The sequence below is a fragment of the Candidatus Kosakonia sp. 282A-S69 genome (assembly GCF_029433855.1).
GTDB lineage: Bacteria > Pseudomonadota > Gammaproteobacteria > Enterobacterales > Enterobacteriaceae > Kosakonia > Kosakonia cowanii_A.
Genome location: NZ_JAROAU010000003.1, coordinates 2,711,060 through 2,768,730, shown reverse-complemented (window position 1 = coordinate 2,768,730; position 57,671 = coordinate 2,711,060). Strand labels below are relative to the sequence as shown.

Annotated in this window: 50 protein-coding genes and 2 pseudogenes (1 of these 52 cut by a window edge); 31 read left to right on the top strand and 21 right to left on the bottom strand. The window is 56.2% G+C overall.

Annotated elements, in window-relative coordinates; all coding sequences use genetic code 11:
- Positions 1-52: 52 nt before the first annotated feature.
- Positions 53-1,192, bottom strand: a complete 1,140-nt coding sequence (gene queG / locus PU683_RS18730) for a tRNA epoxyqueuosine(34) reductase QueG (RefSeq protein ID WP_277174031.1) — start codon at positions 1,190-1,192, stop codon at positions 53-55.
- Between the two features lie 14 nt (positions 1,193-1,206).
- Here queG and nnr point away from each other — a divergent pair, with 14 nt between their 5' ends.
- From nnr to rnr, 13 genes are all read left to right on the top strand, one after another.
- Positions 1,207-2,718 carry a bifunctional ADP-dependent NAD(P)H-hydrate dehydratase/NAD(P)H-hydrate epimerase gene (gene nnr, locus PU683_RS18725; RefSeq protein WP_277174029.1) on the top strand — a complete coding sequence of 504 codons (1,512 nt, stop codon included), beginning with the start codon at positions 1,207-1,209 and terminating at the stop codon, positions 2,716-2,718.
- Positions 2,711-3,172: a tRNA (adenosine(37)-N6)-threonylcarbamoyltransferase complex ATPase subunit type 1 TsaE gene (tsaE, locus tag PU683_RS18720; protein WP_277174027.1), complete on the top strand. Its 462-nt coding sequence runs from the start codon at positions 2,711-2,713 to the stop codon at positions 3,170-3,172. Before nnr ends, tsaE begins: the two co-directional genes overlap by 8 nt.
- A gap of 16 nt (positions 3,173-3,188) precedes the next feature.
- Positions 3,189-4,517, top strand: coding sequence for an N-acetylmuramoyl-L-alanine amidase AmiB (amiB, locus tag PU683_RS18715; protein WP_277174025.1), 1,329 nt, complete (start codon positions 3,189-3,191; stop codon positions 4,515-4,517).
- Positions 4,518-4,528: 11 nt separating this feature from the next.
- Complete coding sequence (gene mutL / locus PU683_RS18710; protein WP_277174023.1) at positions 4,529-6,406, top strand: DNA mismatch repair endonuclease MutL; 1,878 nt, start codon at positions 4,529-4,531, stop codon at positions 6,404-6,406.
- Positions 6,399-7,349, top strand: coding sequence for a tRNA (adenosine(37)-N6)-dimethylallyltransferase MiaA (gene miaA, locus PU683_RS18705; RefSeq protein ID WP_277174022.1), 951 nt, complete (start codon positions 6,399-6,401; stop codon positions 7,347-7,349). Before mutL ends, miaA begins: the two co-directional genes overlap by 8 nt.
- 96 nt (positions 7,350-7,445) lie before the next feature.
- The gene (gene hfq, locus PU683_RS18700; RefSeq protein ID WP_023478362.1) at positions 7,446-7,751 is read left to right on the top strand and encodes an RNA chaperone Hfq; all 306 of its coding nucleotides are present in this window, start codon (positions 7,446-7,448) and stop codon (positions 7,749-7,751) included.
- A gap of 74 nt (positions 7,752-7,825) precedes the next feature.
- Positions 7,826-9,106: a ribosome rescue GTPase HflX gene (hflX, locus tag PU683_RS18695; RefSeq protein WP_277174021.1), complete on the top strand. Its 1,281-nt coding sequence runs from the start codon at positions 7,826-7,828 to the stop codon at positions 9,104-9,106.
- 82 nt (positions 9,107-9,188) lie between these two features.
- On the top strand, positions 9,189-10,445 hold the full coding sequence (gene hflK / locus PU683_RS18690; RefSeq protein WP_277174020.1) for an FtsH protease activity modulator HflK: 1,257 nt from the start codon (positions 9,189-9,191) through the stop codon (positions 10,443-10,445).
- Positions 10,446-10,447: 2 nt separating this feature from the next.
- Positions 10,448-11,452: a protease modulator HflC gene (gene hflC / locus PU683_RS18685; protein WP_277174019.1), complete on the top strand. Its 1,005-nt coding sequence runs from the start codon at positions 10,448-10,450 to the stop codon at positions 11,450-11,452.
- Between the two features lie 76 nt (positions 11,453-11,528).
- Entirely contained in the window at positions 11,529-11,726 is a 198-nt protein-coding gene (locus PU683_RS18680) for a DUF2065 domain-containing protein (protein WP_023478406.1), read from the top strand.
- 104 nt (positions 11,727-11,830) lie between these two features.
- On the top strand, positions 11,831-13,129 hold the full coding sequence (locus tag PU683_RS18675; protein ID WP_277174018.1) for an adenylosuccinate synthase: 1,299 nt from the start codon (positions 11,831-11,833) through the stop codon (positions 13,127-13,129).
- 152 nt (positions 13,130-13,281) lie between these two features.
- Positions 13,282-13,707 carry a nitric oxide-sensing transcriptional repressor NsrR gene (nsrR, locus tag PU683_RS18670; RefSeq protein ID WP_277174017.1) on the top strand — a complete coding sequence of 142 codons (426 nt, stop codon included), beginning with the start codon at positions 13,282-13,284 and terminating at the stop codon, positions 13,705-13,707.
- 38 nt (positions 13,708-13,745) lie between these two features.
- Positions 13,746-16,181, top strand: coding sequence for a ribonuclease R (gene rnr, locus PU683_RS18665; protein ID WP_277174015.1), 2,436 nt, complete (start codon positions 13,746-13,748; stop codon positions 16,179-16,181).
- Between the two features lie 76 nt (positions 16,182-16,257).
- Here the strand turns inward: rnr and PU683_RS18660 are convergent, their stop codons facing one another.
- The gene (locus PU683_RS18660) at positions 16,258-16,647 is read right to left on the bottom strand and encodes a hypothetical protein (RefSeq protein ID WP_277174013.1); all 390 of its coding nucleotides are present in this window, start codon (positions 16,645-16,647) and stop codon (positions 16,258-16,260) included.
- 229 nt (positions 16,648-16,876) lie between these two features.
- Between PU683_RS18660 and PU683_RS18655 the strand changes: the two genes are divergently transcribed.
- Positions 16,877-17,122 carry a biofilm development regulator YmgB/AriR family protein gene (locus PU683_RS18655; RefSeq protein WP_277174012.1) on the top strand — a complete coding sequence of 82 codons (246 nt, stop codon included), beginning with the start codon at positions 16,877-16,879 and terminating at the stop codon, positions 17,120-17,122.
- A gap of 53 nt (positions 17,123-17,175) precedes the next feature.
- On the opposite strand, the gene PU683_RS18650 is transcribed toward PU683_RS18655, so the two are convergent.
- The 5 genes from PU683_RS18650 to PU683_RS18630 all read right to left on the bottom strand — a co-directional run bounded on the left by PU683_RS18650 (position 17,176) and on the right by PU683_RS18630 (position 22,872).
- Entirely contained in the window at positions 17,176-17,460 is a 285-nt protein-coding gene (locus PU683_RS18650) for a hypothetical protein (protein ID WP_277174010.1), read from the bottom strand.
- A 554-nt stretch (positions 17,461-18,014) separates the two neighbouring features.
- Complete coding sequence (locus PU683_RS18645; RefSeq protein ID WP_277174008.1) at positions 18,015-18,536, bottom strand: DUF6882 domain-containing protein; 522 nt, start codon at positions 18,534-18,536, stop codon at positions 18,015-18,017.
- A gap of 100 nt (positions 18,537-18,636) precedes the next feature.
- Entirely contained in the window at positions 18,637-20,634 is a 1,998-nt protein-coding gene (locus tag PU683_RS18640; protein WP_277174006.1) for a BCCT family transporter, read from the bottom strand.
- 223 nt (positions 20,635-20,857) lie between these two features.
- Positions 20,858-22,030 (bottom strand): Na+/H+ antiporter NhaA, encoded by a 1,173-nt coding sequence (gene nhaA, locus PU683_RS18635; RefSeq protein WP_277174005.1) that lies wholly within the window; start codon positions 22,028-22,030, stop codon positions 20,858-20,860.
- A gap of 296 nt (positions 22,031-22,326) precedes the next feature.
- Positions 22,327-22,872, bottom strand: coding sequence for a YfaZ family outer membrane protein (locus tag PU683_RS18630; protein WP_277174004.1), 546 nt, complete (start codon positions 22,870-22,872; stop codon positions 22,327-22,329).
- 751 nt (positions 22,873-23,623) lie between these two features.
- Here PU683_RS18630 and PU683_RS18625 point away from each other — a divergent pair.
- On the top strand, positions 23,624-25,549 hold the full coding sequence (locus tag PU683_RS18625) for a methyl-accepting chemotaxis protein (protein WP_277174003.1): 1,926 nt from the start codon (positions 23,624-23,626) through the stop codon (positions 25,547-25,549).
- Between the two features lie 147 nt (positions 25,550-25,696).
- Positions 25,697-26,428 (top strand): 23S rRNA (guanosine(2251)-2'-O)-methyltransferase RlmB, encoded by a 732-nt coding sequence (rlmB, locus tag PU683_RS18620; RefSeq protein ID WP_094419197.1) that lies wholly within the window; start codon positions 25,697-25,699, stop codon positions 26,426-26,428.
- Positions 26,429-26,596: 168 nt separating this feature from the next.
- Here rlmB and PU683_RS18615 read toward each other — a convergent pair whose 3' ends face one another.
- Positions 26,597-27,886 carry an MFS transporter gene (locus PU683_RS18615; RefSeq protein WP_277174002.1) on the bottom strand — a complete coding sequence of 430 codons (1,290 nt, stop codon included), beginning with the start codon at positions 27,884-27,886 and terminating at the stop codon, positions 26,597-26,599.
- Positions 27,887-28,078: 192 nt separating this feature from the next.
- Here PU683_RS18615 and PU683_RS18610 point away from each other — a divergent pair, with 192 nt between their 5' ends.
- Positions 28,079-29,698 carry an isovaleryl-CoA dehydrogenase gene (locus tag PU683_RS18610; RefSeq protein WP_277174001.1) on the top strand — a complete coding sequence of 540 codons (1,620 nt, stop codon included), beginning with the start codon at positions 28,079-28,081 and terminating at the stop codon, positions 29,696-29,698.
- Here PU683_RS18610 and PU683_RS18605 read toward each other — a convergent pair.
- The 3 genes from PU683_RS18605 to bsmA all read right to left on the bottom strand — a co-directional run bounded on the left by PU683_RS18605 (position 29,695) and on the right by bsmA (position 32,541).
- Positions 29,695-31,629, bottom strand: coding sequence for a methyl-accepting chemotaxis protein (locus tag PU683_RS18605; protein WP_277174000.1), 1,935 nt, complete (start codon positions 31,627-31,629; stop codon positions 29,695-29,697). The genes PU683_RS18610 and PU683_RS18605 overlap by 4 nt on opposite strands.
- Before the next feature lie 169 nt (positions 31,630-31,798).
- Positions 31,799-32,089: a DUF1471 family protease activator YjfN gene (yjfN, locus tag PU683_RS18600; RefSeq protein ID WP_034811924.1), complete on the bottom strand. Its 291-nt coding sequence runs from the start codon at positions 32,087-32,089 to the stop codon at positions 31,799-31,801.
- A gap of 122 nt (positions 32,090-32,211) precedes the next feature.
- A complete protein-coding gene (bsmA, locus tag PU683_RS18595; protein WP_277173999.1) occupies positions 32,212-32,541 on the bottom strand; it encodes a biofilm peroxide resistance protein BsmA in 330 nt (109 codons plus the stop codon).
- Positions 32,542-32,728: 187 nt separating this feature from the next.
- Here bsmA and yjfP point away from each other — a divergent pair, with 187 nt between their 5' ends.
- Complete coding sequence (gene yjfP / locus PU683_RS18590) at positions 32,729-33,478, top strand: esterase (RefSeq protein ID WP_277173997.1); 750 nt, start codon at positions 32,729-32,731, stop codon at positions 33,476-33,478.
- A gap of 10 nt (positions 33,479-33,488) precedes the next feature.
- On the opposite strand, the pseudogene PU683_RS18585 reads toward yjfP, so the two are convergent.
- Positions 33,489-33,674: pseudogene (locus PU683_RS18585) on the bottom strand (hypothetical protein); the annotation flags it as partial.
- Positions 33,675-33,940: 266 nt separating this feature from the next.
- Here PU683_RS18585 and rpsF point away from each other — a divergent pair.
- From rpsF to PU683_RS18560, 5 genes are all read left to right on the top strand, one after another.
- Positions 33,941-34,336: a 30S ribosomal protein S6 gene (rpsF, locus tag PU683_RS18580; protein ID WP_023478405.1), complete on the top strand. Its 396-nt coding sequence runs from the start codon at positions 33,941-33,943 to the stop codon at positions 34,334-34,336.
- A 6-nt stretch (positions 34,337-34,342) separates the two neighbouring features.
- Positions 34,343-34,657, top strand: coding sequence for a primosomal replication protein N (gene priB / locus PU683_RS18575; protein ID WP_023478447.1), 315 nt, complete (start codon positions 34,343-34,345; stop codon positions 34,655-34,657).
- 4 nt (positions 34,658-34,661) lie between these two features.
- Complete coding sequence (gene rpsR, locus PU683_RS18570; RefSeq protein ID WP_005974788.1) at positions 34,662-34,889, top strand: 30S ribosomal protein S18; 228 nt, start codon at positions 34,662-34,664, stop codon at positions 34,887-34,889.
- A 41-nt stretch (positions 34,890-34,930) separates the two neighbouring features.
- The gene (gene rplI / locus PU683_RS18565; protein WP_042711846.1) at positions 34,931-35,380 is read left to right on the top strand and encodes a 50S ribosomal protein L9; all 450 of its coding nucleotides are present in this window, start codon (positions 34,931-34,933) and stop codon (positions 35,378-35,380) included.
- 207 nt (positions 35,381-35,587) lie between these two features.
- On the top strand, positions 35,588-36,517 hold the full coding sequence (locus tag PU683_RS18560) for a DMT family transporter (RefSeq protein ID WP_277173993.1): 930 nt from the start codon (positions 35,588-35,590) through the stop codon (positions 36,515-36,517).
- Positions 36,518-36,538: 21 nt separating this feature from the next.
- Here the strand turns inward: PU683_RS18560 and PU683_RS18555 are convergent, their stop codons facing one another.
- A complete protein-coding gene (locus tag PU683_RS18555; protein WP_277173991.1) occupies positions 36,539-37,180 on the bottom strand; it encodes a LysM-like peptidoglycan-binding domain-containing protein in 642 nt (213 codons plus the stop codon).
- A gap of 263 nt (positions 37,181-37,443) precedes the next feature.
- Between PU683_RS18555 and bamJ the strand changes: the two genes are divergently transcribed.
- Positions 37,444-38,064 carry a BamJ family beta-barrel-assembly machinery protein gene (gene bamJ / locus PU683_RS18550; RefSeq protein WP_277173989.1) on the top strand — a complete coding sequence of 207 codons (621 nt, stop codon included), beginning with the start codon at positions 37,444-37,446 and terminating at the stop codon, positions 38,062-38,064.
- A gap of 295 nt (positions 38,065-38,359) precedes the next feature.
- Positions 38,360-39,772: a D-serine/D-alanine/glycine transporter gene (gene cycA / locus PU683_RS18545; protein ID WP_277173987.1), complete on the top strand. Its 1,413-nt coding sequence runs from the start codon at positions 38,360-38,362 to the stop codon at positions 39,770-39,772.
- Between the two features lie 58 nt (positions 39,773-39,830).
- Here the strand turns inward: cycA and ytfE are convergent, their stop codons facing one another.
- The gene (gene ytfE / locus PU683_RS18540; RefSeq protein ID WP_277173985.1) at positions 39,831-40,496 is read right to left on the bottom strand and encodes an iron-sulfur cluster repair protein YtfE; all 666 of its coding nucleotides are present in this window, start codon (positions 40,494-40,496) and stop codon (positions 39,831-39,833) included.
- A 272-nt stretch (positions 40,497-40,768) separates the two neighbouring features.
- Between ytfE and PU683_RS18535 the strand changes: the two genes are divergently transcribed.
- Positions 40,769-42,424, top strand: coding sequence for a methyl-accepting chemotaxis protein (locus PU683_RS18535; RefSeq protein ID WP_277173982.1), 1,656 nt, complete (start codon positions 40,769-40,771; stop codon positions 42,422-42,424).
- Positions 42,425-42,451: 27 nt separating this feature from the next.
- Here the strand turns inward: PU683_RS18535 and PU683_RS18530 are convergent, their stop codons facing one another.
- The 3 genes and pseudogenes from PU683_RS18530 to PU683_RS18520 form a co-directional block, all read right to left on the bottom strand.
- Positions 42,452-43,417: a DMT family transporter gene (locus PU683_RS18530; protein WP_277173980.1), complete on the bottom strand. Its 966-nt coding sequence runs from the start codon at positions 43,415-43,417 to the stop codon at positions 42,452-42,454.
- A 73-nt stretch (positions 43,418-43,490) separates the two neighbouring features.
- On the bottom strand, positions 43,491-44,315 hold the full coding sequence (locus PU683_RS18525; RefSeq protein WP_277173978.1) for an AraC family transcriptional regulator: 825 nt from the start codon (positions 44,313-44,315) through the stop codon (positions 43,491-43,493).
- Positions 44,316-44,385: 70 nt separating this feature from the next.
- Positions 44,386-45,244, bottom strand: a pseudogene (locus PU683_RS18520) (SDR family oxidoreductase); the annotation flags it as partial.
- Positions 45,245-45,327: 83 nt separating this feature from the next.
- On the opposite strand from PU683_RS18520, the gene PU683_RS18515 reads away from it, so the two are divergent.
- Positions 45,328-45,723 carry a winged helix-turn-helix transcriptional regulator gene (locus PU683_RS18515; protein ID WP_277173976.1) on the top strand — a complete coding sequence of 132 codons (396 nt, stop codon included), beginning with the start codon at positions 45,328-45,330 and terminating at the stop codon, positions 45,721-45,723.
- 45 nt (positions 45,724-45,768) lie between these two features.
- Here the strand turns inward: PU683_RS18515 and PU683_RS18510 are convergent, their stop codons facing one another.
- Positions 45,769-47,712 (bottom strand): bifunctional 2',3'-cyclic-nucleotide 2'-phosphodiesterase/3'-nucleotidase, encoded by a 1,944-nt coding sequence (locus PU683_RS18510; RefSeq protein WP_277173974.1) that lies wholly within the window; start codon positions 47,710-47,712, stop codon positions 45,769-45,771.
- A gap of 188 nt (positions 47,713-47,900) precedes the next feature.
- Between PU683_RS18510 and cysQ the strand changes: the two genes are divergently transcribed.
- On the top strand, positions 47,901-48,644 hold the full coding sequence (gene cysQ, locus PU683_RS18505) for a 3'(2'),5'-bisphosphate nucleotidase CysQ (RefSeq protein ID WP_277173972.1): 744 nt from the start codon (positions 47,901-47,903) through the stop codon (positions 48,642-48,644).
- Here the strand turns inward: cysQ and PU683_RS18500 are convergent.
- Entirely contained in the window at positions 48,634-49,191 is a 558-nt protein-coding gene (locus tag PU683_RS18500) for a YtfJ family protein (RefSeq protein WP_124970361.1), read from the bottom strand. The two genes, cysQ and PU683_RS18500, sit on opposite strands and share 11 nt — an antisense overlap.
- A gap of 336 nt (positions 49,192-49,527) precedes the next feature.
- Between PU683_RS18500 and PU683_RS18495 the strand changes: the two genes are divergently transcribed.
- Positions 49,528-49,734 carry a DUF1107 domain-containing protein gene (locus PU683_RS18495; RefSeq protein WP_094419212.1) on the top strand — a complete coding sequence of 69 codons (207 nt, stop codon included), beginning with the start codon at positions 49,528-49,530 and terminating at the stop codon, positions 49,732-49,734.
- Between the two features lie 75 nt (positions 49,735-49,809).
- On the opposite strand, the gene paeA is transcribed toward PU683_RS18495, so the two are convergent.
- Positions 49,810-51,144: a polyamine export protein PaeA gene (paeA, locus tag PU683_RS18490; RefSeq protein WP_187801098.1), complete on the bottom strand. Its 1,335-nt coding sequence runs from the start codon at positions 51,142-51,144 to the stop codon at positions 49,810-49,812.
- Between the two features lie 179 nt (positions 51,145-51,323).
- A complete protein-coding gene (gene msrA, locus PU683_RS18485; RefSeq protein WP_277173968.1) occupies positions 51,324-51,968 on the bottom strand; it encodes a peptide-methionine (S)-S-oxide reductase MsrA in 645 nt (214 codons plus the stop codon).
- A 246-nt stretch (positions 51,969-52,214) separates the two neighbouring features.
- On the opposite strand from msrA, the gene tamA reads away from it, so the two are divergent.
- Positions 52,215-53,948, top strand: a complete 1,734-nt coding sequence (gene tamA, locus PU683_RS18480) for an autotransporter assembly complex protein TamA (protein ID WP_277173966.1) — start codon at positions 52,215-52,217, stop codon at positions 53,946-53,948.
- Positions 53,945-57,671 carry the 5' portion of an autotransporter assembly complex protein TamB gene (tamB, locus tag PU683_RS18475; RefSeq protein ID WP_277173965.1) on the top strand. Its footprint extends 50 nt past the window's final position, so only the first 3,727 of its 3,777 coding nucleotides appear in the window; its start codon is at positions 53,945-53,947; its stop codon lies off the right edge, out of view. Before tamA ends, tamB begins: the two co-directional genes overlap by 4 nt.

The window sequence follows — 57,671 nt, the reverse complement described above, 5'->3', positions numbered from 1 at the left end:
TTAACGTTGAAACGTAATGTGTTTTTAATTTTATTCACAAGCTGTGGATGGCTCAGGCATCGCGCGGCAGCCCCTTTTCCACCACCCGCACCAGACGCTGTTTTTGCGGCAGCTGCACCTCAACGACGCAGGCATTACGCTTCTCAATTTGCTGCGCAATCGCCCACGTGATGTGCTCATCAAGAAGTGGGTGCTCACCCAGGCGCTGTTTTAGCGCCACGATATTGGCCTCATCCCACGGTGCATTGCCCAGCGCGACCGCAATATTGCGCAGCCAGCGTAGATGACCAATACGGCGAATAGCCGAACCTTCCGTGATTTTTAAAAAGCGCGCTTCACTCCACGCAAACAGTTCAATCAGCGCTGGCGCGTGCAGGGCTTTGCGCGGGCTGAAATCTGCCTCATCCGTAAGCTGCGAGAAGCGGTTCCACGGGCAGATAAGCTGGCAGTCATCGCAGCCGTAAATCCGGTTACCGATAAGCGGGCGAAACTCCTCGGGGATCGCGCCCTCTAACTCGATGGTGAGATAGGAGATGCAGCGGCGCGCATCGACGGTGTAGGGCTCGACAATCGCCCCGGTTGGGCAGATGGTCATGCAGGCGACGCAGCGCCCGCAGCCCTCTTCAACGGGTTGGTCAACGGGCAAAGGCAGGTCAATCAGCAGTTCGCCAAGAAAGAAAAATGACCCCGCATCGCGGCTGAGAATAAGTGAGTGCTTACCAGTCCAGCCAAGCCCCGCTTTTTCCGCCAGCGGCCGCTCAAGAATGGGCGCAGAGTCGACAAACGGTCTAAAATTCAGCGAAGCACACTGCTGCTGAATCAGCTCGCCGAGCTTTTTAAGGCGGCTGCGCAGCAGCTTATGATAGTCGCGGCCCAGCGCGTAGCGGCTGACATAACCGAGCGCCGGGTTTTTTAGCGTGCTGGCGAAGGCCGCGTTCGGCGGCAGGTAGTTCATTCGTACGCTGATGACGCGAAGCGTGCCGGGGAGAAGCTCATGGGGGCGGGCGCGCATCATACCGTGACGCGCCATCCACTCCATCTCGCCGTGATACTGTTTATCCAGCCACGCCTGCAGCTTCGGCTCGCTGGCCGTGAGATCGGTATCGGTAATACCGACCTGCTGAAAACCTAATTCAGTGCCCCACTGCTTGATTTGTTGCGCTAACTGATTGAGATCGAGGGGCTGTGACATGACGGACCATAGAGATGAAAAAAAACGCGGCAAGTATACCACACTCCATCTGGCCTGCTGACGACCTGAAACGTATCGAACAAGAGGCGGCAGACAGCCTCGGTATCACGTTATACGAATTGATGCTGCGCGCAGGCCAGGCTGCTTTCCAGCTGGCGCGGGATCATTTTCCCAATACAAAACACTGGCTGGTGCTGTGCGGGCATGGCAACAACGGCGGCGATAGCTATGTTGTTGCGCGCCTGGCGGCCGCTGCGGGCATTGAGGTTACCGCGATCGCGCTCGAGAGTGATAAACCCCTGCCGGAAGAGGCGGCACAGGCGCGTGAGGCCTGGCTCAATGCCGGTGGCATGATCCACGCCGCAGAGGCGCTCTGGCCTGAAGGTATTGATCTGATTATCGACGGCCTGCTCGGTACCGGGCTGCGCAGCGCGCCGCGCGATAACGTTGCGGCGTTGATTACGCGTGCCAACCAGCATGTTGCGCCGTGTATTGCCCTTGATATCCCATCAGGCCTTAATGCGCAGACCGGCACCACACCTGGCGCGGTGATCCAGGCTCGACATACCATCACGTTTATTGCCCTGAAACCGGGGCTGCTTACCGGTAAAGCGCGTGATGTGGTAGGCCAACTGCATCACCATGCACTGGGCCTTGAGGCGTGGCTTGACGGGCAGCAGCCACCTCTTTCCCGTTTTGATGCCAGCCAACTTGCAGAATGGTTTACGCCGCGCCCGCCAACGTCTCATAAAGGTGATAATGGCCGGTTGGTGATTATTGGCGGTGACCACGGTACGGCGGGCGCTATTCGCATGACGGGCGAAGCAGCTTTGCGTACCGGTGCCGGGTTAGTGCGCATTCTGACGCGCCGCGAGAACATTGCCCCCATCATTACTCAGCGGCCAGAGCTTATGGTCGACGAGCTAACCCCTGAGTCCCTTGAAGAGAGCCTTGAATGGGCAGATGTAGTGGTGATTGGCCCTGGCCTCGGGCAACAGGAGTGGGGTAAAAAAGCGCTGCAGAAAGTGGAGAACTTCCGTAAACCGATGTTGTGGGATGCGGATGCACTGAACCTTCTGGCAATCAACCCCGATAAACGTCACAATCGCGTATTGACGCCGCACCCAGGCGAAGCTGCGCGTCTGCTTAACTGCAGCGTGGCGGAAATTGAAAGTGATCGCTTACTTTCGGCGCAGCGTCTGGTAAAACGCTATGCGGGGGTGGTGGTGCTGAAAGGCGCGGGCACAGTGGTGGCAAGCGCAGACGGCGAATGCGGTATTATTGATGCCGGCAATGCCGGAATGGGCAGCGGCGGTATGGGCGACGTGCTCTCTGGTATTATCGGCGCGCTGCTCGGACAGAAATTCAGTTTGTATGATGCTGCCTCTGCAGGCTGCGTTGCGCACGGCGCGGCGGCGGATCTGCGGGCGGCACAGTATGGCCAGCGCGGCATGCTGGCTACCGATCTTTTTAGCACGCTACTGCGTGTTGTTAACCCGGATGTAATTGATACAGAAAATGATTAATCGCGTGATTCCTTTACCTGATGAACAAGCCACCCTCGATCTCGGTCAGCGCGTGGCGCAAGCGTGCGCGGGCGCCACGGTGATCTATCTGTATGGCGATCTTGGTGCCGGCAAAACGACTTTCAGCCGTGGCTTTCTGCAGGCACTGGGTCACCACGGGAATGTGAAAAGCCCGACCTACACGCTGGTGGAGCCGTACGACCTTGATAAGCTGATGGTCTATCACTTCGATCTCTATCGGCTCGCCGATCCAGAAGAGCTGGAGTTTATGGGCATCCGCGACTATTTTGCCAACGACGCCATCTGCCTCGTCGAGTGGCCGCAGCAGGGCGCAGGCGTATTGCCGGAGCCGGATATTGAAATCCATTTAGATTATCAGGCGCAGGGGCGTGAGGCGCGCATTCGCGCAGTATCCTCATCGGGCGAATCGTTGCTGGCGCGTATGGCTGGTTAACAGGAAAGGTGACGGGATGATCTCTCGCATAACAAGTTGGTTGGCGCTTACGCTGTTGCTGCTCTGTTTCCAGGTTAACGCCGCGAGTTTAGCGGATATTCAGGTATCGAATGGCGAGAACCAGGCGCGCATCACCTTCAGCTTTATGGGCGATCCTGACTATGCGTTTAGCCCGCAGGGCAAGCGCAGCGTGGCGCTTGATATCAAGCAGACCGGCATTATTCAAGGGCTGCCGCTGCAGTTCAGCGGTAACAATCTGGTTAAGAGCATCCGTGCCGGGACGGCGAAAGATAACCAGTCGATCCGCCTGGTGGTCGACCTGACGCAAAATGGCAAAACCCGCGCGGTAAAACAGCAGAGCGGGGCAGGGTATACGGTGATCTTTACCATTGATGCTGATGCGCCACCTCCGCCTCCGCCGCCGCCCGTGGTGGTGAAGCGCGCCGAGACACCGGTCATGAGGTCGCAGCCGGGTACGCCTGCGCGTAATCCGTTTAAACCGGATAACGATCGCATGACCAGCGTCGTCAGCAGTAATACAACCACCCGACCTGCCGCACAGACGCGCGCGGCCTCGGGCGATAAAGTGATTATCGCCATTGACGCCGGTCACGGCGGCCAGGACCCGGGCGCAATTGGCGCAGGCGGCACGCAGGAAAAGAGCGTGACGATTGCCATCGCGCGTAAGCTTCGCGCCTTGCTGAACGCCGACCCGATGTTTAAGCCAGTGATGACCCGTGACGGCGACTACTTTATTTCGGTGATGGGCCGTTCTGACGTGGCGCGTAAACAGAACGCCAACTTCCTGGTCTCGATTCATGCGGATGCCGCGCCGAACCGTGACGCGACGGGGGCCTCGGTGTGGGTGCTCTCAAACCGCCGTGCGAACAGCGAAATGGCAAGCTGGCTTGAGCAGCATGAGAAGCAGTCCGAACTGCTGGGCGGTGCGGGCGATGTGCTGGCTAACAGCCAGTCCGACCCCTATCTCAGCCAGGCGGTGCTCGATCTCCAGTTCGGCCACTCCCAGCGCGTCGGCTATGATGTCGCCACCAATATGCTGAGCCAGCTTCAGCGCGTGGGCGCGCTGCATAAACGCCGCCCGGAGCATGCAAGCCTTGGCGTATTGCGCTCGCCGGATATTCCCTCTGTGCTGGTCGAAACCGGGTTTATCAGCAATCGCAGCGAAGAGCGCCTGCTTGCCAGCGATGACTACCAACAGCAAATCGCGGCGGCCATTTATGGCGGTCTGCGTAACTACTTCCTTGCGCATCCTCTGCAATCAGCCCCGCAGGGCGGTGCGCAAATGGCGAATGCGGGCGCGCCCGCAGATGGTCTGCTTAACTAAGGATTCTTTTCATGCCGATACAGGTTCTACCGCCACAGCTTGCGAACCAGATCGCCGCAGGCGAAGTGGTTGAACGCCCTGCGTCGGTAGTGAAAGAGCTGGTGGAAAACAGCCTTGATGCCGGTGCGACGCGCATCGATATCGATATTGAGCGCGGCGGTGCCAAGCTGATTCGCATCCGGGATAACGGCTGCGGGATCAAAAAAGAGGAGCTGGCGCTGGCATTAGCGCGGCATGCTACCAGCAAGATCGCCTCTCTTGATGATTTAGAAGCGATCATTAGCCTTGGCTTTCGCGGCGAAGCGCTGGCGAGTATCAGTTCGGTTTCGCGCTTAACGCTCACCTCGCGCACCGCTGATCAGCAAGAAGCGTGGCAGGCGTATGCTGAAGGGCGCGAGATGGCAGTCACGGTAAAACCGGCTGCCCATCCGGTTGGCACGACCCTTGAAGTGCTGGATCTCTTCTACAACACCCCGGCGCGGCGCAAGTTTATGCGCACTGAAAAGACCGAGTTTAACCATATCGATGAGGTGATCCGCCGCATCGCGCTGGCGCGCTTCGACGTCACCATCAACCTCAACCATAACGGCAAAATGGTGCGCCAGTACCGCGCGGTGGCACAAGGCGGGCAGAAAGAGCGTCGTCTGGGCGCCATTTGCGGAACGCCTTTCCTGGAGCAGGCGCTGGCGATTGAGTGGCAGCACGGCGATTTAGCCCTGCGCGGTTGGGTCGCCGATCCGAAGAGCAGCACCGCCGCGTTTACCGATATTCAGTATTGCTATGTCAATGGCCGCATGATGCGTGACAGGTTGATTAACCATGCCATTCGCCAGGCCTGCGAAGATAAGCTCGGCGCCGATCAGCAACCCGCTTTTGTGCTCTACCTGGAGATCGATCCGCACCAGGTGGATGTCAACGTTCATCCGGCTAAGCATGAAGTGCGCTTTCACCAGTCGCGGTTGGTGCATGACTTTATCTATCAGGGAGTGCTGAGCGTGTTGCAGCAGCAGCTTGACGCGACGCTGCCGCTCTCTGACGAACCTGCGCTGCGCGTGCTTCCGGAAAACCGCGTGGCCGCGGGGCGTAACCAGTTTGCCGAGCCGCGCGCCGTGCGAGAACCCGAGGCAGGATCTTATTCTCCCTCTTCCGGCGGCGGATCGTCCTCCGGCGCGTCTTCTCGTCTACCCGCGAGCAGCGATCGCGGCTGGCCAAACGCGCAGCCGGGTTACCAGAAAAAGCAGGGCGCGCTCTACCAGAAGCTGCTGGAAACGCCGATGGTTGAACCGAAAGCGGAGAAACGACCCCCTTCTTCAGCCCCGGTGCTCGACGGGCACAGCCAGAGTTTTGGCCGCGTGCTGACGCTGATTGCGCCGCACTACGCGCTGCTTGAGCGCGACGGTAAGCTGGCGCTGCTGGCATTGCCGGTGGCCGAGCGCTGGCTACGCCATGCCCAGCTCTCGCCCGATAATGCGCCGGGCTGCGGGCAACCGCTGTTGATTCCGGTACGCCTGAAAATCTCTGCCGATGAGAGCGCAGCACTCAAGCGCGCGCAGCCCGTGCTGACGCAAATGGGCATCGAATTTGTGCCGGATGGCCATCACGTGACCATTCGCGCGGTGCCTTTACCCTTGCGCCAACAAAATTTACAAAACTTGATTCCTGAACTGTTAGGCTACCTGGCGCAGCAGACAAGCATTGACGCGGTGAATATTTCCCACTGGCTGGCGCGCCGTCTGGCGACCGAACATGCGCAGTGGAGCGTTGCTCAGGCGATCACTTTGTTGGCCGACGTTGAACGGCTTTGTCCGCATCTGGTAAAGACCCCGCCGGATGGTTTATTACAACCTGTTGATTTACAAAAGGCGATGAACGCCCTGAACGATGAGTGAAGTCAGTAAGGCAAGCCTGCCGAAGGCAATTTTTTTGATGGGCCCGACGGCCTCCGGTAAAACAGCGCTCGCTATCGCGTTACGTAAAGTTTTGCCAGTTGAGTTGATAAGCGTTGATTCAGCCCTTATTTATCAAGGCATGGATATCGGTACAGCTAAACCGAACGCGGAAGAGCTTCGCGCTGCGCCGCACCGGTTGCTTGATATCCGGGATCCGGCGCAGGCCTACTCCGCGGCTGATTTCCGCCGCGATGCGCTGGCTGAAATGAAAGCCATCACCGACGCAGGACGCATTCCTCTGCTGGTGGGCGGCACGATGCTCTACTTTAAGGCGCTGCTGGAGGGGTTATCTCCCTTACCGTCAGCCGATCCGAAGGTACGAGCCGAGATTGAACGGCAGGCGGCAGAGCGTGGGTGGGATGCGTTACATGCGCAGTTACAGATCATCGATCCTGTCGCTGCAGCACGAATCCATCCGAATGATCCGCAAAGGCTTTCCCGGGCACTGGAAGTTTTTTTCATTTCGGGTAAAACTTTAACAGATCTGACGCAAACGTCAGGAGACGCTCTGCCTTACCAGGTGCATCAGTTCGCCATCGCCCCGGCGAGCCGTGAACTGCTCCATCAACGAATCGAGCAGCGTTTTCACCAGATGTTAGCTTCAGGTTTTGAAGCAGAAGTGCGGGCGCTTTTTGCTCGCGGAGATTTGCATACGGATATGCCTTCCGTTCGTTGTGTGGGATATCGCCAGATGTGGTCTTATCTTGAAGGCGAGATTTCATACGATGAAATGGTTTATCGAGGTATTTGCGCCACGAGGCAGTTAGCCAAGCGACAGATGACCTGGCTGCGCGGATGGAGTGAGGTTCACTGGTTAGAGAGTGAAAAGCCAGAAAAGTCTTACCATGACGTGTTACAGGTAGTTAGTGCTATCGCAGGGTGAATGTGTACAATTACCGCGTATCGTGCGCAAATTTTTACGCAGTTTTCAGAGCTTCCGGGTTCTAAGTACAAAACAAGCATATAAGGAAAAGATAGAATGGCTAAGGGGCAATCTTTACAAGATCCGTTCCTGAACGCACTGCGTCGGGAACGTGTTCCAGTTTCAATTTATTTGGTGAATGGTATCAAACTGCAAGGACAGATTGAGTCTTTCGATCAGTTCGTAATTTTGCTGAAAAACACAGTCAGCCAGATGGTTTATAAGCACGCGATTTCGACTGTTGTTCCGTCTCGCCCGGTTTCACATCACAGCAACAATGCGGGTGGCGGCTCCAACAACAACTACCATCATGGTAGCAACGCGCAAGGCTCTGCACAGCAGGACAGCGAAGAAACCGAGTAAGGTTGAAGGCTGATTTCCAGATCGGGGAGCCAGTTTCGCTGTGTTCCCCGCTGGTATTTAATGAGGGTTTACGCTTGTTTGACCGTTATGACGCCGGTGAGCAGGCGGTGCTGGTACACATCTATTTTTCGCAAGACAAAGATATGGAAGATCTCCAGGAGTTTGAAGCTCTGGTCTCTTCCGCCGGTGTCGAAGCAATGCAGGTGATTACCGGTAGCCGTAAAGCACCGCACCCCAAATATTTCGTTGGTGAAGGTAAAGCAGTCGAGATTGCAGAAGCCGTAAAAGCAACGGGTGCGTCCGTCGTACTCTTTGATCATGCGCTAACCCCTGCCCAGGAACGTAACCTGGAGCGACTGTGCGAATGTCGCGTTATCGATCGCACCGGCCTTATTTTGGATATTTTTGCCCAGCGTGCACGAACGCATGAGGGGAAATTGCAGGTAGAACTGGCGCAGTTGCGCCATCTGGCGACGCGCCTTGTGCGTGGCTGGACCCACCTTGAAAGACAGAAGGGCGGGATTGGTTTGCGTGGCCCGGGTGAAACCCAGCTCGAAACTGACCGTCGTTTGTTACGTAATCGTATTACCCAAATCCTCTCGCGCCTGGAAAAGGTTGAGAAACAGCGTGAACAGGGGCGTCGTTCCCGTACCAAGGCGGATATTCCCACGGTTTCGCTGGTGGGTTATACCAACGCCGGTAAATCGACGCTGTTTAACCAGATAACCGAAGCGCAGGTTTACGCAGCCGATCAGCTATTCGCCACGCTGGATCCGACGCTGCGTCGCATTGACGTTGCAGATGTGGGCGAAACCGTACTGGCCGATACCGTCGGCTTTATTCGCCATCTGCCGCACGATCTGGTTGCCGCGTTTAAAGCGACGCTGCAGGAGACGCGCCAGGCGACACTGCTGCTGCACGTAATTGACGGCGCTGACCTGCGCGTGCAGGAAAATATCGACGCGGTGAATACGGTGCTCGAAGAGATCGACGCACACGAGATCCCGACGCTGCTGGTGATGAACAAGATCGATATGCTGGAGGAGTTTGAGCCGCGTATCGACAGAGATGAAGAGAACAAACCGACCCGCGTCTGGCTCTCTGCGCAGACGGGGGCTGGCGTACCACTGTTATTCCAGGCTTTGACAGAACGTCTTGCAGGCGAAGTTGCGCAGCATACGCTGCGACTGCCAGCGGAAGAGGGGCGTTTAAGAAGCCGGTTTTATCAGCTTCAGGCAATAGAAAAAGAGTGGACGGAAGAGGATGGCAGCGTAGGTATGCAGATACGGATGCCCATCGTTGACTGGCGTCGACTCTGTAAACAAGAACCGGCGCTCGAAGAGTACATCGTTTGATCGGCAAAGCCTGAAGATTTTTCCCCTTTGGGGGTGCCCGCCTGCGCGGGCATACACCGCAAAATAAATATGGAGCACATACATGGCGTGGAATCAGCCCGGTAACAACGGACAAGACCGCGACCCGTGGGGAAGCAGCAAACCAGGCGGCAACTCTGAGGGAAATGGAAACAAAGGTGGTCGCGATCAGGGGCCCCCTGATCTGGATGATATCTTCCGCAAGCTGAGTAAAAAGCTCGGCGGTCTGGGCGGTGGCAAAGGCACCGGCGGAAGTAATCCAGGTTCTTCTGGCCCTCGCAATCCAATGGGCGGGCGCGTTTTCGGCATCGCTGCCGTTGCTGCCGTGGTGATCTGGGCTGCGACCGGCTTCTACACCATTAAAGAAGCGGAGCGCGGCGTGGTGACACGCTTTGGTAAATTCAGTCACCTGGTGGAGCCGGGTCTGAACTGGAAGCCGACCTTTATCGACAACGTGACGGCGGTAAACGTTGAGTCCGTTCGTGAACTGGCTGCTTCTGGCGTGATGCTCACCTCTGATGAAAACGTCGTGCGCGTCGAGATGAACGTGCAGTACCGCGTAACCGATCCTGAGCGCTATCTGTTTAGCGTTGCCAGCGCCGACGACAGTCTGCGCCAGGCGACCGACAGCGCCCTGCGCGGCGTGATCGGTAAATACACCATGGATCGTATTCTGACCGAAGGGCGTACCGTTATTCGTAGCGATACCCAGCGCGAGCTGGAGGAGACCATTCGTCCTTACAACATGGGTATTACCCTGCTGGACGTCAACTTCCAGGCCGCTCGTCCGCCGGAAGAGGTGAAAGCCGCGTTTGATGATGCGATTGCCGCCCGTGAAAACGAGCAGCAGTTTATTCGTGAAGCGGAAGCTTACACCAACGAAGTGCAGCCGCGTGCGAACGGCCAGGCGCAGCGTATCCTTGAAGAGGCGCGCGCGTACAAAACGCAGACCGTGCTGGAAGCGCAGGGTGAAGTGGCGCGTTTTGCCCGGATCCTGCCTGAATATAAAGCCGCCCCGGAAATCACCCGCGAGCGTCTCTATATCGAAGCGATGGAAAAAGTGCTGAGCCACACCCGTAAAGTGCTGGTGAACGATAAAGGCGGCAACCTGATGGTGCTTCCGCTGGATCAGATGCTGAAAGGCGGTAACGCGCCGGCGGCGAAGAGCGACAGCAACGGTGCAAATAATCTGCTTCGTCTGCCGCCTGCCTCCAACTCCGGCAGCAACGCCAACAGCAATTCGACTTCCTCAGCGGGAGATATCATGGATCAACGCCGCGTAAACGCGCAGCGTAACGACTACCAGCGTCAGGGGGAATAACGATGCGTAAGTCAGTAATCGCGATCATCATCATCGTGCTGGTAGTGTTTTTCACCTCGATTTTCGTGGTGCGAGAAGGCGAGCGCGGAATTTCGCTGCGTTTCGGTAAAGTGCTGCGTGACGGCGATAATAAGCCATTAGTCTTCGAACCGGGCCTGCACTTTAAACTGCCGTTTATTGAATCGGTCAAACTGCTTGATGCGCGTATCCAGACCATGGATAACCAGGCGGATCGCTTTGTGACCAAAGAGAAGAAAGACCTGATCGTCGACTCCTACATCAAGTGGCGTATCAGCGATTTCAGCCGTTACTACCTGGCCACCGGCGGCGGTGACGTCTCCCAGGCAGAAGTGCTGCTGAAACGTAAGTTCTCTGACCGTCTGCGCTCTGAGATTGGTCGCCTGGATGTAAAAGATATTGTGACCGACTCCCGCGGCCGTTTGACTTCGGAAGTGCGCGACGCGCTGAACTCCGGCTCTGCGGGCACCGAAGATGAAGTGGTCACGCCAGCGGCGGATGATGCTATCGCGAAAGCAGCTGAGCGCGTTCAGGCTGAAACAAACGGTAAAGTGCCGGTCGTCAACCCGAACAGTATGGCGGCGCTGGGCATTGAAGTGGTCGATGTGCGTATTAAGCAGATCAACCTGCCAACGGAAGTCTCCGATGCGATTTACAACCGTATGCGCGCTGAGCGTGAAGCGGTTGCGCGTCGCCACCGTTCACAGGGTCAGGAAGAGGCGGAAAAACTGCGCGCTGCAGCCGATTATGAGGTGACGAAAACGCTGGCCGAAGCCGAGCGTCAGGGTCGCATCATGCGCGGTGAAGGCGATGCCGAAGCGGCGAAACTGTTTGCTGATGCCTTCAGCCAGGATCCCGACTTCTACGCCTTTATCCGTAGCCTGCGTGCGTACGAAAACAGCTTCGACAGCAATCAGGATGTGATGGTGCTGAGCCCGGACAGCGATTTCTTCCGTTATATGAAGACGCCGGCCTCCACCGCACGCTAATATCGCGTCAACGATTTTGATAATGAAAACCACCGCCTCAATCCGGGCGGTGGTTTTTCTTTTGTGAGGATGATCCATGAACGCAACAATCTGGCTCGCGCTGGCGTTAGTTTTGGTGCTCGAAGGGCTTGGGCCGATGCTCTATCCGCGTGCCTGGCGGCGAATGATCGCCTCATTGAGCCAGCTTCCGGATAATATTTTGCGCCGTTTTGGCGGGGGACTAGTGGTGGCAGGCATCGTTGTCTACTACATGTTGAGGAAAACGATTGGCTGAAGCAATAATCGGCTAACTCGCGGGAATTTTGCACGGAAAAAGTGCTGATTCTCTAAAAAAGCGGTGGTAGAATCCATTTTTAAGCAAACGGTGATTTTGAAAAAATGGGTAACAACGTCGTCGTACTGGGCACCCAATGGGGTGACGAAGGTAAAGGGAAGATTGTCGATCTTCTGACTGAACGGGCTAAATATGTTGTGCGCTACCAGGGCGGTCACAACGCAGGCCATACTCTCGTAATCAACGGTGAAAAAACCGTCCTCCATCTTATTCCATCAGGCATTCTTCGCGAAAACGTCATCAGCATCATCGGTAACGGTGTTGTGCTGTCGCCTGCTGCGCTGATGAAAGAGATGAAAGAACTGGAAGACCGTGGTATCCCGGTTCGCGAACGTCTGCTGCTCTCTGAAGCCTGCCCGTTAATCCTTGATTATCACGTTGCGCTGGACGTCGCTCGCGAGAAAGCGCGCGGCGCGAAAGCGATCGGCACTACCGGTCGCGGTATCGGCCCGGCGTATGAAGATAAAGTTGCCCGCCGTGGTCTGCGCGTTGGCGACCTGTTCGATAAAGCGACCTTCGCCGATAAACTGAAAGAAGTGATGGAATATCACAACTTCCAGCTGGTGAACTACTACAAAGTTGAAGCAGTCGACTACCAGAAAGTGCTGGATGATGTGATGGCAATCGCCGACATCCTCACTGCCATGGTTGTTGACGTTTCCGATCTGCTGGATCAGGCGCGTAAGCGCGGCGACTTCGTCATGTTCGAAGGCGCGCAGGGTACGCTGCTGGATATTGACCACGGCACCTATCCGTACGTCACCTCCTCTAACACCACCGCAGGCGGTGTTGCTACCGGTTCCGGCCTTGGCCCGCGCTACGTTGATTACGTGCTGGGTATCATCAAAGCCTACTCCACTCGCGTGGGCGCAGGTCCGTTCCCGACCGAACTGTTTGATGAAACCGGCGAGTTCCTCTGCAAGCAGGGTAACGAATTTGGCGCGACCACCGGTCGTCGTCGTCGTACCGGCTGGCTGGACGCCGTTGCCGTGCGCCGTGCCGTACAGATCAACTCCCTCTCTGGTTTCTGCCTGACCAAGCTGGACGTGCTGGATGGCCTGAAAGAGGTGAAAATCTGCGTTGCTTACCGTATGCCGGATGGCCGCGAAGTGGACACCACGCCGCTGGCCGCCGACAACTGGGAAGGCATTGAGCCGATCTACGAAACCATGCCGGGCTGGTCTGAAACCACCTTTGGCGTAAAAGAGCGCAGCGGTCTGCCGCAGGCAGCGCTCAATTACATCAAACGTATTGAAGAACTTACTGGTGTACCGATCGATATCATCTCTACCGGTCCGGATCGCACTGAGACCATGATTCTGCGCGACCCGTTCGACGCATAATCCTGTTTAAGGGCGCGAATTTCGCGCCCTTTCTCCTCGCTTTTTTTACCTTTCTGTTCAAATAAATTAGCGACCTGACAGGTGGCTGGTTTATCATCAATAAAGTCAATACCTGTGGGTATCTCGCTTTTTTCCCTTTTATTGAGGTTGGTGTGCAGTTAACAAGCTTTACCGATTACGGTTTACGCGCTTTGATTTACATGGCGGCTTTGCCGGAAGGGCAGATGACCAACATTTCTGAAGTGACAGAAACGTATGGTGTGTCCCGTAATCATATGGTTAAGATAATCAATCAGCTAAGTCGTGCAGGCTATGTCGCGGCGGTGCGTGGGAAAAATGGCGGCATCCGCCTGGGTAAGCCCGCGCGAGATATTCGTATCAGTGATGTTGTGCGCTCCCTGGAACCGCTGACCCTGGTGAACTGCCACAGCGATTTTTGCCACATCACCAACGCTTGCCGACTAAAAGTCGCCCTCTCAAAAGCCGTGCAGAGTTTCCTGAATGAACTTGATAACTACACGCTTGCCGATTTGGTTGAAGAGAATCAACCGCTATACAAATTATTGCTGGTGGAATGACGAAACGCTCCGCCAGAGCTGACAACGGAGGAACCGCTATGTCACAAGATCCTTTCCTCGAACGCGAAACTGAAAAATACTCTAATCCTATTCCCAGCCGCGAATTTATCCTCGACCATCTCTCCAAACGTGAAAAGCCTGCCAGCCGGGATGAACTGGCTGTTGAGCTCAATATTGAAGGCGAAGAACAACATGAAGCCCTGCGCCGCCGTCTGCGTGCGATGGAGCGCGACGGGCAACTGGTCTTCACCCGCCGTCAGTGCTACGCCTTACCAGAACGTCTCGACCTGCTGAAAGGCATCGTTATCGGTCACCGCGACGGCTACGGTTTTCTGCGCGTTGAAGGCCGCAAAGACGATCTCTATCTCTCCAGCGAGCAGATGAAAACCTGCATCCACGGCGATCAGGTGCTGGCACAGCCGTTAGGCGCGGATCGCAAAGGGCGCCGCGAAGCGCGCATTGTCCGCGTACTGGTGCCGAAAACCGGGCAGATTGTTGGCCGCTACTTTACCGACGCTGGCGTCGGCTTTGTGGTGCCGGACGATAGCCGCCTGAGCTTCGATATCCTTATCCCGCCTGAAGAGATTATGGGCGCACGCATGGGCTTTGTGGTGGTGGTCGAGCTGACGCAGCGTCCGACCCGCCGCACCAAAGCGGTGGGTAAAATCGTTGAAGTGCTGGGCGACAACATGGGTACCGGCATGGCCGTTGATATGGCGCTGCGCACCCATGAAATTCCTTACGAGTGGCCGCCGGAAGTTGAAAAGCAGATTGCCGACCTGAAAGAGCAGGTGCCAGAAGAGGCCAAAGTGGGTCGCGTCGATCTGCGTAATCTGCCGCTGGTCACCATTGACGGCGAAGATGCCCGCGACTTTGATGACGCCGTTTACTGTGAGAAGAAACGCGGCGGCGGCTGGCGCTTATGGGTTGCCATCGCCGATGTCAGCTACTACGTGCGCCACGGGACCCCGCTGGACAACGAAGCGCGTAATCGCGGCACCTCCGTCTACTTCCCGTCGCAGGTTGTGCCAATGCTGCCGGAAGTGCTCTCCAACGGCCTCTGCTCCCTGAACCCGCAGGTCGATCGCCTCTGTATGGTCTGTGAGATGACCATCTCCGCAAAAGGGCGTCTGACCGGCTATAAATTCTACGAAGCGGTGATGAGCTCCCACGCGCGTCTGACCTACACCAAGGTGTGGCACATGCTGCAGGGCGATGGCGAGCTGCGCGAGCAATACGCGCCGCTGGTGAAACATATCGAAGAGCTGCATACCCTGTATAAAACGCTTGAGCAGGCGCGCGCCGAGCGCGGCGGCATCTCCTTTGAGAGCGAAGAGGCGAAGTTTATTTTCAACGCCGAACGCCGCATTGAGCGTATTGAGCAGACGCAGCGTAACGATGCGCACAAGCTGATTGAAGAGTGCATGATCCTCGCCAATATCTCTGCAGCACGTTTTGTGGAGAAGGCAGAAGAGCCTGCGCTGTTCCGTATTCACGATAAACCGACCAACGACGCCATTACCGCGTTCCGTACCGTGCTCGCCGAGCTGGGTCTGGAACTGCCTGGCGGCAACAAGCCGGAGCCGCGTGATTACGCCGCGCTGCTGGAGTCGATCGCCGAACGTCCCGATCACGAGATGCTGCAAACCATGCTGCTGCGCTCGATGAAACAGGCGATCTACGATCCGGAAAACCGCGGCCACTTTGGTCTGGCGCTGCAGTCCTATGCGCACTTTACCTCGCCGATTCGCCGCTACCCGGATCTCTCATTGCACCGTGCCATCAAGTATCTGCTGGCGAAAGAGAATGGCGAGAAGGGCAACAGCACCGCGACGGGTGGCTGGCACTACAGCATGGAAGAGATCCTCCAGCTTGGTCAGCACTGCTCGATGGCCGAGCGCCGCGCCGATGAAGCGACCCGTGATGTTGCGGACTGGCTGAAGTGCGACTTTATGCAGGATCAGGTGGGTAATACCTTCTCCGGCGTGATCGCCAGCGTGACCGGTTTCGGCTTCTTTGTGCGTCTCGTTGACCTGTTTATCGACGGTCTGGTGCACGTATCGTCGCTGGATAACGACTACTACCGCTTTGACCAGATTGGTCAGCGCCTGATTGGCGAATCCGGCGGTCAGACCTATCGACTCGGCGACCGGGTTGAAGTGAAGGTCGAAGCGGTCAACATGGACGAGCGCAAAATCGACTTCTCGCTTATTTCCAGCGAGCGTGGCCCGCGTAACCCGGGTAAAACCGATCGCGAGCGTAATAAGAAAGGAACCGCAGGGCGTAACAATGCGAGCAAAAAACCGCCGCGTCGCCAGGCCAACAAAAAGGTGAATTTCGAGCCGGACAGCGAATTTCGCGGTGATAAAGCCAGGGGCAAAGCGAAAAAAGCGAAAAAGCCCTCTGAGAAAACGCAGAAAATAGCCGCCGCGACCAAAGCCAGGCGCGCGGCGCGTAAGAAAAAAGCCGATTAATTATCAAAACCCCTTCTGCAAAGAGGGGGTTTTTCTTTATATCGCGGCGGGAGTTAAGACGCCGCGAAATAATGCGTCAGAGAAATGCCGTTTCGGCGCTACCGATTTCCGTTAAGTCGCACCCTTTGAATTTCATACCTATGCCATGTTCAGGATCGATTTCAGTTGAAAAGAGTAAACCGAAAAGCCTCTCCTCCTGCGGCAACAGATAGATCTTTATTAGCGCCAGATTGCCGGGCGGCATGGAATAGATCCTTGCCGTATAGTTGTGCGCTTCGTGAATGGCTTTTTCAAAAATGGCCTGTTGCTGATGAATAAGAAAGGCGATCGTCGCTCTTATATTTTCATCTGCCACATCGCACTCAAGGGCGGTGCATTGCACTGCCTGCACGTTAAAAACGGGCAGGGTTAACTCCGTCGTTATACCTTCATCATCCGGGTAAAAATCGAGATCCTGAACCCTCATCACCTCCCTCCTGAGCAGTTAGCCTCATCATGCAAAACCCCGTCAGACCGCAAGCTACGGAGCCTGAGCGTGCGACGTGGCATCAAAATGAGAAGATATATCCTTAAAAAGATTGCGCGCTAACGTTTTCACGTCTAATTTGTCGGTATTGTACAAGTTTAGTGGGAAACCTGTACAGCATACTGGGCTGACTGCAAAGGATAGCCACGTCACTTTTTCTAGCGAGTTTATGATGAATAACGCGACTTTTAAGACATTTGAGACTACAGACAGCAAGCTTCATGCCTTTGAGGCCGAAAAACAGATTATTGACGAGCTGACCTTTGCACTGAAATCAGTGAAAACCGTGGTAACCAATAAGGATCTCATTCTCGCCCTTATTGGTCGTCTTGAAACGGAATCAGATGTTGTTCAGAACGACATCCTGCGCAACGCGCTGGAGATGATTGTTCATCGCACTCAGGATGATATCTAAGTAAATGGATTTAGCACGGTAGCCTCTGCGCAAGCGGAGGCTACCGTTTTTTATTAATGAATCTTGTCGTCTGCGCCCGGCTTCCACTGTGCCAGGAAGTTCTTACGGTTCACAGGCGCACGCGAACCTTCGTTGGTCGTTACAGCAATCATCGCCTGAATCTCATCAATAGCGCTGTCGCAGGCCGCAATGCCTTCGCGGCTTACCGCCTGTTTACGCTTGTCGTTGAGTATTGCCAGCACGGCGCGGAAAGAGACTGCCTCATCCCTGTTCAGCAGCTGTTTGACAGCCTTTCCGATAAGCACGCCTGCCACTTTTTCTGTATCAATGGTGCTCATGGTCTCCTCCTGTTAGGGCCTGTAAAGTGAAGCTCTCACTCTTTCAGCGCGCTCTGCTTTTACCTGACCCTGCGTTGGTGAGCGTTGCCTGGAATAGATCTCCAGCCTGGTACCTCGGAATTAATAAAAAATCGCCCTGAGCGGATAAAGATGCATATAACTCGCCTTATAAGAATACTCACTAAAAAAACGTTTTTTATATGCGACGAGACACTTTGTATAATAAATATTAAGTCGCTATGTTGAATTAATCACTGTTTATTTAATTATAAAAGATATTGGCGACCTCTCTTCTTTTTGAGAACTATCTGCTTTTTATTCTGTTTTTAGTAACAGAAAAAGAGAGGTGTCGCTGACGAAAATTGATTATTTTCAGTCGGATAGGTGGTGTTTACGAAGTGGGTGGTATTAAAACCGCCAGGCGAAAATATAAAAAACCATAACAGTGTGGGTTATTTTTTTTATAACAGTTGCTTGTGAATTGAGACTTAGCCTAATCAGGCGATCTGGAAAAACCGTTTTTGACGATTATTTTCCAGATCTGCAACATGCGCTTACGCTTGTTTATTAATAGTCACATTGTCAAAGACCATAAATACCCGGGTCGTGCCTGCGAGGCCGCTATATCCCCCCTGGCCGCCACCAAGATGACAGGCGAGTGCGGTAAAGGTCCAGGCATCTTCTGTCGAAGCGCTAATCTGACGTGTGGTTAGGGCCTCAAGACCATGCTGCTCGCCGAAGGTACGCACGCGGGCGGCATATTCCCCGAGCGGTTCGCGCACGGAAGGGTGATCCCATCCCCACAGCCATGAGCCCTCTTCGGTGTCATAGGTGCCAACCACCTGTACCGGCGCGGTAATGACCCACCCCTTTTCATGGTTGGTAAAGGTAATGGTGCCCGCATCGAGATCGACACCCCACTCGGCGCTGTCGAGGCCCCACATCTCGGTTGCCGCCTGCGTACGCTGCTGCATCTCATTATTGGCGCGGGCAATGGTCAGGTCGGGTTCGCGAAGCGCTTTATCCTTCGCTTTATCGTTATCGCCGCCAAACAACTTCTTAAAAAAATTGGCCATCCAGGGTCTCCATTCACTCGGTGTCGTTTCGGCAAAATCTAGCGCGTCAGGGCCTGAACCCTGAGTGTGAGAACACCGCCCGCAGGCGGTGTTCTCGTGGTTAACGAACCAGATGCAGGAAGTGTAGATGTTTTTCATATTGATCAAGAATATCGTTGATCAACTGCTCCTGGTTCCAGCCCATAACATCATAGTTTTGCCCGCCCTCTTTAAGGTAGATTTCAGCGCGGTAATACTTATGCTGCTCTGCCTGTTGTTCATCGCTCTCCAGACCCGAAAGCGCAAAGGTCGGGGCGTTGTACCCGCGCAGCCTCACTTCATAAATAAAGTTAAGCTCATCACCAAGGTCGACTTCGAAGCGAATACGATCGTCCGCTGTGTCGCTGATGGTGCTGCGCGTTCCCTGCTTATTCAGCTCATCCTGCACCAGTGTCATCGCTGGCTGGATGACATCATCCATAAAGCGTTTCACCAGTGAGCGTTTCGGCAGATAGGCGATATTGCGTAACCGGCGCTGCCACGGGATCGGATTGCGTGCCGCGGTCGGCGCGATGGTCGCCATGCTTTGGCTTTCACGCTTGGTGAGATCCCGGCGCAGCGCTTTTAACAGCCCATAAATTGAGATCAGCAGGATCACCGAGAAGGGCAACGCACTGGCAATGGTCACCGTTTGCAGGGCGCTTAAACCGCCCGCCAGCAGCAGCGCAATCGCCACCACGCCCATTAGCGCGGCCCAGAAGATGCGCTGCCAGACCGGCGTATGGCCTGAGCCACCGGAGGCGAGTGTATCCACCACCATGGCACCAGAGTCAGCAGAGGTGACAAAGAAGACAATCACCATCGCCATGGCGATAAACGACAATACGCTTGCGAAAGGGAAGTGCTCAAGGAAGTTAAACAGCGCCAGCGCGACATCCTGCTGCACGGTGTCAGCCAGGTCGCGCGCGCCTTCGGTCATGATGAGGTGGATTGCGCTGTTACCAAACACCGTCATCCACAGCAGCGTGAAACCTGCCGGGACAAACAGCACGCCAGTGACAAACTCACGGATCGTTCTGCCGCGGGAGACGCGGGCGATAAACATACCGACAAACGGCGACCAGGAGAGCCACCAGCCCCAGTAGAGCAGCGTCCAGCCGCCCAGCCAGTTGCTCGACTTCGGCTCATAGGCGTAGAGGTTAAATGTCTTGCTCACCAGCTCGGAGAGATAGCCGCCGGTGTTCTCAACAAAGGATTTAAGCAGCAGCACCGTCGGGCCAAGCAGCATTACTAACACCAGCAGCAACAGCGCCAGGCTGAGGTTTAGTTCAGAGAGAATACGGATCCCTTTATCGAGGCCGGATACCACGGAAATCGTGGCAAGGCCGGTGATCACGACGATCAAAATAACCTGTACGGTCTCATTGATTGGCACGCCGAACAGGTGATTCAGGCCAGCATTGACCTGCAATACGCCGTAGCCCAGCGAGGTGGCCACACCAAAGACCGTACCGATCACCGCGAAAATATCGACGGCGTGGCCTAAAGGCCCGTAAATGCGATCGCCAATGATCGGGTAGAGCGCGGAGCGCAGCGTCAGCGGTAAACCGTGGCGGTAGCTGAAGAAGGCGAGGATCAACGCGACGATGGCATAGATGGCCCAGGCATGCAGACCCCAGTGGAAAAAGGTGAGGCGCATCGCCTGCTTCGCCGCTTCAATGGTTTCAGGTGTGCCCACCGGTGGCGATAAGTAGTGCATCACCGGCTCGGCCACGCCAAAGAACATCAGGCCGATCCCCATGCCTGCCGAGAAGAGCATCGCGAACCAGGAGTGGTAGCTAAAGTCAGGCTGTGCGTGGTCGGGCCCAAGTTTAATATCGCCGTAACGCGAAAGCCCAAGGAAGGTGACACTCAGCAGGATCAGCGCGACGGCAAGGATATAAAACCAGCTGGCATTGATGAAAAGCTCCTGCTGTAAGAGCTTGAATTTCGTGTCGGCGAGCTCGGGGAAAAGCGATGCGAAAGCCACAAGGAGCACGATTAATAATGCCGATGTAAAAAACACCGGCTTATTAATCGTGTTACCCGGCTTTTTTGTCGAAAGTTCTTGTTCACTCATAATCAATTTATTCCATAGGTTAGTGGCCCTGAACGGATAAAAACGCACAGCAAAATAGTAACAAATATGATGGTCAGGAGAAGTTATTACTCCCGTCAATATGTTCCTGTTAAATATAAGAATTTATGCAGTAATGATGGAGCTTAGCGTCATGGCTTGCGGATAAAGGTAATACCGGGCGACATGCACCCGGTACAGTTGTTATATCCGCGCCAGCAGAGTCTTAGCTTTGCCGTTGAAAGGAGAGGCGCAGAACGATCATGCCGACAATGGCAGAGAGAATTGATCCTGCCAGCACGCCAATTTTGACTTCATCCACCAGCAGCGGGGAGGTCGGGAAGGCAAGATTGCCGATAAACAGGCTCATGGTGAAGCCGATGCCGCAGAGCGCGGAAACGCCATACAGTTGCATCCAGCTGCTGCTCTCTGGCAGGCGCGCCAGCCCGGTGCGGATTGCCAGCAGTGACAGCCCAAATACGCCGACCTGTTTACCGATAAACAGACCGAGCGCGACGCCAACCGGAACCGGAGAGAGGATCTCGTCTGCGGTAAGACCAGAGAGCGACACGCCAGCATTGGCAAAGCCAAAGATGGGCAGGATCAGGAAAGTAACCCACGGCGAAAGGCCATGCTCAAGCCGCTCGAGAGGCGACTCCTGCGTATCATCCGCGCCGAGCGGCACAAACAGCGCAAGCAACACACCCGCGATGGTGGCATGTACGCCAGACTGCAGCATAAAGAACCATAGCGCACAGCCGACCAGCAGATAAGGCCATAGCGTTTTGATACCGGCGCGATTCATGACAAACAGCACCACCAGCGTGAGGGCTGCCGCTGCCAGCATGACAAATGAGATATGGCTGGTATAGAAGAGGGCAATAATCGCCACGGCACCCATATCATCAAGAATCGCTAATGCTGAGAGGAATATTTTCAGCGAAACAGGGACGCGGCTGCCTAATAGCGCCAGCACGCCCAACGCAAAGGCGATATCCGTCGCGGCCGGGATCGCCCAGCCCGCCATCGCTTCTGCATTGCCTCTGTTGAAAAAGAGATAGATCAGGGCAGGGATAATCATGCCGCCCAGCGCGGCAAAGCCGGGTAATGCGCGCTGGCGCCAGGTCGAAAGCTCGCCCGCTAATAACTCCCGTTTGATCTCCAGCCCAACCAGCAAGAAGAAGATAGCCATGAGCGCGTCATTGACCCAGTGCTCAATGGACATGCCGACAAGTTTATGGGCAAGGAGAGCGGTGTAATCCTGCTGCAGTGGGGAGTTGGCAATAATAATTGCCGCCGCTGAAGCCAGAATAAGAATAATGCCACCTGCGGCGGGTGAAGTAATAAAGGCGGTGAGCACACTCGCCTTAACGCGCTTTCCCTTGTTGTGTTGAGTCATATTTCCTCCCAGATGTATTGAGGGTTCGCTTGTTTGTCGCCAGCAGATGGCCTGCGATCGCTCCGCGCCCCTGTTTTGTTGTCATTCAGGTCGTTCAAAAGTGCAAAGGAGCGATTTTAACATTATGTGGGCTTATCGTTTCCCGCGTCAGGTAAAGACTGGTAAATGCAATAATTGCTCTGCGCAAACACTTAATCGGGCGGAAGAGTAAAAGGATATACGCCGGGAGATGAGTGAAGCCAAATAAGATAGGGTAAGAAGGAAGCGGGGAGACGCACTCCCCGCTGTGCGAGATATCAGAAGGTGACACCAGCACCCAGATAGGCCCCATCGATAATGGTATGGCCCGGACGACCATCTTTGCCATCGACGCTTGCGTGGCGGTAACCCGCTTTAAGCGTAAGCGGCGTGAAAGGTGTCCACTTAATGCCGCCATTGGCTTCGACGTAGTTTTTCACGCTGTTGGTCAGACCGTTCGGCGCGGAGTAGCCTTCGCCATAGAGGTGCAGGCTGTCCGTCAGCGCCCAGTCGATGCCGCCGCCAATCGGGAAGGCCACGCCGTTATCGCCTTTTTTCGGCCCGAGATAGACGGCTTTTGTGCCGGCAGAGAGGGTCACCGGACCGAGGCCAAAGTTATAGCCCACGCCCAGGCTACCTAGCTGTGCGCCATCCTTCGTATTTTTTACCCAGTTGCTCTCTGCATATAAGCCGTCTGAGTTTTTGCCTAATTCCGCATTGAGATTGGTGTAGTTCTTGCTTTGTTCGGCGGTAAAACCCATCGCCAGGGCTGAACCCGATGCCATCACCAGAGATAAAGATAAAAGAACGGATAATTTTTTCACACGTGTTACTCCTCAATAATTTCGCAGTGAACTTATCAAGCGAACATCTCTCTGAAAAACCGATCTGGTCTCAAAATGTAAACACTTTAATAAAGCGTATCTTCGCTATTCATAATAAGAACGATTTTTGTCAATCTTATTATGGTGCTGGTTTAGGCCAGGTTTAATTATTGGTGTTAATTGTTATTAAATAGCGTTAATGGCTGCGCTATTTTTATACATGTTCTTCATGGCCTCTTTTCTTGTTGCCCCTATTCAACGTAATAATTTCTCTTTGACTTTAATATACTGTTACATTGCCTGAACTAATTGGCCGCCCCTGCTTACGCGGGGCGTAGTCTTGTCCACGATATCAGAAAAAGGCTGCGCTGGTGCAATATGCATATTTCATTTGCTGATAGGGCATCACTGCGTGACCAGCCAGTGTGAAGGCAATGGTAGCGCTGGTGCGCAAAGAGACGCGATGGTTAGCGCACGGTAAAGCAAAGTCTGTTCTTTTGAATATTCCTTCTGTCCCCAATCAGTAGGGTGCTAATAAAGTGCAGCCTCATAAAAAAGCCTTAAATATGATATATCCGAAAGGCTTTATTAATTTTATCTGTAATAAGCGCAAAGCGAATTACAGGAATACGTGATTTAGATCATGAAATCTTCACTTGGCTAATTACCACATGAATAAATCATAAAGTTAAATTTTATTAGTGACGATAACTGACTCATCGCGCCCCAATCTAACTTTATGGTGAACTCTATGTCCGTTACCGCTTTTGTAGGAAACATTGCGAATAATTTAAGCGTCGGCAAAAAACTGACCTCCAGTTTTATTATCGTGCTTATTATTATGATGATTACCGTTGCCACGGGTCTTATTGGCTTTAAAAAAGTTGAAGAAAATGCGGATAAAGAAGCGGTTACCGTTCAGATGGTAAATACTCTTAGCACCGCACGCCTTAATCGCACGCTTTATCAATATACCGGCTCGGTGGAAAACGCTGATAAAAACCTGAAGGCTTTACAAAAAATTATTGAACAAGTGAACTCGCTGGATACTTTTTCCTGGAGTGAAGAGGGCCGCGCAAAAATCGATAGCCTGCAACAGCAAGCGGATACCTACATGACGCAAAGGAGCTCGTTCGTCTCGTCAATAAAACGACGGAATGAACTGGCTACTGCATTGCGTAGCGCGAAGATTGAAGATATCGCACAGCAGGCGGCATCGTTGGGGGACAGCAGTAGTCTCACACCTGAAAGTGCGGTGGTGGCCGTGCGCCTTGAGGCCCGGTTGCAGCAGTCGGCGCTGTTAATTGAAGAGCTGATTGACTCCGGCAGCGCTGATACGGCCGCCCGTCTCAGCACGACGCTTCAGCAAAGCGCTGAATATGGAAACGCACTGGCCGGGCAGGGCGGTGAACTCGCTTCCTTAAACGCCGCGCTGACCACAGAGATTGGCAGCCTGCAGGGGAATATTGACCAGTTCGTCACCGCATTTGCCGATCAGGCGACGCAATCCAAAACCCTGACCGGCACCGCGACCCAGTTAAACGAATCCGTTGAGAATTTCTTCAACTGGCAGCAGGCGCAGGTGAAGGAGACCATGTCTCATGCGATGACTATCATGCTGATTGCTGCGGCGGTAGGCATTGCGATTGCGCTGCTGATTGCCTGGCGCATCACCCGTAACATTACCCGTCCGCTGCGTGAAACGCTGCATATCGCCGAGCGCATTTCGCAGGGCGATCTCACCCTGTCTATCTCTACCGAACGCCGCGATGAGCCAGGGCTGCTGCTGCAAGCGGTCTCTGTGATGAATGAGAACCTGAAAGAGGTAATCTCTCGCGTACGTAGCGGCGTGGAGAGCGTATCGCGCGCTTCAGCGGAAATTGCCGCCGGCAATATCGACCTCTCCTCGCGTACGGAGCAGCAGTCTGCAGCGGTAGTGGAAACCGCCGCCAGCATGGAACAATTGACCTCGACGGTGAAACAGAATGCTGACAACGCCAGTCATGCCAGCAAACTGGCGGCAGAAGCCTCTTCTAACGCCGATCGTGGCGGCAAGATTGTTGGTGAAGTGATCACGACGATGGAGGGGATCCGCGCCAGCTCGCACAAAATCGGCGACATCATCAACGTCATTAACAGCATCGCCTTCCAGACCAATATTCTCGCCCTTAATGCCGCGGTAGAAGCCGCGCGTGCGGGGGAACAGGGACGCGGTTTTGCCGTAGTCGCAGGTGAGGTGAGAACGCTGGCGCAGCGCAGCGCCACGGCGGCGAAAGAGATTGAGGCCCTGATCCACGAAGCGGGCGACCAGGTGGAGAACGGCTCTAAGCTGGTGGCGGGTGCCGGTGAAGCGATGGAGGGGATCGTCACCTCTGTTGCCCAGGTACGCAATATCATGAATGAGATTGCCGGCGCGTCAGAAGAGCAGAGCCGTGGCATCTCCCAGATTGGCCAGGCGATGGCAGAGATGGACACCACCACACAGCAGAACGCCGCGCTGGTGGAGGAGTCCTCCGCGGCGGCCAGCTCTCTCGAAGAGCAGGCGCGCGAACTGGAGCAGACTATCTCCATCTTTACCCTCTCCGGCCATAAAGCGCAGGCCGCGAAAAAGCCAGCGGCGAGCAAGAACGCTGCGCTTAAACCGGCCCTCGCAGAGACAAGTTGGGAGAGTTTTTAACGCGCAATTGCCGGGGCTTACATAAACCTGCCGCCTCGTGCGGCGGGTTAAGTTCGACCTGAGGCGTGGGTTGGTTATAATGGGCGCCGGTGATCTCTATCACGGCCCTAACAACCCGGCGCAAACCGCCCCAAATGAGTACCATCAATGAGTGAAATGATTTACGGCATCCATGCGGTGCAGGCCCTGCTGGAGCGCGCCCCGGAGCGTTTTCAGGAAGTTTTTATTCTGAAAGGCCGCGAAGATAAACGCCTTCTGCCGCTGATCCACGCGCTGGAAGCGCAGGGCGTGGTGATTCAGGTGGCAAACCGCCAGTATCTGGATGAGAAGAGCGAAGGCGCGGTGCACCAGGGGATCATTGCACGCGTTAAGCCCGGTCGTCAGTATCAGGAGAACGATCTGCCGGATCTGATCGCCAGCCTCGATCAACCCTTCTTTTTGATCCTTGATGGCGTCACGGATCCCCATAACCTCGGGGCCTGTTTGCGTAGCGCCGATGCGGCGGGCGTCCATGCGGTGATCGTGCCGAAGGACAAATCGGCGCAGCTGAACGCGACGGCGAAAAAGGTGGCCTGCGGCGCGGCGGAGAATGTACCGCTGATCCGCGTAACCAACCTGGCGCGCACCATGCGTCTGCTGCAGGAAGAGAATATCTGGATTGTCGGCACCGCGGGCGAAGCGGATCATACCCTGTTCCAGAGCAAAATGACCGGGCCGATGGCGCTGGTGATGGGCGCGGAAGGCGAAGGTATGCGCCGTCTGACCCGCGAGCACTGCGATGAGCTGATTAGCATCCCGATGGCGGGCAGCGTCTCCTCGCTGAACGTTTCGGTCGCGACCGGTATCTGCCTGTTTGAAGCGGTGCGTCAGCGTAGTTAAGTGGATTTAATGCCGGATGGCGCTTCGCTTATCCGGCCTACGAAACAATGCCGGATGGCGCTTCGCTTATCCGGCCTACGGAACAATGCCGGATGGCGCTTCGTTATCCGGCCTACGCAACAATGCCGGATAGCGGTTTGCTTATCCGGCCTCTCTAAAAGCGCACCGTTACTCCTCTAAAGACCGCAAATGGTCATCTTTATTGAGCGTCATCAGCGCCGCAATACTCACCCCCGCCGTCGCCATCACGTAATACGCCGGAATATCCAGGTTGCCGGTCTCCTTAATCAGGCCGGTGATGATCAAGCCTGCACAGCCCGAAAAGAGAGCGTTTGAGAGCGAATAGGCCACGCCCAGGCCTGTGTAGCGCACCCGCGTTGGAAACATCTCTGACAGCATCGCCGGGCCGGGGCCTGCCAGCACACCCACCAGTCCACCCGCAATCAGCACCACCACCGCTTTCACCGCCAGCGTGCTCGACTCTGCCTGCAGGATTTTGAGCAGCGGCAGCGCGAGGATCAGTAGCAAAATGGTCGCTGTCAGCATCACCGTGCGGCGGCCATACCGGTCGCTTGCTATCCCGGCAGGAATAATGGTCAGCGCAAAGCCAACGTTAGAGATGACGGCAATCAGTAGCGCCTGGTTAAAGCCGGTATGCAGCGCCGATTGCAGGTAAGTCGGCATAATCACCAGATAGGTATACCCGGCGGCAGACCAGACCATCACCCGGCCGATACCCATAAAAATCGCTTTCAGCGTCGCGGCGCGGTTGGCTCGCTGAACGATCGGTTTCTCCTGCTGCTGCACAAAGCTCGGCGTCTCCTCCATGCTCACCCGTAGCCACAGCGCGACCACGCCCATCGGCAGGGCGAGGAAGAAAGGAATGCGCCAGCCCCACGCATGCAGCGCTTCCGGCGTGAGGATCGCTGAGAGCAGCGCCACCACGCCTGCACCGCTGAGCAGCCCCAGCGCAACGGTAAAGGATTGCCATGCGCCATACAGCCCGCGTTTGCCGCGCGGTGCAAACTCGGTCATCAGCGACACTGCGCCGCCATACTCACCGCCGGCAAACAGCCCCTGCAAAATGCGCAGCCCCGTAACAATCAGCGGCGCGGCAATACCTATCGATGCATAGACCGGCACCATACCGATAGCGGCGGTAGTCAGCGTCATCAGTACCAGTACGATAATCAGCGTCGGTTTGCGCCCGAGCCGATCGCCAATGCGCCCGAACAGCACCGCGCCCAGCGGGCGAAAGAAAAAGGCGATGGCAAACGACGCGTAAGTGAGGATCAGGCTGGTCAACCCCGTGTCGCCCGCCAGCTGGAAGAAGTTTTTCGCCATCACGGTGGCGAGAAAGCCATACACCGCGAATTCGTACCACTCGATAAAGTTGCCAATTGAGCCGGCGATTAGCGCGCGCTTGTGCGCATCTGGCGCAGGGTGAGGTGAATGCATAATGATTCTCGTTGGGAAGGTGAGAATAAATTATTCATTAGAATATTCGCAGGGAAATATATTATTCCTGAATAATGTGAGCCGTTTCACGATTGATGGTAATGATATTACCGCTGTGTGACTCCCCTCCCATGCAGCGCCAGCTCGGGCTGTCCATACTTAGCGGCGTGGCAATTGAAGGAGGGAGCGAGCATGCGCTGGCAAACGCACACCGTTTTTAACCAACCTATTCCCCTGCACAACAGCAACCTGTTTCTGTCTGACCGTCCTCTCTATGACGCAGTGCTACGCGAGGGCGCGGCGTGGGACGCCGAGCTGCTCGCCAGCATCGGGCAGCAGCTTGGCACGGCGGAATCCCTTGAGCTTGGTCGCCTGGCGAATGTCAATCCGCCGGAACTGCAGCGCTACAGCAGTACCGGCGAGCGGCTGGATGATGTGCGCTTCCATCCGGCCTGGCACCTTTTGATGCAGGGGCTGTGCAGCAACCGCGTGCATAACCTGGCGTGGGAGGAGCAGGCGCGCGCCGGATCGTTTGTCGCGCGCAGCGCCCGCTTCGTGCTACATGCGCAGGTGGAGTCCGGCACCCTTTGCCCCGTCACCATGACCTTTGCCGCCACGCCATTACTGCAGCAGGCACTTCCCGCTGCTTTTGCAGGCTGGCAGCAACCGCTGCTCAGCGATCGCTACGATCCCCATCTGCTGCCGGGCGGGGAGAAGCGCGGTCTGCTCATTGGCATGGGGATGACAGAGAAACAGGGCGGCTCTGATGTGCTGAGCAACACTACGCGGGCGGAGAAGAGCGGCGATCACTACCGGCTGGTGGGACATAAGTGGTTCTTTTCGGTGCCGCAAAGTGATGCGCACCTGGTGCTGGCGCAGACGCCGGGCGGGCTCTCCTGCTTCTTTGTGCCGCGCTTTCTGCCGGATGGTGAGCGTAACGGCGTGCGGCTGGAACGCCTCAAAGAGAAGTTGGGTAACCGCTCGAATGCCAGCAGCGAAGCGGAGTTTGTTGACGCCTGCGGCTGGCTGCTGGGCGAAGAGGGCGACGGCGTACGCCAGATCCTCAAAATGGGCGGGCTGACGCGCTTTGACTGCGCCCTCGGCAGCCATGGCCTGATGCGCCGCGCCTTCTCGGTGGCGCTCTATCATGCCCATCATCGCCAGGCGTTTGGCAAAAACCTTGTCGACCAACCCCTAATGCGTGATGTGCTCAGCCGCATGGCGTTGCAGCTTGAGGGACAAACAGCAATGCTCTTTCGCCTCGCCCGCGCGTGGGATAACCGGGCGGATGCGCAGGAAGCATTATGGGCGCGGCTCTTTACGCCGGTGGCGAAGTTTGCGGTGTGTAAAAGCGGCATGCCGTTCGTCGCCGAAGCGATGGAGGTGTTGGGAGGGATCGGCTACTGCGAAGAGAGCGAGTTGCCGCGGCTCTACCGCGAAGTGCCGGTTAACAGTATCTGGGAAGGATCGGGAAACGTCATGTGCCTGGATGTGCTACGCGTGCTGGCTAAACAGCCGGGTGTGCTGACGTTATTAAGCGAAGAGTTTGCGGCGGTAAAAGGGCGGGATCGCCATTTCGAACGCGCCTGGCGACAGCTTCAGCCCCGGCTGCGTAAGCCGGACGAAGCGCAAGGGCGGGACGTTGCCCGGCAGCTCTGGCTGCTGGGCGTCGGTGCGCAAATGTTGCGGCACGCCTCGCCGCCGATCGCGCAGGCGTGGTGCCAGATGATGCTTGATACCCGCGGCACGTCGCGCCTTGATGAACAGGTGAAAAATGACCTGCTGCTTCGCGCCACGGGCGGAGCCCATTAATCCATTTTTAAGCGGAACAGGCTAACCAGCTCGCTCAGATGCGCCCCTTTCTCACGCAGAATGCGGGCGGTCTCTTCACTCTGGGTCACGCGTCCGGCGTTGATGTGCGTGGCATCGCCAATGTGCGTCATCGCCAGGTTCACCTGATTAATGCCGGCAGATTGCTCATGCGAGGCATGGTTAATCTCATGCACTAACTGGTTAATATTGTTCATGTGATTGATGATCGCCTGCATCGCGATGCGGGTCGCCTCCGACTGGGAGTGGCCTTCGCCCACTTTTTTCAGCGTATCGCCAATCAGCGCGTCAATCTCTTTCACCGCATTGGCGCTGCGTGCCGCCAGGGCACGTACTTCCTGGGCAACCACGGCAAAGCCTTTGCCATGCTCGCCTGCGCGCGCCGCTTCCACCGCCGCGTTAAGCGCAAGGATGTTGGTCTGGAAGGCAATCGACTCAATCACGTGGGTAATATCGGCAATACGCTGTGAGGCGGCGCGAATATCTTCCATCGTCTCCACGGAGTGTTCGACGGTCTGGCCGCCTTTTTTCACCGCGTCGGTGGTTTCATTGACCAGGTGCTGCGTCTGCTCCATATTGGCAGCGTTTTGCTGCACGGTGGCGGCAATCTGCTCCATGCTGGCGGAGGTCTCTTCCACGCTGCTGGCCTGCTTATTAATCTGATCGCTGATCTCGCTGCTGTCTGCAGCCAGCGCATTGGTCCCGAGGTTAATCTCGGCGGCGGATTCACGCACTTGCAGCACAATTTTATGCAGCCCATCGCCAATGCCATTGATCGCGGCGATCAGCTGACCGACCTCATCGTGACGATCAACCGCCAGCGTGGCGCGTAGATCGCCTGCGGCATACTGCTGTGCCAGGTCGATTACGCTGCGCAGCGGACGCGACAGCCAGCGGCGAATAATCACCACAAACAGCGCGGCGAAGAGCAGTGAGACGATAACGCCCGCCAGCAGGAACTGGTTACGCATGGCGTTAACATCATGCAGCAGCGTGGCTTTATCAACTTCACCGACTACCGTCCAGTTCCAGCCGGGCAGCGCAGTGTAGGAGAGCAGCAGCGTGCGGCCATCCGCGCTCTCCTGCGTCAGCGTACCGCTCTCATTGTTCAGCACCGCCTGCAGATCGCTTTCACTCCACTGCGGGCGCTTGCCCTCCTGGTCGCCGTGGAACAGATAGTTGCCGAGGTTTTTACCGGGGTTGCGGTCAATCACGTAGAAATGTCCGCTTTCGCCCAGTTTGCGCCCGAGGATTTTACCGCGCATCACCTGCCAGGAGCGGGTGATATCGACACCGACAAACAGAATGGCGATGGTGTTGCCGCTGGCATCTTTTACCGGCTGGTACTGGGTGATATAGCGCTTGCCGAACAGCAGCGCGAGGCCGCGATAGATTTCCCCTTTCATCACCGGTGCGAACGCCGGGCCGGCGGGATCAAGTTTGGTGCCGATTGCGCGATCGCCATTCTCTTTGCGCAGAGAAGTGGCGACACGCACAAATTCGTTACCGCTGCGCACGAACAAAGTAGCAATCGCGCCGGTACGGTTAAGGAAGTCATCAGGAATGGTGTTGTTGTTGTGCAGCTCAACGTCACCGGCTTTGAGGAGTGGAACGTCGATGCCGTTAATCTCGCGGCGCTGCTGCGGGTCAATGGCAAGCGGCTGCGGCAGGAAACTGCTGAACAATCGGGTGTAGCTTTCAACTTCTTCACTGAGGCTGCTGTTGAACATCTCTACCATGTCGACCACGCCGGTAGACTGGCTGTGCAGATCTTCCATAGCCAGTGTTTCCAGCTGCTGGCTGGCGTTGTTGCTCATCAGAAAGGTAAATAAAAGAAATAGCGTCGCAACGCTTGCGCCAGTCAGCAAAGAGAGCTTTGCACCGAGACTGGCACGACGAAAGAGGGCGCTCATAATATGTCCGTTTTTTTATGTGTGAGCCTCCTTAACGGCAGGGAGCGGACAATATTTAGCGTCGATTTGTAACAATACGTTACACGGTTGTATCACCCGAATAACATAATCTTAAAGAAAGTAGGGGCATAAAAAAACGCCCTGAATTAGGGGTATTTATTAACGACAATCAGGCGTAAAGAATCGCCTGCACCTGCCATGAATCAACCTGCATCGCCTCCTGCATACGGATAATGCGATACCAGGAGGCTCCCTGTTCATCGGCTTTCAGGGCAATGACACGCTCAACATCTTGCTGACTGCCTGCAACGTTATCGACCGAGATGAGGCCAATTTCGTTGAGCCCGGTCACGCGATCGGCGCAGGCGAACTCGGCAGACTGCGCGGTGGTGTTCAGCATACCGGCAGAGAGTAACAGCGAGTTTAAGGCGAGAGATTGTTTCATTGTCGTCAGCTCCATTTTTCGCTACCCCGAGTTGGATCGGGGCTTCCTTACGCACAAGAGAAGTCAGAACCCAATAGTGCACAGAAGAACATCAATGGACGCAAAGCAGTGTAAAAGTCCTTAAAATCAACGCCTCGCTACGATCGATAAAGCAGGGCGCGACCATACCAACGGCCGGGAAATACGCTGTCATCCATCATGATGATGACGTAGTAGTCTGCTTTCGCCGCGGAGGCTTTGGCTTTGAGCGCTGTTTCTACATCCATGGGCGAGCCCATCACCGTGACGTTAACCGCCCCAATCTCCCGCAATCCCTGTGTCTGATTTCGACTGATCTCTTGCGGCGTCTCTTTCGCCGGCGGTGCGGGTTGCGGTTTACCCTCCAGCGCGGTACAGCCGCTGATAAGCAGGGCAAGCAGCAGCGGCAGCAGGGCGCGCATGGGTTTCTTATCTCTACTGATAGCCATAGTGTAGTTCCTGATAGGTTTCACTTTGGGAGTCATCTTCCCGAAGTGTTAGCTTGAGCACTGATTTCGAATGAAAGTGTTTTGAAAGCGTAAGCTGGCTCTCATCACGCGCAATGCTTATGCGGAATCTGGCTTGCGCCAGCGCGCTGCGGGTGGCATACCTGCACTATAGATCACGGAGGGAAAAATGATTGAAATTCAGACAGACCACTTTGCGAGCAATGAAGTGCTGCACGCGTTCCCGGCCGGAAAGGGGCAACAACCGCTCCCCTGTGTCGTGTTCTACCACGGCTTTACCTCATCAAAGCTGGTTTACAGCTATTTCGCCGTCGCGCTGGCGCAGGCGGGTTTTCGCGTGATCATGCCCGACGCGCCCGATCATGGCGCGCGCTTTAGCGGCAATGGCGAACGCCGTTTGCGCCAGTTCTGGCCAATCCTGCAGGGCAACCTTGAAGAGTTCGCCGCGCTGCGTGATGCGCTGCGCCAGCGCAATCTTATTGACGGCAACCGGCTGGCGGTGGGCGGCGCTTCGATGGGCGGCATGACGGCATTGGGCATTATGAGTGGTCACCCGGAGGTGCGCTGCGTCGCCAGCCTGATGGGCTCGGGCTACTTCACCTCTCTTGCCCGCACGCTGTTTCCGCCGCTTGAGGTCACTAACGCTGCGCAGCAGAAAACTTTCGACGCCATTCTCGCGCCGCTGGCAAAATGGGAAGTGACGGACCAGCTGGAGAGGGTGGCCGATCGTCCGCTACTGCTGTGGCATGGCGAAGCGGATGATGTCGTGCCCGCGGCTGAATCCTTCCGATTACAGCAGGCGCTGACCGATACGCAGCGTGACGCTAATCTTACTTTTCTGTGGGAAGCGGGGGTTGCGCATCGCATTACGCCGCAGGCGCTTGAGGCGACGGTCAGCTTTTTTAGCCGTCATCTTTAAGCGGCGGGGCGGCATCCGGGTGCTCAATCAGCACCGGTTCGGCGTCGTCAACATCGGCAAGATTATGATTAATATAGATAACACCTAAGCTCTGCACGTCATCCATATTGCGGGCTTGCGGGCGGGGAGGGGTAATTGCTGCGCTAGCCTGGGCGCTGAGCAGCAGAGTTGCTAATAAAAGTGGCATGAATTTCATGATGTTACGCTCCAGTACGTCTTCGGGAACTATCGTCTGAACATCTCTTCTCCTTGGGTTGTGAGGTGTGCTGTTTAAGTGTAATCCGCCGTGGCGGCTTCTCTTGGCGCTTAGTGCGAATTAATTGTGCAATTCACCTTGAGTTCCTGGGGGGACGCCAGTATTATGACGCGTCAATTTTTCAGCCGACCTTTAACACGTTCCTTGCCTCCCCGGGCCTCGGCTGACCCAGACAGGAGGCTGAATAATCCGTAAGGAGCAATTCGATGCGTCATTACGAAATCGTTTTTATGGTCCATCCTGACCAGAGCGAACAGGTTCCGGGCATGATCGAACGTTACACTGGTGCAATCACTGCAGCAGAAGGTACGATCCACCGTCTGGAAGACTGGGGCCGCCGTCAGCTGGCTTACCCGATCAACAAACTGCACAAAGCACACTACGTTCTGATGAACGTTGAAGCGCCGCAGGAAGCGATCGATGAGCTGGAAACAAACTTCCGCTTCAACGACGCCGTTATCCGTAGCATGGTTATGCGTACTAAGAACGCGGTAACCGAAGCATCTCCGATGGTTAAAGCGAAAGACGAGCGCCGTGAGCGTCGCGATGATTTCGCAAACGAAACCGCAGATGATGCAGATGCTGGGGATTCTGAAGAGTAATTCCTGATGACCAACCGTCTGGTGTTGTCCGGCACCGTGTGCAGGACGCCGCTGCGAAAGGTCAGCCCGTCAGGAATTCCACACTGCCAGTTCGTGCTTGAGCATCGCTCTGTGCAGGAGGAAGCCGGTTTTCACCGGCAGGCGTGGTGCCAAATGCCTGTAATAATCAGCGGGCAGGAGAACCAGGCCATTACTCACAGTATAACGGTCGGTAGCGCAGTAACCGTTCAGGGGTTCATTAGTTGCCACAAGGCAAAGAACGGCCTGAGCAAAATGGTTCTGCATGCCGAGCAGATTGAATTGATAGATTCTGGAGACTAGCCAAATGGCACGTTATTTCCGTCGTCGCAAGTTCTGCCGTTTCACCGCGGAAGGCGTTGTTGAGATTGATTACAAAGATATCGCTACGCTGAAAAACTACATCACCGAAAGCGGTAAGATTGTCCCGAGCCGTATCACCGGTACCCGTGCAAAATATCAGCGTCAGCTGGCTCGCGCTATCAAACGCGCTCGCTACCTGTCCCTGCTGCCGTACACTGATCGTCATCAGTAATCGGTCACGGTCCATTAATACGACTTTGAGAGGATAAGGTAATGCAAGTTATTCTGCTTGATAAAGTAGCAAACCTGGGTAGCCTGGGTGATCAGGTTAACGTTAAAGCGGGCTACGCTCGTAACTTCCTGGTACCGCAGGGTAAAGCTGTTCCGGCTACCAAGAAAAACGTTGAGTATTTCGAAGCACGTCGCGCTGAGCTGGAAGCCAAACTGGCTGACGTTCTGGCGGCTGCTAACGCTCGTGCTGAGCAAATCAATGCACTGGGCACCGTTACCATCGCGTCTAAAGCAGGCGACGAAGGTAAACTGTTCGGTTCCATCGGTACCCGCGATATCGCTGACGCTGTAACTGCAGCTGGCGTTAAAGTGGCTAAGAGCGAAGTTCGTATGCCGAACGGCGTTCTGCGTACCACCGGTGAGCACGAAGTGGACTTCCAGGTTCACAGCGAAGTATTCGCTAAGCTGACTGTAAACGTAGTTGCTGAGTAATTTTTTACTCATCACTGCGCTCTGAGTTGTTCGGGTCTGCAGGCGCTAACGCCTCTGCAACGCGGACGACAATGAGAGACGAAGCGCCGGCCTTGTGCCGGCGTTTTGCTTTTCCGCCCCGCCCACACTTCCCGTCTTTCCCGGTAGCTATTTCCACCGCATTCTCAGATACTAAATTAAAACGCAATTTTATTTTTGAGATGAGCCATGGATTCCCCGCTGCCCACCCCCGTTTTTGCCCGTCGTCATATCGCTTACGCCTGCGCCACGCTCTGCTGTCTGTTATGGGGGAGCTCCTACCCGGCGATCAAAAGCGGCTATGAACTGTTTCATATCGCCACCGATGACATCCCCTCCAAAGTGGTGTTTGCCGGTTACCGCTTTCTCTTTGCCGGTGCCTTACTGCTGCTGTTTGCGCTGGCGCAGCGTAAACCTATCGCCAGGCTCAGCGCTTCGCAGTTTGGTCAGCTGACGCTGCTCGGGCTAACCCAGACCTCGTTACAATACACCTTCTTTTATATTGGCCTTGCCTATACGACTGGTGTGAACGGGTCGATCATGAACGCCACCGGCACCTTTTTCAGCGTGTTACTGGCGCACTTCATCTATCACAATGACAAGCTGAGCTACAACAAAACGCTCGGCTGCGTGCTGGGCTTCGCCGGCGTGATGCTGGTGAACTTCCACAGCGGGCTGGCGGATTTCCGCTTTGTCTGGCAGGGCGACGGCTTTGTCATTCTGGCAGCGTTTATTCTCTCTGCCGCCACGTTGTACGGTAAGCGGATTTCGCAAACGGTCGATCCGACAGTGATGACCGGCTGGCAGCTGGCGATCGGCGGCCTGGCGCTGCTGGCGGGCGGCTATCTTACGGGCGGCACGCTGGCGGTGGAGAGCGCGGCGGCGGTCATGGTGCTCGCATACCTGACGCTGCTCTCTTCGGTTGCGTTTGCCCTCTGGAGTGCGCTACTGAAAGTGAACCGCGTCAGCATGATCGCACCCTTCAACTTTGTCATCCCGGTGGCGGGCTCGGTGCTGTCGGCCATCTTCCTCGGCGAGAATATTCTGGAGTGGAAATACGCTGTCGCGCTGGTGCTGGTCTGTTCGGGGATCGCGTGGGTCAATAAGCGCGCCAGGTGATCGCCACCCGGCGCTGGAGGTTTAGCGGGCGCGGATAAAGCTGCCGTCCGGCTGGCGGGTAAACAGCACCTGCTGACCGCCGGTTTCAATCGTCAGGCCGGTCACTACGCCGTTGGCGTTCTGGCGGATCTTCACCATCTGGCCGCTCTGCAGGTTGCTGAGCGGCTTGCCGTCGCCCTCAACCTTCGCCATGGCATAGACATCCGTCGGCGGCAGATTGTGATCGCGGAAGAGCTGCGCAAGAGTTTTCCCTTCGCCCACCCGATAGGTGCGCCACTGCTGATCGATACCGCTATTGGTGGACAGCGGTGGGCTGTTTTGCTCAGCGGTGGGCTGCTGCTCACTGGAGGGCTGCTGCTCAATCGACTCCTGCTGCTGCATCGACGCTTCCGCGCTGGGCGCATTGAGCTGCGGATCGTTGACCACCTGCGGCGGCGTAACATTAGGCGAAGCGGGGAGGTCGAGCTGCGCATCGCGCGCCTCACTGCTGCGCTGCGGCACGCTCTCATCCGTAGACGGCAGCAGAAAGCCGATAACAACCAGCAGCGCCGCCAGAATCAGGCCGCGGCGGTGAAGGGGCGGGAGCGGGTCCATCAGGCGAAAATTGTCCGGGGCATGCCAGATCTTCGCAAGGGTAGGTTTCAGTTCAAATCGCCCGGGCATGGCTCTCCTCCTGCTCCGCGTCATTTAATATCCTGTCTCGTTGAGTATATACACTTTATCTCCCTGCATTGGCGTTCGCGGCGTTTAAGCGCATGAAAGCCCATACAAAGTACTATTTTGTCACCACAATGCAGGGTTTTGCTAACGTGAACCATTCTTTCCCTTTCGCGCGCTTTTGTCATCTTTCCCGTGACAAAGTTGTGCCCGGCGTAGGGCGGCTGTTATGCTGCGCGCTACTTTAAAAAGCGATGGAAGGAAAACCCATGACCACCCCAACTTTTGACACGATCGAAGCGCAAGCCAGCTACGGCATTGGTTTGCAGGTAGGACAGCAGCTGAGCGAATCCGGGTTAGAGGGGCTGTTACCGGAAGCGCTGGTCGCGGGTATCGCCGATGCGCTGGCGGGCAAACAGCCTGCTGTACCGGTAGACGTTGTTCATCGCGCGCTGCGTGAAATCCACGAACGTGCTGACGCCGTTCGCCGCTCCCGTTTCGAAGAGATGGCGGCAGAAGGCGTGAAATATCTTGATGAAAACCGCGAGCGCGAAGGTGTTAACAGCACCGAATCCGGCCTGCAATTCCGCGTGCTCACCCAGGGTGAAGGCGCTATCCCGGCGCGTACCGACCGCGTACGTGTGCACTACACCGGTAAGCTGATTGACGGCACCGTGTTCGACAGCTCCGTCGCGCGTGGCGAGCCGGCTGAATTCCCGGTTAACGGCGTGATCGCAGGCTGGATCGAAGCCCTGACGCTGATGCCGGTTGGCTCCAAATGGGAACTGACCATTCCGCACAACCTCGCTTACGGCGAGCGCGGCGCTGGCGCGTCCATCCCGCCATTCAGCACGCTGGTGTTTGAAGTGGAACTGCTGGAAATTCTGTAAGCTTCGGCGTAAGACCCTCTCTTTTAACAGAAGAGAGGGTTTTTAACTTCGCGGATCGTCGGTAAACAGAGTTGTTAGCAATATATTATCTTGCAAAGCGCACAATCAGGTGTATTTTTGTGAGCTGTTTCGCATTTGCCAGGTGATATAACACTCACTTTAAACAAATATTTAACATCCAATTTAATTCAGAGTATTCATCCCGCCGATTCTTACCTAATATCGATGCGTCCATTAAGGACGAAGCAGACACGTAAAGGCCAGCAGAGCCCAACAACACAGACAGGAAAACAACATGGTAGATCAAGTTAAAGCCGACGCTGATAATGCGGCTCCGGCTGAGCAGTCGTTACGGCGTAATCTTACAAACCGGCATATTCAGCTGATTGCTATAGGTGGCGCCATTGGTACCGGTTTATTTATGGGTTCCGGTAAAACAATTAGCCTCGCCGGCCCGTCAATCATCTTCGTTTATATGATCATCGGCTTTATGCTGTTTTTCGTTATGCGTGCGATGGGCGAATTACTGCTTTCCAACCTCGAATATAAATCTTTTAGCGACTTCGCCGCCGACCTGCTCGGGCCGTGGGCGGGATATTTTACCGGCTGGACCTACTGGTTCTGTTGGGTCGTCACCGGCATGGCAGATGTGGTCGCCATTACCGCCTATGCACAGTTCTGGTTCCCTGGCCTTGCCGACTGGGTCGCCGCGCTGGCGGTGGTCGTCCTGCTGCTGAGCCTTAACCTCGCCACTGTCAAAATGTTCGGCGAGATGGAGTTCTGGTTCGCGATGATCAAAATCGTCGCTATCGTGGCGCTGATTATCGTCGGCGTGGGTATGGTGCTGATGCATTTCAAATCGCCAACCGGTGTTGAAGCCTCGTTCAGCCATCTGTGGAATGAGGGGGGCTGGTTCCCGAAAGGTATCAGCGGCTTCTTCGCAGGCTTCCAGATTGCGGTGTTTGCCTTTGTGGGTATCGAACTGGTCGGTACGACCGCTGCGGAGACGAAAGATCCGGAGAAATCCCTGCCGCGTGCCATCAACTCGATTCCGGTTCGTATCATCATGTTCTATGTCTTCGCGCTGATCGTGATCATGTCGGTCACACCGTGGAGTTCAGTCGTGCCGGATAAGAGCCCGTTTGTTGAGCTGTTCGTGCTGGTCGGCATTCCGGCGGCGGCGAGCATCATCAACTTTGTGGTGCTGACTTCAGCGGCCTCTTCCGCTAACAGCGGTGTCTTCTCCACTAGCCGTATGCTGTTTGGCCTGGCGCAGGATGGTGTGGCACCGAAAGCGTTCGCCAGGCTCTCTAAACGCGCGGTACCGGCGAAAGGGCTCACCTTCTCCTGCATCTGCCTGCTGGGCGGTGTCGTGATGCTCTATTTCAACCCGAGTGCGATTGCCGCTTTCACGATGATCACCACCGTGTCGGCGATCCTGTTTATGTTCGTCTGGACCATCATTCTCTGCTCCTACCTGGTCTACCGTAAACAGCGCCCGCAGCTGCATGAAAAATCGATCTACAAGATGCCGCTCGGCAAAGTGATGTGCTGGGTGTGCATGGCGTTCTTCCTGTTCGTGCTGGTGCTGCTGACGCTTGAAGCGGATACCCGCCAGGCGCTGATCGTCACGCCGCTGTGGTTCGTGGTGCTGGGTGCCGGCTGGCTCTTTGCCGGCAAGAAGCGCATTGCTAACCGCAAGTCATAAAAAAAGAGCCGCGAGGCGGCTCTAAACTTCCATATCAAGGACGCTCTCGGGCGTCTTTTTATTTTTCGCCTGCGAGGGCACGCGGGAAAAGAGTGTTGTTCTCAAGGCTGATGTGTTCCATCAAATCATCAATCAGCGTGTTGATACCGTTATACATCGCTTTCCAGGTGGTGCAGGCTTCCGGCGGCGGGGTCACATTCTGGGTGGTGTGTTTAATCACCTCCAGCAACTCGCCCGCCTCATCATGTTCGCTCTCCATCACGCTAATCGGCCCCATCGCCTGCGCGCCCATGCCTTGTTTAATCATCGGGAAGAGGATCTGCTCCTCCTTCATCATGTGGCTGGAGAGCTCCTCATGCAGCAGGGTAAGGTATTTGGTTAACCCGCGCGGTACATTCGGTTTATCGGCGTGGACGCGCTCCACTTTGCTGGCTTGCAGAATCAGCTCTGGCAGCTGCTCACGGTGGCGATCGTGATAACGAACAATGATGTGGTCGATGATCTCTGCCAGCGGTGCCGTGCGCCACTCTTTGTCGAGAGGCTGCTCAGCCAGCTTCGCCAGTTCGGCTTCAAGGGTATCGATATCGAGTGCTTTACGCGCCGCCGAGCGGCCCAGCGTTTGCTTACCACCGCAGCAGTAATCCATATCATATTTACGAAACAGGGCAGAGGCGCGGGGGATGGAGAGCGCCAGCTCACCCAGGGATTGATCGCGGAAAGCCATAACGGTGACCTCATTGTGAAGTTTATAAGATGCATTATAAATGCATCTTTATCGCGATCATATACCCCTAACGGAGAACGGTGCAGCCTTATTACTTTCTTGCGTGAAAAACCGTGATACGCATCACAAAAAATCTTTCGAAATTAACACATTGAATACCATTACTTTTTTTGGAAAGTTTTGGATAGGGCAAATTATTGACATTAAACAACTTTTCATCGCTGCCGATAGTCTCTGTTCTGACAATATTCTGTACGCAATAAAGGCCGACGATGTTCAAACGTATCAAAGTTATAACTTTATTAATCATGGTTTTAGTTGTGCTTGGCGCACTTCAGCTGATCTCTGCTGGCGTTTTCATTAGTGCGCTCAACAATGACAAGCACAACTTCAATGTTTCTCAGGTATCGAGCCAGAACGTATCCGAATTTACCGATGCGTGGATCAGCCTCAACCAGGCGCGTGTGACTCTGAACCGCGGCATGCTGCGCTTACAGAGCAGCACCGCCAGCCAGATCAACGGCGGGCAACTCGGTGAGCTGGTGCAGACAGCAACCAATTTACTTAATCAGGCGCAGCAGCATTTCGATATCTACTACAAGCTGCCGGAAACACCGGGCCTCGATGAGAACCTGTCTGGCGATCTGGAAAAGCAGTACCGCATCTACCACGACACGCTGACGGAAATGAACCGCCTGCTGCTGGCCGGTAAGCTGGAAGATATGTTCCGCCAGAATGCGCAGAAAAAACAGGAAGCGATGGAGAAGAGCTATCGCGCCTGGCGCGCCGAGCAGGCCAGGCTTGCCAGCGAAGGCGTGAAGCAGAACGAACATGACTACATCCGTATTCTCTGGATTCTGGCGACCGTAATGGTGGTGGTGCTGGCCGTCATTGCAATGAGTTGGGTTGCAATGCAGCGCGTGCTGCTGAAGCCGCTGCACGAAATTATGGGCCATATCCGCCAGATCGCCACCGGTGATTTGACCCACGCGATCCACGCCGAAGGCTCCAACGAGATGGCGCGTCTGGCGCAGAACGTACAGGAGATGCAGCAGGCGCTGGTGAAAACCGTCAGCGTGGTGCGCGATGGCGCAGACACGATCTATACCGGTGCCGGTGAAATCTCTATCGGTAACAACGATCTCTCCTCGCGTACCGAGCAGCAGGCGGCCTCGCTGGAAGAGACCGCAGCCAGCATGGAGCAGCTGACCGCGACGGTGAAACAGAACGCCGACAACGCCCGTCAGGCTACCCAACTGGCGCTTAACGCCTCCGGTACCGCGAAGAAAGGCGGTGAAGTGGTGGATGGCGTAGTGCGTACAATGGACGAAATCGCCGCCAGCTCCAGCAAAATCGCCCAGATCACCAACGTGATCGACGGTATTGCCTTCCAGACCAACATCCTGGCGCTGAACGCCGCGGTAGAAGCCGCCCGTGCCGGTGAGCAGGGTCGTGGCTTTGCGGTGGTAGCGGGTGAAGTGCGTACGCTGGCACAGCGCAGCGCGCAGGCCGCGAAAGAGATCAAAGGGCTGATTGATGACTCCGGTAACCGCGTAAGCGCCGGTTCGGCGCTGGTTCACGAAGCCGGTGAAACCATGGCTGAGATTGTCAGCGCGGTAACGCGTGTGACGGACATTATGGGCGAAATCTCCTCTGCGTCCGATGAGCAGAGCCGTGGTATCGACCAGGTTGGCCAGGCTGTTGCCGAGATGGATCGCGTGACCCAGCAGAACGCCTCGCTGGTGCAGGAGTCCGCCGCAGCGGCCGCTGCGCTGGAAGAGCAGGCTGCTCGCCTGACCGAAACCGTTGCGGTGTTCAAAGTAAACCGCAGCCGTGACGCTCAGCGTCCTGCGCTGCGCTCGCCGGTAGCGATGGCGAAGACACCGGCCACGGCCAGCGTCAACGAAGCCAACTGGGAAACCTTCTGATTAAAACCCGGCGTAAGCCGGGTTTTTTTATGGCTGCTTAAGCGGCGTGATGTGGGCTTTCTGCGGTTTCGAGGCTACTGCCATCAACACGCCGCTAATCAGCAGGGTAATGCCGAGCAGGGTTAAGAGCGGCGGCAGGCTCTGGCGCAGCAGGAAGGTATAGAGCAGCCCGGCGAGGGTTTCAAAGACGATCAGCGGGCCGACAATCACCGTCGGCAGGCGCTGGCAGGCAATGTTCCAGCACAGCGCGCCCACCCACGAGCAGAGCACCGCAATCATCAACATCAGGCCGATAAAGAGCAGCGGGCGCGGGCCGAAGGGGAGCGCGAAGTCGGGCTGCTGAACGTCAAGCCACAGACATGCCGCAAGGTAGCCCACCAGGGACAACGGCAGCGTCACCAGCGCCTGCGCCGTTGCCCACATCATTGGGTTCTTATCCGGGTTTTCCCGCAGCCAGCGCGCGTTACGCAGCGCATACCACGCCCAGCAGGCCACCGAAACAAAGGCCAGCGCAATCCCTGAACCATACCGGCTCCAGCTAAAATCCGGAATGCCCTCGCGCAGTTCGGCCACATTCACACACCCCAACCCGACGGCGATGGCGAGCAGCGCTGGCAGCAGCCGACCCCAGGCGAGCTTGCCGTCACGCTGGCTATAGAGCAGATTGGCGCACACCGGGATCACCACCGGCAGCGTGGCGATGATCATCGTCGACACCGGGCCGCCGGTGCGCTGGATGGCGCTGGCGAGGCAGACGTAGTAGATCAGATTGCCCATTAAGGTTAGCCACAGCGCGGTCCACCAGTCACCGCGCGTTAACTGGCGCAGACGCGCGCGCCCAAGCCATGCCAGCGGCAGCGCAATCAGCCCCAGCGCCAGGTAGCGCCCCGTCGATTGCAGGGCGGCCGGGTAATCCGGCACGATGAGCGGCCCGACAAAAATCAGCCCCCAAAACAGCCCGGCGAGCAAGGCATACAACACACCACTTACCATCTCTTCACCTCTTTTATCTGGTTCACGCCAGTGTAGGGGAGCAGGACGAGGGCGTATTGTAGGAGATTGCGCATTACCGGCGCACAACCTGCTTTTGGTAGCGTACCGGGGTAATTCCGTAGCGCAGGGTGAAGGCGCGGGTAAGATGGGATTGATCCGTCAGGCCAGTGAGGGCGGCAACCTCTGCCGCTGGTATCCCCTGGGTGAGAAAATGCTTGGCTCGCCACAGGCGGATCGCCATCAGCATCTGGTGCGGGGTGACGTGAAAATGGGCTTTGAACTGGCGCTGGAAGTGGTAGGGGCTGAGCGCCGCGACGCTTGCGAGATCGTCGAGTGTCAGGCTGCGCATATAGTTGTCATGCAGGTAATCGCGTACGCGCTCAAAACGGTGCGCGCCTTCCCGGCGCTGCGGGGCGTGCTGCGCCAGCGGGCGAAAAGTATCAATCAGATCGAGCAACACGCCCTGTTGCGCCAGCGGATCGTCGGTATGCCAGAGGGCATAAATATGCGAGCAGAGCTGGCGGGCGCGCAGCGCATCGAGTCGGGTGACATCGCGAAACCACCAGTGGCGCACGCCGGTCACCTGCTCGAGCAGATCGGGGTCGAGATAGACCATGCGGTAGCGCCACCCCTCTTCGCCCGCCGCTTCGCCGGTGTGGATCTCATCGGGATTCATGGTGACGACCGCATTGGTCGGGGCAACATGCTGCGTCCCACGATAGCGAAAGCGTTCGGCACCGGCTTCAATCGCACCAATGCCAAACGCTTCATGGGTATGCGGCTCAAAGGCGTAACGGGAAATGTGCGCGTGGTACAGCTCCACTCCCGGCAACTGCGCCAGGTGGCGAAACCGCGCGCTGTCGCGCTCATCAATAAACTGCTCAGGTACGCCTTCCACACTTCACCTCCCCCGGAACATGCTCACTATTATTAGGGATGACCCGGTAAGAGGCTATAAAATTTAACCAATTATTAACGTTACATCAGATCGTTAACGCTGTCGGCGATCGAGGTGGTCGGGCGACCGATCAGTTTGCTCAGGGTCTGGCTGTCGTCAAACAGCCCGCCTTTTGAGGCACCGATATCGGAATCTGCCAGCATCTCTGCCAGCCCGTCCGGCAAACCTGCGCCTTTCAGCGCGGCGGCAAAATCGGCTTCGCTCAGGTTCTGGTAGACCACCTTTTTACCGCTCGCCTCGCTCAGCAGCGCCGCCAGTTCGCTCAGCGTCCAGGCGCTGTCGCCCGCCAGTTCGTACACCTTGCCAGCGTGACCCTCTTCGCTGATGACGCGCGCAGCCGCAGCGGCATAATCGGCACGCGTTGCCGAGGCGATTTTTCCCTCGCCCGCCGCGCCGAGGAAGACGCCGTGCGCCAGCGCGGCAGGTGCGCTCGCGAGGTAGTTTTCGCTGTACCAGCCGTTACGCAGCAGGGCAAACGGAATGCCGGATTCGGCGAGCAGCTTTTCGGTTTCCACGTGTTCAGCGTGCAGGCCAAGCGGCGAGGTATCGGCATGCAGCAGGCTGGTGTAGGCGATAAATTTCACCCCTGCGGCTTTCGCAGCGTTGATCACATTGCGGTGCTGCGCGGCGCGCTGGCCAACTTCGCTGCTGGAGATGAGCAGCAATTTTTCGACGCCCGCCAGCGCCTGAGTGAGGGCAGCCTGATCGTTGTAATCGCCCTGGCGAACAATAAGGCCTTGTTTGCTCAGCGCTTCGGCTTTCGCCGGGTTACGCACAATGGCGACAATCTCTTTTGCGGGAACGGTTTTTAACAGGGCTTCTACAACAAACTGGCCGAGTTGGCCGGTGGCGCCGGTGAGTGCAATCATGATGTTTCTCCTGCGTGGGGGTAAGTGTTGTGGTAGGCTAGCACTCTAACTAACTTTTAGTAAGTACGTACAAAAAGGTAAGTATGAAACAGCAAACTCGCCCGCAAACCCTGAGCGAACAGATGCGCGACGGCAATCTCTTCGCCGAGCAGTGTCCCTCCCGGGATGTGCTGAAACACGTCACCAGCCGCTGGGGCGTCTTAATTCTGGTCGCCCTGCGCGAAGGGACGCACCGCTTTAGCGATCTGCGCCGCAAGATGGGCGGTGTCAGTGAAAAGATGCTGGCGCAGAGCCTGCAGTGGCTGGAGCAGGATGGTTTTGTTAACCGCGTCGCCTTTCCGGTGGTGCCGCCACATGTTGAATATAGCCTGACGCCGCTCGGCGAGCAGGTGAGTGAAAAGGTTGCCGCGCTGGCAGACTGGATTGAGCTGAACTTGCCCGCGGTGTTGACCCATCATCGCGAGCGCGATGTGGCGTAATAAACCCGCAGCCGTGAGCGGAACTGGCGGCTACGGGTTAGCTGCTTACTTGCGTAAATCGATGCTATAGAGAGCGAAACCGATCTCGTCGGTGCCGACTTTCTGCATCGGATACTGCGCTTTCTCCTTGATAAACGCGGCGGCTTTCGCCGTTGGCGCAGTTTCAAAGCGAATATCCAGCTTGTGGCTACTGGTGATCGGTGCCAGACGCCAGTTGTTGTCCGCCGCCGGGTGGATCTCCCCCGCACGCTGCGTCTCATCGCTGATCCACTTCGCCAGCACCGCGCGGTTCTCATCCGGTGAGGCGAAGGCGATATGGCTGTCGCCGGTACCGGCAAACTTGCCGCCGTAAGCGCGGTAGTTATTGGTCGCAACGAGGAAAACCGCATTCGGATCGATGGGCTTGCCGTCAAAGGTCAGGTTCTTAATGCGCTCCGCCTGCGGATTGATGCTCTGGCATTCGCCGTCATAGCGCGCTGGCTGGGTGACATCAATCTGGTACTTCACGCCGTCGATAACGTCGAAGTTATAGGTGCGGAAACCGTCCCAGTTGATTAAGTTCTGCGGCTTGTCGCTATTGGGATCGATCTGGTTGAACTGCCCGGCCGAGCACTCGAGCCACTCTTTCACCTCTTTGCCGGTCGCTTTCACCACCACCAGCGTATTGGGGTAGAGGTAGAGATCGGCGGCGTTGCGGAAGGTGAGCTGCCCCTTTTCCACTTCGACAAAGCTGGCCGGATCGTTTTTACGCCCGCCGGCTTTAAAGGGCGCGGCGGCAGAGAGCACCGGCAGCTTCGCCAGATCCGGATCGCCCTGAATAAAGTGCTCAACATAGGCCTTCTGCGCGTTGTTCACTACCTGAACGGTGGGATCGTCCTGCACCAGCGACAGGTAGCTGTACATGTTGTCTGCCGATTTGCCAATCGGTTTACCGACAAACTCGCGGGTGGCATCGTGATCGTGTTTAAGGATCTGCACCAGCTTCGCATCTTCGCCCACCAGCGCTTTCTTCGCGGCGGCGTCATAAATCGGGCGCGCTTGCGCTTTCGCGTCGCTCACTTTCCACTTACCGGCATCGTTATTCAGCACCAGGTCGACCACGCCGAGGTGATCGCCCCACATGCCCGGCATCACCGCCGGAATACCGTTCAGCGTCCCTTTACTGATATCTGCGCCTTTGATGGCGGCAAACTCTTTGCCCGGGAAGACGGCATGCGCGTGACCAAACAGGATCGCATCAACGCCCGGCACCTGGCTGAGATAGTAAACGGAGTTCTCCGCCATCGCCTGATAGGGCTCCGCCGAGAGGCCAGAGTGGGCGACGACGACCACCAGATCGGCGCCTTTCGCGCGCATCTCCGGCACATAGTGACGGGCGGTTTCCGTGATGTCGTTCACCGTCACTTTCCCGCTCAGATTGGCTTTGTCCCACACCATAATCTGCGGCGGTACGAAGCCAATGTAACCGATACGCAGGGTATGGGTTTTACCCTCTTTATCCACCACCGGCGTCTCTTTGATGAGATAAGGGGTAAAGAGCGGTTTATGGGTTTTGGCGTCGATGATATTGGCGTTTACATAGGGGAATTTCGCTCCGGACAGCGCCATATGCAGGTAATCCAGCCCGTAGTTAAATTCGTGGTTACCGAGGTTGCCGACCGCGTAATCAAGGGTGTTGAGCGCTTTGTAGACCGGATGAATTTCACCTTTTTTCAGCCCCTTTGCCGCCATATAGTCGCCCAGCGGGCTGCCCTGGATTAAGTCGCCGTTATCGACCAGCACACTGTTTTTCACTTCGCCGCGCGCGGCATTAATCAGGCTGGCGGTGCGCACCAGGCCAAATTTTTCCGTTGCCGAGTCTTTGTAGTAGTCAAAATCCATCATATTGCTATGCAAATCAGTGGTTTCCATTATGCGTAAATCCACCGTTGCCGCTTGCGCGCTGGCCGCAATCAGCGTGGCCAAAAGCGTTGCACTAAACTTAATCATCAGAGGCGTCCTTTTCGATCTAAGCCACAAAAGAAAGTGTTATGTACAGTGTGTTGCTTACAGAATTGTGAATAGTGCCATAAAAGTGAGCAATGAAACTGCAATCCCTCTCACAGTTGGCAGATCCCGGCGCAATGCGATATAAGTAAAACAATGAGTTACACACCACTGCACAGAGAGAGGTGGATATGTTAGAAGCAATTTGTCAGCTCGCGCGCGAAGCGGGCGATGCCATTATGCAGGTATACGACGGCCATCAGCCGATGGATGTAACCAGTAAAGTGGATGATTCGCCGGTGACGGCGGCAGATATCGCCGCGCACCATGTGATTGTACGCGGATTACAGGCGCTGGCTGCGGATATCCCGGTGCTGTCTGAAGAAGATCCTCCCGCCTGGGAGACGCGCCAGCGCTGGCAGCGCTTCTGGCTGGTGGACCCGCTCGACGGCACTAAAGAGTTTATCAAGCGTAACGGTGAGTTTACCGTCAACATCGCGCTGATTGAGCAGGGCAAACCGGTGATGGGCGTGGTCTATGCCCCGGTGCTTGATGTGATGTACGCCGCCGCAGAGGGCAACGCGTGGAAAGAGGAGGGCGGTCATCGCCAGCCGATTCAGGTGCGTGATGCGCGACCGCCGCTGGTGGTGATTAGCCGCTCGCACTCGAACGATCCGGAGCTGGAGGAGTATCTGCACCAGCTGGGCGAGCATCAAACTACGGCGATTGGTTCATCACTGAAGTTCTGCCTGGTGGCCGAGGGGAAAGCGCAGCTCTATCCACGCTTTGGGCCGACCAGCGTCTGGGATACGGCGGCCGGCCATGCGGTGGCGGTGGCGGCCGGGGCGCACGTTCACGACTGGAAGGGGCGCACACTCGACTACACCCCGCGTGAATCCTTCCTTAACCCCGGCTTTCGCGTCTCTATTTACTGAGCAGTTTATGCAGCAGGGCAACCACCTGCTGCACCTCTTGCTGGCTCAGGCTGCCATCTTTCGCAAACTCTACGCGCCCCTCTTTATCGAGCACCACAATGGCGGAACCTTTCTCTTCCAGCTGCCAGGCTTTACGCACCGAACCTTCGCTGTCGACAATAAATTGTGACCACGGATAGAGCTTTTTATTGCTCTCAAGGCTGCTGCGCACAAACATCGCGCTGCCAGGGATGGCGTCATCGGTGTTCACAATGGTTGTGGTCTGGTATCTGTCGTGCGGCAGGTTGGCGCTTTTGATGGCCTCAATCAGCGCGGCATTCTTCTCTTTTGCCGAGGTGCGACCGGCAATATGCATCACCACGCGCACTTTTCCTGGCAGTTGCGCGCTATTCCAGTTTTTATAGCTAAACTTGTCATTATTCAGCAGCAACTCCCCGCGGTCGGCAACGCCCACAGGCGGCACGCGCTGGTTGGTTTCAAAGTTATGCGCTGAAGCGACCAGCGGCAGTAACAAGCATGTCGCTGCCAGAATGTTACGTAGGGTCATGGTGTCTCCGTCTCTCATGTTTATATGCAGGTGATCCGACCACTCGGTACGGCAGTTTAATCATATGTGCGATCAATAGGGTTTTCCCGCAATGGGGATGCCAGTTTGCGGGTTAACGCACATATCGGTTAAAAAACGTAGGCTTATACTGCGAAGTTTCAGGGTTTGAAAAGAAAATTCTGATTAATTGTCATCAAAAGGTAAATAAACCCATTCAGACTATGTATCGGTCATGTTGTGGACTATAGTCACTGGGCAACAAAATTTGCGCTCATCAACGTCGGACCAAATGTGGGACCGCAAGGGCGTAATCTGTTTTACAGGAGAGATAGAAGAATGAAAATTTTCCAGCGTTACAACCCACTTCAGGTGGCTAAGTACGTCAAGATCCTGTTCCGTGGACGGTTGTATATCAAGGACGTTGGCGCTTTCGAGTTTGATAAGGGCAAGATCCTTCTGCCGAAAGTGAAAGACAAACAGCACTTCTCTGTGATGTCTGAAGTTAACCGCCAGGTTCTGCGCCTGCAGACCGACATGGCGTAATCTGTTGTGCTATGCAGTAATAAAGTCCTATAAAAAACGGCCCCACAGGGGCCGTTGATGTTTCTGCTTCTGGCGTTATGCCGCGCCTTTATCTTCCATATCCGGTAATTTCGGCGTCAGCACCGCGGTGCGGGCATCAATGCGCGTCACCAGCAGCTGATCGATGCGGTAGTTATCGATATCCACCACTTCGAATTTGTAGCCGGAGAACTTCACCGCATCGGTACGTTTCGGGATTTTACGCAGCATAAACATCATAAAACCGCCGATGGTTTCATAGTTGCCAGACTGCGGGAACTCGTCGATATCCAGCACGCGCATCACGTCGTCAATCGGCGTACCGCCATCGATCAGCCATGAGTTTTCATCACGGGCGACGATCATCTCCTCCACCTGGCCGACCAGATCGCCCATCAGGGTGGTCATCACGTCGTTCAGGGTAATCACCCCCACCACCAGCGCATATTCGTTCATGATCACCGCGAAGTCTTCGCCCGCGGTTTTGAAACTCTCCAGCGCTTCTGAGAGCGTCAGCGTGTCCGGCACAATCAGCGTGTTGCGGATCTGCACACCGCTGTTAAGCGCCATGCTCTGGTTCGCCAGTACGCGGTTAAGCAGATCTTTCGAATCAACATAGCCGACGATATGGTCGATATCGCCATTACAGACCAGAAACTTCGAGTGCGGATGCTCCGACACTTTATTTTTCAGGCTCTGCTCATCTTCATGCAGATCGAACCAGATAACGTTTTCACGTGAGGTCATCGACGAGGGTACGGTGCGCGACTCGAGTTCAAACACGTTCTCAATCAGTTCATGCTCCTGCTTACGCAGCACCCCGGCTAACGCACCGGCTTCCACCACGGCATAGATATCGTCAGAGGTGATGTCATCTTTGCGCACCATCGGCAGTTTGAAGATGCGGAAAATGACGTTCGCCATACCGTTAAAGAACCAGACCAGCGGGCGGAAAACGAAGAGACAGAAGCGCATCGGGTTGATGATGCGCAAAGCCACAACTTCGGGCGCAATCATACCGATGCGTTTCGGCGTCAAATCAGCAAACAGGATGAAGAGACCCGTGACCAGCGAGAAGGAGATGATAAAGCTCAGCTGGTCGGCAAGCTCCGGTGAAACAACATTGAGCAGCAGGTTATAAAACGCGGGGGAGAAGGCGGCGTCACCGACGATACCACCCAAAATGGCGACGGCGTTAAGGCCGATTTGCACCACGGTGAAGAAGGTGCCGGGATTTTCCTGCATCTTCAGGATGCGTTGTGCGTTGATGTTGCCATCATCGGCAAGCAGTTTAAGTTTGATTTTTCGCGATGCGGCGAGCGAGATCTCAGATAACGAGAAAAACGCACTCACCGCGATCAGACAGAGTATGACTAAGATACTGTTTAACATAATTTATCCAGCTATTAACCGGATCCTCGGAAGGGTTTTTTAGAAAATCCATGTGGTAAACACAATGAATGCCGGCCCGAAGCGGTGGACCGGCAATTTCGCCGTTAGTATAGCGTAAGCCTGTTACAGCCTGCCAGCGGCTAATTTCGCTACTTTTCGTCGCCTATTCCCTGCTTTATTTAGGGATTAAGCTGCGGCGGCAAGCACACACCGATGCCGCCGATCCCGCAATAGCCCTGCGGATTTTTGTAGAGATATTGCTGGTGATCGTCTTCCGCGTAATAGAAGGGTTTTGCGCTGGCGATCTCGGTGGTGACGGTGCGCGCGTCGCCCGCTTCACGCATGGCGGCCTGGAAGCGCGTCAGGCTTTCGCGTGCGGCGGCGTCCTGCTCCGGGGTGAGCGGATAGATGGCGGAGCGGTATTGCGTCCCACGGTCATTGCCCTGACGCATCCCCTGCGCCGGATCGTGGTTTTCCCAGAAGATCTGCAACAGCTGCTCGTAGCTCACCACTTGCGGATCGTAAACCACGCGTACCGCTTCGGCATGACCGGTCTGGCCGCTGCACACTTCGCGGTAGGTCGGGTTTGGCGTGTAGCCGCCGGTGTAACCTGCGGCGGTGCTGTACACCCCTTCACGCTGCCAGAAGAGGCGTTCAACGCCCCAGAAGCAGCCCATGGCGAAAATCGCCACCTCCATCCCTTCCGGCACATGTGTCATCGAGTGCTCGTTAACAGCGTGTAAACTGGCGACAGGCATCGGCGTCGGGCGTCCGGGCAGAGCATCAGACTGAGAAACAAGGTTATTTTTATCGAACAGGCTCACGGTAATACCTCCCGGCGAGTGTCATTGCGGTTAGGGTTGTGTTAAGGATGGTGTTTTAACACAATGTACGACCTAAATCAGACTAGATTTAAACATAAGAAATTTTGGGCTAGTCGTCCGTTTTTCAACCCGATAAAAGGGTTTTTTATCAGCCTGGCTGCTGCTGTCGTGGCACAATCAGGCCCAGCGCGGAGCTGCGCTTACGTTTCCTTCCAGGAGTGGGAGCGAGGATATTCAGGAGAGAACGTGCCAAAGATCCGTCTTTTATGTTTTGCCGGTTTGTTGCTGGTGAGCGAAACGGCATTCGCCGCCAATGTGCGATTGCAACTTGAGGGGTTAACCGGGCAACTGCAGAAAAATGTGCGCGCCCAATTGTCGACTATCCAGAGTGATGAAGTGACGCCCGACCGCCGCTTCCAGGCGCGCGTTGACGATGCCATCCGGGAAGGGTTGAAAGCGTTAGGCTACTACGAGCCAACCATTGTTTTCGAACTGCGTCCACCGCCGGAGAAGGGGCGCCAGGTGCTGATCGCCCGTGTTTCGGCGGGTGAGCCTGTGCGCATCGGCGGCAATAAGGTGATCCTGCGCGGCGGCGCGCGCACCGACAGCGACTACCTTTCGCTGCTCAAAAAGCGCCCGGCTATCGGTACGGTGTTAAACCACCACGACTATGACAGCTTTAAAAAATCCCTGACCAACGTCGCGCTGCGCAAAGGCTACTTCGACAGCCAGTTCAACAAAAGCCAGCTGGGTATCGCGCTGGATCGCCGCCAGGCCTTCTGGGATATCGATTATGACAGCGGTCAGCGTTACCGCTTCGGCGATGTCACCTTCCAGGGATCGCAAATTCGCGACGAATATCTGCAAAATCTCATTCCTTTCCATGAGGGGGATTATTACCAGACCCAGGATCTGGCGGAGCTTAACCGCCGCCTCTCCGCCACCGGCTGGTTTAACTCGGTGATTGTTGCGCCGGAGTTCGACAAAGCGCGTAAGACTAAGGTGCTGCCGCTCAGAGGCGTGGTCTCGCCGCGCACGGAAAACACCATTGAAACTGGCGTCGGCTACTCCACCGATGTCGGGCCGCGCGTTAAAGCGACGTGGAAAAAACCGTGGGTCAACTCCTACGGGCACAGCTTTACCACCAGTATGAGCGTCTCGGCGCCTGAGCAGCAGCTCGATTTCAGCTACAAGATGCCGCTGTTGAAAAATCCGCTGGAGCAGTACTACCTGGTGCAGGGCGGGTTTAAGCGTACCGATCTCAACGATACGGAAGCGGACTCGACGACGCTCGCGCTGTCGCGTTACTGGGATCTCTCCAGCGGCTGGCAGCGGGCAATTAACCTGCGCTGGAGCCTCGATCACTTTACTCAGGCCAACGTCACCAACACCACTATGTTGCTCTACCCTGGAGTGATGGTCAGCCGTACCCGCTCGCGCGGGGGGCTGATGCCAACCTGGGGCGATTCCCAGCGCTATTCGGTCGATTACTCCAATACCGCCTGGGGATCGGATGTCGACTTCCTCGTCCTGCAGGCGCAGAACGTCTGGATCCGCACGCTCTACGATCGCCACCGCTTCATCGCGCGCGGCAATCTTGGCTGGATCGAAACCGGTGATTTCCAGCGCGTTCCGCCGGATCTGCGCTTCTTCGCCGGGGGCGATCGCAGTATTCGCGGCTATAAATACAAATCGATCTCCCCGGAAAACGAACGCGGCAAACTGATCGGGGCATCGAAACTGGCAACCGGCTCGCTGGAGTACCAGTACAACGTCACCGGCAAATGGTGGGGCGCGGTGTTTGTAGATAGCGGTGAAGCGGTGAGCGATATCCGCCGCAGCAACTTTAAAACCGGCACCGGCGTCGGCGTGCGCTGGCAGTCGCCGGTCGGGCCGATCAAGCTCGATCTAGCGGTACCCGTCGGCGATAAAGAGGAGCATGGGTTGCAGTTTTACATCGGGTTGGGGCCAGAATTATGAGTTTATGGAAGAAGATCAGCCTCGGCGTGGTGGCGTTTCTTGTATTACTGCTGGGCACGGCGATCTTTCTGGTCGGCACTACCAGCGGCCTGCACCTGCTGTTTAAAGCGGCGAACCGCTGGGTACCGGGGCTGGAGATCGGCCAGGTCACGGGCGGCTGGCGCGATCTGTCGCTGAAAAATATCCGTTATACCCAGCCGGGCGTAGCGGTCGACGCGGGGCAGATCCACTTTGCGCTCAACCTCGGCTGCCTGCGCAACAGCAGCGTCTGCGTCAACGATCTGTCGCTAAAAGATATTAACGTGGCGATCGACACCAAAAAGATGCCGCCTGCGCAGAAGGTGGAAGAGGAGGAGAGCGGGCCGCTGAACCTCTCTACGCCGTACCCCATTACGCTGAGCAGGGTGGCGCTGGAAAACATCAATATCAAAATCGATGACACCACTGTCTCGCTGATGGATTTTAGCTCCGGGCTGAACTGGCAGGAGAAAAACCTGACCCTGAAACCCACCTCACTGCAGGGCTTGCTGATTGCGCTGCCGAAAGCGGCCGATGTGGCGCAGGAAGAGATTATCGATCCGAAGGTTCACAACCCGCAGCCGGAGGAAAAACCGCTCGGCGAGACGCTGAAAGCGCTGTTTGAAAAGCCGCTGCTGCCGGAGATGCAGGATGTTCATCTGCCGCTGAATCTCAATATCGAAGCGTTTCGCGGCGAGCAGCTGCGCCTGACCGGCGACACCGATATTCTGGTGCGCAGCCTGCTGCTGAAAGTGAGCAGCATTGACGGGCAGATGAAGCTCGACGCTTTCGATATCGACTCTAATCAGGGACAGGTCAATGCCACCGGCACCGCGCAGCTGCGCGACAGCTGGCCGGTCGATATTACCCTCAACTCGACGCTGAATGTCGATCCGCTGAAAGGCGAGAAGGTGAAGCTGAAAGTGGGTGGCGAACTGCGCAAGCAGCTGGAGCTTGGCGTTAACCTCTCCGGCCCGGTGGATATGGTGCTGCGGGCGCAAACGCGGCTGGCAGAAGCGGGGCTCCCGCTTAATCTTGATATCACCAGCCAGCAGCTCTACTGGCCCTTTACCGGTGAGAAGCAGTACCAGGCCGATAACCTGAAGCTGAAGCTCAGCGGCAAAATGACCGACTACGCGCTCTCGTTCCGCACGGCGGTAAAAGGGCAGCAGGTTCCGCCAGCTGCCATCACACTGGATGGCAAAGGCAACGAGCAGCAAATCAGTATTGATAAGCTCTCTGTTGCTGCGCTACAGGGCACCACCGAACTGAAAGCGCTGCTCGACTGGCAGCAGGCGATCAGCTGGCGTGGCGAACTGACGCTGAAGGGGATTGATACAGCAAAAGCCTTCCCCGAGTGGCCTGCGAAGCTTAATGGCCTGGTGAAAACCCGCGGTAGCCTCTACGGCGGCAGCTGGCAGATGGATGTGCCGGAGCTGAAGCTTAACGGCAACGTGAAGCAGAACCGGGTCAAGGTCGACGGGCAGCTGAAAGGCAACAGCTACCTGCAGTGGGTGATCCCCGGCCTGCACCTTGAGCTGGGTAAAAATAGCGCCGATATCAAAGGCGAGCTGGGGGTAAAAGATCTCAACCTTGACGCCACTATCGATGCGCCAGGCCTCGATAACGCGCTGCCAGGACTCGGCGGCACGGCGAAAGGGGTGGTAAAAGTACGCGGCACTGTCGATGCGCCGCAGGCGCTGGCCGATATTACCGCCAACAACCTGCGCTGGCAGGAGCTCTCCATCGCCCGCGTGCGCGTGGAAGGGGATGTGAAATCAAGCGATCAGATTGGCGGCAAGCTGAACGTGCGCGTTGAGCGTATCGCCCAGCCTGGCGTCAACATCGGCCTGGTGACGCTGGCCGCCGACGGCAATGAGAAGCAGCACAAGTTGCAGCTACGTGTGCAGGGCGAACCGGTCTCCGGTCAGCTGGCGCTGGCGGGCAGTTTCGATCGTCAGCAGCAGCGCTGGAAAGGAACGCTTAGCGACACGCGTTTCGCCACGCCGGTGGGGCCATGGTCGCTGACGCGCCCGATTGCGCTCGATTACCGCAACCAGGAGCAGAAGATCGCCATTGGCCCGCACTGCTGGCTCAACCCGAATGCCGAGCTGTGTGTGCCGCAAACCATTGATGCCGGCGCGGCAGGGCGCGCGGTGGTCAATCTCAATCGTTTCGACCTCGCGATGCTGAAACCGTTTATGCCGGAAGCAACGCAGGCGAGCGGCGTCTTTAGCGGCAAAGCGGATGTCAGCTGGGACAGCACCAAACCGGGCCTGCCGCAGGGGCAGGTGACGCTTGCCGGGCGTGGTGTGAAGGTGACGCAGGAGGTGAACGGTGCGCCGCTGCCGGTCGCCTTCGACACGCTGAATCTTAATGCGAGGCTGCAAAACGATCGCGCCGATCTCGGCTGGCTGATGCGTCTGACCAATAACGGCCAGTTCGACGGCCAGATCCAGGTTACCGATCCGCAAGGGCGACGCAATCTCGGCGGAACGGTGAACATTCGCAACTTCTCGCTGGCAATGGCAAACGCCATCTTCAGCCGCGGCGAGAAAGCGGCGGGAACGCTTAATGCCAACCTGCGCCTTGGCGGAAACGCCCAAAGCCCGCAGCTGTTTGGTCAGCTGGGGCTGAATGCGCTCGATGTTGAGGGCAACTTTATGCCGTTCGACATGCAGCCCAGCCAGCTGGCGATGAACTTTAACGGCACCACCTCAACGCTACAGGGCGTGGTGCGCACCAGCCAGGGGCAGATTAACCTCAGCGGCGATGCGGACTGGAGCCAGATCGACAACTGGCGCGCGCGCATTGCGGCGAAAGGCAGCAAGGTGCGTATTACCGTGCCGCCGATGGTGCGCCTCGATGTCTCGCCGGATGTGGTGTTTGAAGCGACGCCGAGCCTCTTCACTCTCGACGGCGATGTTGATGTGCCGTGGGCGCGCATTGTGGTACACGATGTACCGGAGAGCGCGGTCGGCGTCTCCAGCGATGAGGTGATGCTCAACGACCAGTTGCAGCCGGAAGAGGAGCAGCGCGCGTCGATCCCGATCAACAGTAATGTGACGGTGCATGTCGGCAACAACGTGCGGCTCTCTGCCTTCGGCCTGAAAGCGCGGCTGACGGGCGATCTGAAAGTGGCGCAGGATAAGCAGGGCCTTGGGCTCAACGGGCAGATCAATATTCCGGAAGGGCGTTTCCACGCGTACGGGCAGGATCTGATTGTGCGTAAAGGCGAGCTGCTCTTCTCCGGCCCGCCGGATCAGCCGCTGCTTAATATCGAGGCGATCCGTAACCCGGAAGCAACGGAGAACGATGTGATTGCCGGGGTGCGCGTGACCGGCTCTGCGGATGAGCCGAAAGCGGAGATCTTCTCCGACCCGGCGATGTCGCAGCAGGAAGCGTTATCCTATCTGCTGCGTGGGCAGGGGCTGGAGAGCGAACAGAGCGATAGTGCGGCCATGACCTCGATGCTAATTGGTCTGGGGGTTGCGCAAAGTGGTCAGGTTGTGGGTAAAATCGGCGAGACCTTTGGCGTCAGCAACCTGGCGCTAGACACACAGGGCGTCGGCGACTCCTCACAAGTGGTGGTCAGCGGCTATGTGCTGCCGGGTCTACAAGTAAAATATGGTGTAGGAATTTTTGACTCACTGGCGACTCTCACGTTACGTTATCGCCTGATGCCTAAGCTGTATCTTGAAGCGG

Bases quoted from the DNA above. Each gene is read 5' to 3' on its own strand.
- queG (WP_277174031.1), bottom strand. From the start codon at position 1,192: ATGTCACAGCCCCTCGATCTCAATCAGTTAGCGCAACAAATCAAGCAG.
- amiB (WP_277174025.1), top strand. From the start codon at position 3,189: ATGATCTCTCGCATAACAAGTTGGTTGGCGCTTACGCTGTTGCTGCTC.
- rplI (WP_042711846.1), top strand. From the start codon at position 34,931: ATGCAAGTTATTCTGCTTGATAAAGTAGCAAACCTGGGTAGCCTGGGT.
- PU683_RS18660 (WP_277174013.1), bottom strand. From the start codon at position 16,647: ATGAGGGTTCAGGATCTCGATTTTTACCCGGATGATGAAGGTATAACG.
- bsmA (WP_277173999.1), bottom strand. From the start codon at position 32,541: ATGGCTATCAGTAGAGATAAGAAACCCATGCGCGCCCTGCTGCCGCTG.
- PU683_RS18500 (WP_124970361.1), bottom strand. From the start codon at position 49,191: ATGACCCTACGTAACATTCTGGCAGCGACATGCTTGTTACTGCCGCTG.
- PU683_RS18625 (WP_277174003.1), top strand. From the start codon at position 23,624: ATGTCCGTTACCGCTTTTGTAGGAAACATTGCGAATAATTTAAGCGTC.
- nnr (WP_277174029.1), top strand. From the start codon at position 1,207: ATGAAAAAAAACGCGGCAAGTATACCACACTCCATCTGGCCTGCTGAC.
- PU683_RS18645 (WP_277174008.1), bottom strand. From the start codon at position 18,536: ATGGCCAATTTTTTTAAGAAGTTGTTTGGCGGCGATAACGATAAAGCG.
- rlmB (WP_094419197.1), top strand. From the start codon at position 25,697: ATGAGTGAAATGATTTACGGCATCCATGCGGTGCAGGCCCTGCTGGAG.
- PU683_RS18610 (WP_277174001.1), top strand. From the start codon at position 28,079: ATGCGCTGGCAAACGCACACCGTTTTTAACCAACCTATTCCCCTGCAC.
- cysQ (WP_277173972.1), top strand. From the start codon at position 47,901: ATGTTAGAAGCAATTTGTCAGCTCGCGCGCGAAGCGGGCGATGCCATT.
- paeA (WP_187801098.1), bottom strand. From the start codon at position 51,144: ATGTTAAACAGTATCTTAGTCATACTCTGTCTGATCGCGGTGAGTGCG.
- tsaE (WP_277174027.1), top strand. From the start codon at position 2,711: ATGATTAATCGCGTGATTCCTTTACCTGATGAACAAGCCACCCTCGAT.
- miaA (WP_277174022.1), top strand. From the start codon at position 6,399: ATGAGTGAAGTCAGTAAGGCAAGCCTGCCGAAGGCAATTTTTTTGATG.
- rnr (WP_277174015.1), top strand. From the start codon at position 13,746: ATGTCACAAGATCCTTTCCTCGAACGCGAAACTGAAAAATACTCTAAT.
- ytfE (WP_277173985.1), bottom strand. From the start codon at position 40,496: ATGGCTTTCCGCGATCAATCCCTGGGTGAGCTGGCGCTCTCCATCCCC.
- priB (WP_023478447.1), top strand. From the start codon at position 34,343: ATGACCAACCGTCTGGTGTTGTCCGGCACCGTGTGCAGGACGCCGCTG.
- bamJ (WP_277173989.1), top strand. From the start codon at position 37,444: ATGACCACCCCAACTTTTGACACGATCGAAGCGCAAGCCAGCTACGGC.
- PU683_RS18530 (WP_277173980.1), bottom strand. From the start codon at position 43,417: ATGGTAAGTGGTGTGTTGTATGCCTTGCTCGCCGGGCTGTTTTGGGGG.
- PU683_RS18535 (WP_277173982.1), top strand. From the start codon at position 40,769: ATGTTCAAACGTATCAAAGTTATAACTTTATTAATCATGGTTTTAGTT.
- PU683_RS18640 (WP_277174006.1), bottom strand. From the start codon at position 20,634: ATGAGTGAACAAGAACTTTCGACAAAAAAGCCGGGTAACACGATTAAT.
- PU683_RS18615 (WP_277174002.1), bottom strand. From the start codon at position 27,886: ATGCATTCACCTCACCCTGCGCCAGATGCGCACAAGCGCGCGCTAATC.
- PU683_RS18675 (WP_277174018.1), top strand. From the start codon at position 11,831: ATGGGTAACAACGTCGTCGTACTGGGCACCCAATGGGGTGACGAAGGT.
- PU683_RS18655 (WP_277174012.1), top strand. From the start codon at position 16,877: ATGATGAATAACGCGACTTTTAAGACATTTGAGACTACAGACAGCAAG.
- yjfN (WP_034811924.1), bottom strand. From the start codon at position 32,089: ATGGAGCTGACGACAATGAAACAATCTCTCGCCTTAAACTCGCTGTTA.
- PU683_RS18605 (WP_277174000.1), bottom strand. From the start codon at position 31,629: ATGAGCGCCCTCTTTCGTCGTGCCAGTCTCGGTGCAAAGCTCTCTTTG.
- PU683_RS18510 (WP_277173974.1), bottom strand. From the start codon at position 47,712: ATGATTAAGTTTAGTGCAACGCTTTTGGCCACGCTGATTGCGGCCAGC.
- PU683_RS18515 (WP_277173976.1), top strand. From the start codon at position 45,328: ATGAAACAGCAAACTCGCCCGCAAACCCTGAGCGAACAGATGCGCGAC.
- PU683_RS18560 (WP_277173993.1), top strand. From the start codon at position 35,588: ATGGATTCCCCGCTGCCCACCCCCGTTTTTGCCCGTCGTCATATCGCT.
- yjfP (WP_277173997.1), top strand. From the start codon at position 32,729: ATGATTGAAATTCAGACAGACCACTTTGCGAGCAATGAAGTGCTGCAC.
- hflK (WP_277174020.1), top strand. From the start codon at position 9,189: ATGGCGTGGAATCAGCCCGGTAACAACGGACAAGACCGCGACCCGTGG.
- PU683_RS18650 (WP_277174010.1), bottom strand. From the start codon at position 17,460: ATGAGCACCATTGATACAGAAAAAGTGGCAGGCGTGCTTATCGGAAAG.
- rpsF (WP_023478405.1), top strand. From the start codon at position 33,941: ATGCGTCATTACGAAATCGTTTTTATGGTCCATCCTGACCAGAGCGAA.
- mutL (WP_277174023.1), top strand. From the start codon at position 4,529: ATGCCGATACAGGTTCTACCGCCACAGCTTGCGAACCAGATCGCCGCA.
- hflC (WP_277174019.1), top strand. From the start codon at position 10,448: ATGCGTAAGTCAGTAATCGCGATCATCATCATCGTGCTGGTAGTGTTT.
- nhaA (WP_277174005.1), bottom strand. From the start codon at position 22,030: ATGACTCAACACAACAAGGGAAAGCGCGTTAAGGCGAGTGTGCTCACC.
- PU683_RS18680 (WP_023478406.1), top strand. From the start codon at position 11,529: ATGAACGCAACAATCTGGCTCGCGCTGGCGTTAGTTTTGGTGCTCGAA.
- rpsR (WP_005974788.1), top strand. From the start codon at position 34,662: ATGGCACGTTATTTCCGTCGTCGCAAGTTCTGCCGTTTCACCGCGGAA.
- PU683_RS18495 (WP_094419212.1), top strand. From the start codon at position 49,528: ATGAAAATTTTCCAGCGTTACAACCCACTTCAGGTGGCTAAGTACGTC.
- hfq (WP_023478362.1), top strand. From the start codon at position 7,446: ATGGCTAAGGGGCAATCTTTACAAGATCCGTTCCTGAACGCACTGCGT.
- cycA (WP_277173987.1), top strand. From the start codon at position 38,360: ATGGTAGATCAAGTTAAAGCCGACGCTGATAATGCGGCTCCGGCTGAG.
- PU683_RS18555 (WP_277173991.1), bottom strand. From the start codon at position 37,180: ATGCCCGGGCGATTTGAACTGAAACCTACCCTTGCGAAGATCTGGCAT.